We start from the raw sequence: 54831 nt of genomic DNA, 5'->3' as shown, positions 1-54831 counted from the left end.
TAGTCGTACTTCTTCGGCGTCTGCTGGCCGTACCAGGCCACGGTCGCCTGCAGCGACAGGTCCTGGGTGGCCTGCCAGTCGAGCATCGAGTTGAGGGTGTAGCGCGGGGTCACCGAGAGGTAGTCGCCGGTTTCCTTGTTCTTCGATTGCAGCATGTAGGTGAAGTTGTTGTTCCAGGTCAGCTGGCTGGCCAACGGAATGGTCAGGGTGCCTTCCAGGCCTTCCACCAGGGCCTTGGGCACGTTTTCCCACTGGTAGATCGCCGAGTTGCGGTAAGCGCCGCTGCCGCCGCTGGCATGGCTCACCGGGGCCAGGCCGGATTCCACCTTGTTCTTGTAGTCGTTGCGGAAGTAGGTCAGGCCGGCCACCCAGCCGTCGGCCTTGTATTCCAGGCCCAGTTCCTTGTTGACGCTGGTTTCCGCCTTGAGCTTGTCGTTGCCCTGCAGGTAGCAGCTGGTGCTCTGGCCATAGCAGCCCTGGCCGCGGCTGTAGAGCAGGTAGTCGGAGTTGAGCTGGTACAGGTTCGGCGCCTTGTAGGCCCGGGCGATGCCGGCCTTGAGGGTCAGGGTGTCGCTCAGGGCGTGGGACAGGTTGAGCGATGGGCTCCAGTTGTCGCCGACGATGCTGTGGTGGTCCAAACGCAGGCTGGGGGTGAGCATGGTGCCCGGCTGCAGTTCGATGTTGTCTTCGGCGAACAGCGAGAAGATCTGCGCGCTGGACTGGGTGCTGCGGTTGCTTGAGCTCAGGCCGCCCACGGCGCCGCCTTCACTGGTGCTCTGGGTGTTGGCGCTGGGGTCGTCGAGCTTTTGCTGGGACCATTCGCTGCCCAGGGTCAGGGTCTGCTCGAAGCCGGCGCGCAGGGGCAGGTTGACCTCGCCATGGGCGGTCAGGTCGCGCAGCACCGCGGTGTAGAACTCGCTGTTGCTGAAGATGCCTTCGGTGCCGCCGGCCAGGCCTTCGTTGATCCGCGTGTTGCGGGTCTTTTCGTATTGCAGGTAGGCCATGGAACTGCCGAAGTCCCATTCGCCACGATGGGTCACCGAATAGGTCTCGCGGTAGCTGCGGTTGGTCTCGTGGCCCAGCAGGTTTTTCACCGTGCTGTTGCTGTTGGTGTTCTGGGTATCGCCGGTGTAGATGTTGCCCTGGCGGCTGAAGCCGGCTTCGAAGTCCAGGCTCTGGTCCGGGGTCAGGTGCCAGCTCAAGAGGCCGTTGAGGTCCTTGTTGCGTACCCCTTCGCGGCCAGCGGGCAGGGTGCCGACCTGGTTGCCGGTGCGCAGGGATTCATGGCCGGCGTTGATGTCGGCGTCGTCGGAATCGGTCTTGGCCACGTTGCCGTAGACCCGGTAGCTCAAGCTGTCGGTCAGTGGGCCGTTGAGGCCGAAGCTCATGCGTTGGGTGGCGCCTTCGTCCTTGTGGGTCGGGAACGAGCTGTAGATCGTCGCGTTGCCGTGGGTCTGGCTGCCGGCCTGCTTGGTGATGATGTTGATCACCCCGCCAGCGGCGCCGTTGCCGTAGCGGGCCGCCGCCGGGCCGCGGATCACTTCGATGCGTTCGACCTGGTCGGCCGGCACCCAGTTGGTGTCGCCGCGGCTGTCGCGCTCGCCGCGCCAGCCGTAGCGCACCGAGTTGCGGCTGCCCACCGGTTTGCCGTCCACCAGGATCAGGGTGTTTTCCGGGCCCATGCCGCGGATGTCGATCTGCCGGTTGTTGCCGCGCTGGCCGCTGGTGGAGTTACCGGTGAGGTTGACCCCGGGCATGGTGCGGATGATCTGCGACAGGTCGTTGGCCGGCGGGCGCTTCTGGATGTCCTCGGCGGTGATCACAGAGACCCCCGGTGCCTGCTTGGTTTCTTCCTTGGCGGTGGCGATGACGCTCTGGGGTTCCAGCTCCAGGACCGGCTGGGTCGAGCCTTCATTGGCAGCCTGCACGGCCTGGCTGAGCAGGCAGCAGGTGGACAGCAGGAAGGGGGCGAAAGGACGCATCGAGCGCATGGACATCGGTGATCTCCGGACAGAAGCAGAAACAGGAAGATCACGAATGATAATGACTGCTATTTGCGAGTAAAGCGCATTAACTTTCTAAACACTTCCAGGTCGGTACGAGGTTCTGTCAGGGAGCCGGGCGCGCTTGTGCCGGGCCTAGGCGGCGGGCAGCAGCAGGTGCATGCACAGCCCGGGGTGGCCGTTGCTGGCCCAGATCCGCCCCTGGTGCAGCTCCACGGCGCGCCGGGCGATGGCCAGGCCCAGGCCGAAGCCGTCGCCCTGGGCCGAGTCCAGGCGCTGGTAGGGCTGGAAGATGCGTTGCAGGTCCTGTTCGGCGACCCCTGGTCCCTGGTCTTCCAGGCACAGGTGCCAATAGCCGCCTTCGCGCCAGCCGCGCAGGCTCACCCGGCCGCCGGCGGGGGAGTAGCGGATGGCGTTGCGCAGCAGGTTCTCCAGGGCCTGGGCGATGCTGTCCAGGTGCACCTGGACCCGGCACTCGGCGTCCAGCAGGCAGGGCAGGCGCTCGGCGTCCCAGGCGCTTTCGAAGCAGGCGTCCTGGCGCAGGGCTTCCCAGATCGACAGCACCTGCACCGCTTCGGTAGGCAGTTGCGGGCGCTCGGTGTCGAGCCAGGCCAGGTCCAGGGTGTCTTCCAGCAGGCGCTGCATGTCGGCGATTTCCCGGTCCAGGCGCTGGCGCAACTGCTCCGGCGGCAACCGGCTGTCATGGGCGATGCGCAACCGCGCCAGGGGCGTGCGCAGCTCATGGGACAGCGTGCGCAGCAGCAGGCGCTGCTGGGCCAGGCTCTGGCGCAGGCGCTCGGCCATGTGCTCGAAGGCCAGGGCCAGTTCCCCCAGTTCGTCGTGGCGGTTCACCAGGGGCGTGCCCAGCCCCTGGCTTTCCAGGTCGTCGGCGCGCAAGGCATCGGCGCGGTCGCGCAGGCGGTTCAACGGCAGCACCAGGTGGCGGTAGAGCAACAGGCCGAGCAGGGCGGCCAGCAGGGTCGGCACCACGCCATGGCTGAGCACGTGGGTCCAGGGCGTCAGGCCGCTGGGCAGCAGGCGCTCGGGCAGTTGCAGCACCAGCCGGCCTTGCTCCGGGTGCTCGGGGAATTCGATGCTGACGTAGGGCAACTCGTCCTGCAGGCGCCGGCTCATGGGCCAGTCGAGCTTGCGCATGAAGGTCAGGTGGCTGGCTTCCTCGGCGGTCAGCGGCGTGCTGCCCAGGCTCTGCAGGCGATCGCCGATCACCGCGACCCAGGTGTCTTCCCGGGTTGCCAGTTGTCGCTGGAACTCATCGACCGCGGCCACGCCGCCCTGGCGCCAGGCGTGCTCGGCCTGCTGGGCGTAGCTGGCCAGGTACTGGCGGTCGGCGGGGTCGAGAAAATAGGTGCTGCGCTCGGCCGACAGGCCCCAGGTCCAGATGATCCAGGTCAGCAGCAGGCAGAAGCCGATCTGCAACAGCGCCAGTTTCCACAGCAGGGGGTGACGGCGCATCAGTGGCGTTCCGCTTCCACCAGGATGTAGCCCGCGCCGCGCACCGCCTGGATCTGCAGGTGCTGCACCCCAAGGTCGGCGAGTTTGCGCCGCAGGTTGCACACGTGTACATCCAGGCCGCGATCGAGCCTCGTGTAGATGCGGTGCAGCACGTGCTGATAGAGAAACGGCTTGCTCAGGGTTTCCCCGGGGTGCTCGCGCAGGGTCACCAGCAGCCGGTATTCCGAGCCGGTCAGGCCCGCTGCGCGGCCCTGGTGCAGTACGTCCTGGGCCTGGTCGTCGAAGCTGAGGATCGGGTCCTGGCGCGTGGCCTGCAGCTGTTGTACCCGGGCCATGCGCCGCAGCAGGGCGTCGGCGCGGGCGTCCAGTTCGGCCAGGCTGAAGGGCTTGGGCAGGTAGTCGTCGGCGCCTCGGGTAAAGCCGGTGATCCGGTCCTGCTCGGCGCCCAGGGCCGACATCAGCATCACCGGCGTGCCCTGTTCCTGGCGCAGGGTTTCCAGCAGGGCCAGGCCGTCCATGCCCGGCAGCATGATGTCCAGCAACACCAGGTCGAAGTGGCCGGCGCGCACTGCGGCCAGCCCCTGGCGGCCGTCGGTGCAGGTGGTGACGGTAAAGCCGCGCTGGCGGAAATGCAGGTCCAGGTCGTCGCGCAGTCGGGCGTCGTCTTCCACGAGAAGCAGGTTGGGGGTCATGGGGCAGAGCACTTGAATGGGGATATTTAATGAGAACGTTTTACATTTGCGAATATTGCAGCAATGCCCTTGGCTATGCAATTGCCATGATGGGCGGGCATGACCGGGATCAATCGAACAAGAAGTTGAATATTCAACAAAGTGTTGATATTTTTCCTGGCCGTTCACCTTGGTAGTCACCCATGAACCGATCTTGCGCTTCCCTGCTTGCCGAACGTCAGCTGGTGCTGCAGGTGCTGCACAGCACTTTGCAGATGCTGGGCAGCGTGGTCGGCCGGCACGTGGAGATTGTCCTGCATGACCTTGACCGTCCCGAGTGCTCGATCGTCGCCATCGCCAATGGTCATGTCACCGGGCGCCGGGTAGGCGACCCGGTGCTGGTCGGGCCGCGCCAGGACCTGGGTTTTGCCGCGGTGCGACGTGCCCTGCAAGACCGCTCCGCGGCGACCCCGCTGGTGCTGGAGAACTACCCGACCCTGGCCCCCGACGGCCGCGAGCTGCGCAGTTCCACGGTGATCTTTCGCGACAGCAGCGGGCAGCCCTTCGCCAGCCTGTGCAGCAACAGCGACCTGAGCGGTATCGCCGCCGCTCATGCCTGCCTCGGGCAGTTGCTGGGCCTGGGCAGCGCGCCTGCGCCGCGCCGCGACGAAGCCCCCGACATGGAACAGTTGCTGGCCCAGATCATCCAGGGCGCCTGCCCGGGAAACGGGGCGCGCATGAGCAAGCAACACAAGCTCGACGCCGTGCGCCAGATGCAGGAGCGCGGGGTGTTCATCGTCAAGGGCGGGATCGAAAAGGCCGCCGCGGCCCTGGGGGTGACCCGCTACACCATCTACAACTACCTGGAACAGATCCGCGCCCAAGGCGCCGAGGAATGACCGCGATGCAGCTCGATATCTTTCAAGTGGATGCCTTTACCTCCCACGTCTTCGGTGGCAACCCGGCGGCGGTGTGCCCCCTGGATGCCTGGTTGCCGGACGAGGTCCTGCAGCGCATCGCCCTGGAGAACAACCTGTCGGAAACCGCCTATTTCGTGCCCCGGGGCGAAGTCTTCGAACTGCGCTGGTTCACCCCCACGGTGGAGGTCGACCTGTGCGGGCACGCCACCCTGGCGGCGGCCTGGGTGCTGTTCGAGCAGTTGGGCGAGCGCCGCGACGTGCTGCGCTTTGCCACCCGCAGCGGCGAGTTGCGGGTGAGCCGCGAGGGCGGCCTGCTGTCCATGGACTTTCCCGCCAAGCAGCCCGAAGCCGTGGCGATTGCTCCGGCCCTGCTGCAAGCCCTGGGGTTGCCGGCGGCCGAGGCCCTGTACCGCACCGACGATTACCTGCTGGTGGTGGACGACGAATCTCTGGTGGAGGCGCTCAAGCCCGATTTCGCCGCACTGGCCGCCTTCGATGTGCGCGGCATCGCCGTGACGGCGCCGTCCCGGGCATTCGATTTCGTCTCGCGCTGGTTCGGCCCGCGGGTCGGGGTCAATGAAGACCCGGTCACCGGTTCCGCCCATACCTCCCTGGCGCCTTACTGGGCCGCGCGCCTGGGCAAGCGCCAGTTGCGGGCGCAACAGGGCGGGGCGCGCAAGGGCCAGTTGCAGTGCCAGGTGCTGGACAACGGGCGGGTGATCATCAGCGGCTACGGCGCCTTGTACCTCAAGGGCAGTATTTTCCTCTGAACCGGCTGCGGCGCCGCTCTGCCATGCAGGCCTGGTGCCTGCAGGCGGATTTGTCTCGGCGGTGCCGGCGGGAGTAGAGTCGCGTTTTTTTCGCCTGCTCAGGATGCTCCAGACCATGCAACGGACGCGCACCTTGCCCCGCCTTTCCACCTCACCGCTGTTGGCCTTGCTCCTGGGCTTGAGTGCCGGCGCTGTCCAGGCAGCGAGCCTCAGCCAGAGCCTGCTGGAGTGCCAGCCGAGCTTTTTCAAGGCCCTGTATCAGCAGCGCGCCGAGCTCGGGCAGGTGGTGAAACTGGCGGAGAATCAGCGCCAGGGCATCGCCTGGATTCCGGTGGCGGAGCGCCGCGACAGCGCCACCGCGCTGATGGCGTTTTCCCGGCCGCTGCTGGATCAGGGCCTGCCCCTGAGCGCCTACTACGACCGCCAGTTCGACCTGGGCGAGCAGGGCACCTTTCACTTCTGGGGCTTTGAAATCGATGCCAGCCGCGAGGCCGTCATGGCCGCGCTGCCCCAGGCCGGTTGGCAGGAGACTGGCGAATACTTCGTCTCCCGGCCGCAGATCAAACTCAACGCCGCGGCCCCCTGGCAGGACAACCCGGCCGCCGCTTCGGGCATCGCCCCGGCGCCGGGCTCCGCGGAAAAGATCCTCATGCTCAGCCAGGAAGACGGCAAGACCCGTTTGCTCTGCTCGCTGCAGGGCACTGTCGATCAGCCATTGCTGGAGCAGGAGCGGCCGGACCTGGCCCAGGGAGCGGGCCGATGAACAAGCTGTTGAGCTTGAGCGCGGCGCTTTTGCTCGCCGGTTGCGCGCATTCGGGTACCCCCGGGGAGGCCCCGGCGCCGCAGCGTCCGGACGGCATGTTCAAGGTGCTGGAAAGCCCGGAACTGGCCACCTACTTTGCCGCCAACTCGCTGGCCCTCTACCAGAACAACCCGAACCTGCGGCAGTTCTATCTGGTCAACAACTACGCCAAGCCTGCTGCGCTGGGCGGTGGCAAGCCGCCGATCTACAGCTCCCGCGCGACCCGGGTGATCAACTGCGAGAAGGATGAGTCGGCGCAGTTCGGCCGGGTGTACTTCTCCGAGCCCTTCGCCCAGGGCGTGGAGGTCATGCGCAAGGACGATCTTGCGCAATGGGCCGCCTTTCCCCGTCAATCGTTGATCGGGGAGCTGCGCAACATGGCCTGCGCGGTCGATCCGACCCGGCTCAAGCTGGCTCCGGCACCGAGTCGGTGAGCGGTGTCAGCCGGGCCTGTTGTTCAGCCCGGCCAGGCCATGATCAGCATGGGCGGTGGCCTGCCTGATTGAAGCGCGCGCCGCACGCCGCCCAGGCGGCGTTCTGTCCAACTGTTGAGCACCAAGGAAGTTTCGATGCTGGAAAGCAACCGCACCATCACCCTCTCTGGCGAGCAGGCGCTGCAGGCCCTGGCGGAGCTGGAGTTCGTCTTGATCTCGTTGCACAAGATGGGCGCCTACTACATGGATAAACCCGTGGCCGACTACCAGCGCGCCACCACCGATTTCATCGATAACCAGCAGGTCACCCAGCGCCTGGCCCAGGTGCGCAGGATTCTCAGCGAACCCTTCGACCGTACCCTGGGGGAGGACGACATGGACGACATCGAGCGCCATGTGGAGGGGCTCGAACTGTGGCGGCCCGAGTAGCAGCGCGAAGGCTGCCCGCCGATTTATCCAGGAACCTGCCATGTCCAGAATAAGCATCGCCGCCGCGACTCCCAGCACTGACCTGGCGCTGGTCAAGTTTCTCCATCAGCGCCTGGGCCTGTCCCTGCGTATTGCCCAGGGCTATCTGCGCCGTGGCGCCGAGGGTTTCTTCTACAGCGCCAAGCTGTTTCACAACGACCATGTGGAACGTGAGCAGGAACTGCGCGACATCCTCGCCTTCTGCAACAACGCCCAGGTGCCGCTGCTAATTGTCGAAAGCGACCCCGATGAGGAGTGGAACGGCGTTGCGCCCGAAGCGCTGGAGGACTGCGCGATGCCCCAGGAGCACTTGTTCAATCTGCTCCAGGCCTATGAAGAGGACTATCAATAAGGCCCGGGAGCGGGCCTGTAGCGCCCAACCGAATGCGAGGTTTTCCTAAAGTTCTGGGCGCCGGGGTCGAGACGTTGGTGCTGTCCGTCCCTCAATAAGGATATTTCGTGTTCAGAACCCTCCTCAGGGCCACCGCCCTTGTCGCCACCCTGGCGCTGACCGGCTGTGTGTCCTACAACGTCACCGGCCCCTTGGGCGCACCGCTGCATCCCGCGCCTGCCAGCAGCCCGCGCACCGCGCAAATCGCCGATGTGCAGGTTTCCGCCGCCGGTATCGACGAAGCCACCCGCACCGCCATCAGCCGCTCCCTGACCGCCCAGCTGACGCCCTACGTCAAGAGCGCCGGCTACTTCCAGCAACTCAGCGAATTTCCTACCCGCCTGGGGGAAAACGACGTGGTGCTGAAGTTCAACATGACCTCCCTCAAGGGCCATCGCGGGCCGCACCCGGGCTATGTGCCGGGGGCCCTGCTGACCCTGACGCTGTGGATCTGGGTCAATGGCCCGATCTACGTCGACAGCTTCGACCTGGCCGGTGATCTGTCGATCGTCGATCGCGACGGCAAGGAACTGGCCAGCGCCAGGGAGCAGCTCAAGTTCGAGCGCAATGTCGGTCTCTACGGGCGCGAATACTGGGCTCCGACCCAGGGCGCCAAGCAGCTCAACGAGCTGGTTGCCAAATTGCTCGACAACGCCACCGCCCGGTTGGCGCACTAGGATCAAGGAGCGTCACATGTTCGGTTCCATCAAGCACCTACTGGTGCTGGCCGCGGTACTGCTGAGCGGCTGCGTGTCCTATTCGCAACACGAACTGACACCGGTCACGGCCTGGCCACCCACCGCCCAGGCGGAGCAACACAAACCCACGGCCTTCGTGCGCACCACCGCGATGAACCAGGTCAATGGCGGCCCGGCCAATGCTGCCGCCGGCGCCCCAGCCGCCGCCTGGGAAGCGGCGGTGGCCGATACCTACCGCCAGTCCGGGCGCTTTGCCCGGGTCAGCACCGACAAGGTCGAGTCGGACCTGTACGCCGAAGCCACCCTGTACAACAACGAACAGTTCAGCATGGCCTCGGCCATCATCACCGGCGCCACCTTCTTCATCATCCCGTCCACGGCGAAGAACACCTTCACCCTGGAGACGGTGTTCAAGGACAAGGACGGCAAGGAACTGGGGCGGATTCGCAAGAGCGAGTCGGTGCGTACCTGGATGCAACTGCTGCTGATCGTGGCGATTCCTTTCCAGGCGGATACCCGCGACGTGGTCCAGCAACTGGCCCGCAGCACCCTGGATGAAGCGGTGCAACGCCAGTTGCTGTAACCCCCGCGCAGCACCTGATGGCAGGCATGAAAACGCCGCTGGCCCGGGTAGGGCCAGCGGCGTTTCTCATGGGCCGGGCCAGCAGCGGAACCAATATTCTCATGCCACTGCACTGGCCAGAGCCCGGCGTAGTTGATCTTGTAGTAATTGATTATTTTTGTGTTTATTAAGTAAAAGTTGATTGCCGCCTAACTATAAGTTCGCTATCGAATAGGTTTTTTCAAGTAGTGGCTGGATTTAAATTTGATTTGTGCTAGCGAGTGAGGGCAGGTCGGAGTGTTGAAGTAAAGTTGATCTCATGTGGAAAAGGCTTTAGAGGTAAGTCTTAATATTTATATATCGAGATGCTGGCTGAATGCCGCTTGCTGACTATAGTGGTGTTGTGACTAGGCAAGATGTCCACGTTGCCTCTAACTAATGTGTCTACGGCGCGAAGGTCAGTATAAGGGTCAGGAGTGATCCAGGGAGTTAGTTATGATGCGTCTCAAATGGTTAAGCCTGATTGCCTTGGGAGTAGGAGTTGCTGGTTGTTCCGGACCCGGGTCGGTCATGGAGCCTTATGAGTCGGCATTGCAACTGGATAGCACCAATGCAAAAAACTTCCATTCCAGCCTGTATTTTCCATCCGGAACCGCCTTGCATTACCCAGGGTATGTCGTGGCCATTGAAAAAAGCCCACAGGCCATCGTCGGCGGCCCCAAGGCTTATCCCCAGGTCAGCTTCGTACGGAGCGGCCAATACATCAGCGCGGAAGAACCAAGCCGCTGGGGAACACCAAGTCAGATCAGGAGATTTCAGGAAAGTGACTCTAAGGCGATGTTCATTTCGCACATCATAAAAAACTCGATAGCAAAGGACACCGCCGGGGCAAGTGATCCTTATCTTTCAAAGAATCATTGCTTTGTATATAACGCTTACGCGGCAAAGCAATTATCACTCGTCAAAAAGAACTATGATCTGGCGAAAATAAGTGACTGGCATGCCTGCTCAATATCCACCAACCTAGACAAGGTGGATGCCCATGCCTATCAGTTTTACGATTATGGAAAGTATGCGCTGCTATCGCTGGAAAATAATTTGACCCAGGACCTTCGGCAAGGTAGTTACACCCATGTTCTGGTGATTGTCATGGGCTGGAACACTGCCCAACAAGAAGCAATACGAAATTTCAATGACTTGGCTGGTAACTTGATGGCCGCTTCTTTGGAAGCGGCCAAGGGACAGCAAGAAAGTCCGATCGACAGGACGCTGGCAATCAAACCGCTGGTCGATGATCAGGTGACTGGTCACTTCCGCCCCTTGGTCATTGGCGTGACCTGGCCGTCTTATTGGTCCAACTCCTTCGGCAACGTATTCAGCTATTCAAATAAGGCCAATGATGCGGACGAAGTAGGCTTGTCCTGGCTGAACAAGATGCTCAACGAAACCATTCCGCGCAGCCTGGCGGCCTCTGGCAGCAAGGCCAGGGTTGTTGCGCTAGGCCACAGTTTCGGGGCGCGCGCCATGACTCGCGCGGTGTTCAGTTCACCGGCCCTGGTGCCTCTTGGCAGTCAGTTCCCCGATCAGCCGATGGTCACCAGCCCGGTTGATCTGGCCGTTGGCTTGCAAGGGGCGATGAGCATCAACCGTTTTGCCCCGGACCTCGGACGTGAAGGCGCTCCCTATCGGGACTACGGGCATCTTCAAAAGACCAAGGTGGTGCTGACTGCAGCCACCAACGATTCGGCGACCGGCGCCCCCTTTATCGTCTGGACCGATCCTGCCGGATCGATCGGCTCATACCACAAGGCCTGCGATACGACCGACCCCCAGTACCAGCGCATATTCGAGTGCATGACGGCTTCTGACACATCCGCAGTTCCAGGAGGTCGGTTCGAAGTCTGCAAGCACGGTCAGCAAGGCTGCGCCGAGCCGTTCAAGAGCACCGGCCCGGACAGAAAAGTGGCCTATATCGACGCTTCTAACGGTATTACCGAATTCAACTCGCCGGGATCCGGAGGAGGGGCCCACAGCGATATCTACCGCCTACCGATGGGCCGTTTGCTGTGGAAACTGATTGAGGAATATGCGCCTACCCAATGATCTGAGGGCCTTACTACTACCCTGTTGAAGCGCACCCAGCTTTGCAGGCATGGCGCACACCATGCCTGCTTAAAACGGGAATGGACCTTTGATCAGACTTTCACGGCCAGGAGTAGTGAAGCGGCTCGTGAAGCGCAGAAGGTTGCATCATCGCGCCAAGTCACCATGAGCTGGCCTAGAGTTAAATCGGTGATGGCCGGCAATGAGTACCAATGACCATTCAAGTGAAGTTGGATGTCCTGTCGTGGAATGGTCAGGCAGGGGGGATCGCAAATGATGTATCGACACTCTTGATCGTTTTGGGTCCCATCGGCAAAGCTTGTTCGCCCTGTCAACGCCGCGGTGTCTTTTTTATAGCGAGCCAGAAAGCACAGGAGCATCCAATGTTTGTAAGGCGAGATCAGCCCTGAGGCAGCCTCAATGCACTCCTTATGGTGCGAGGCAATCTTCGTTTGTGCATAGGGGAATGGGCTGTAGTAGTAGAACACGTACACCAGACCATGGACGGCTGCGTAATTTTTCAGCGCTTCGTTCATCGTCAGGTCTTGGGAATGACCTCCTCCCTGGTTGCGGCAGGGTATGGTGAATTCGCTTGAGAAGTATCGCGTCCATTGGTCAGCCGCTTCTGTTCGGTAGTAGAAGTCCTCGTCGGGCTCATGATCGCAAGTTGGCAAGCCGGACAGATATTCCTCCAATGTCGGAGGGGCGGCGGGTGCGGGAATGTCCTGCGGCTGCGGCTGCGCTGGTGCATTCCGGCTGAAAAGTCTCTTGATGCATTTGAACATGGGCATTATCCGTCCTTGGCTGGCAGACTTCCCCGAGCGGGAAATCTGCCTTTTTTTGCCCCTTAGGGCCCCCGCGGTGCTTCTGCTGGCGTCAGCCTCAGCGCTGCGCCGTCCAATAGGCATGCAGCGCCCGCGCCGCCGGTTCGATGGCCGCTACCTGCTGGCGATGCTGCTCCAGATCCAGGTCGGCCGGCAGTTCGAAGTTGTCCTGTTCGGCACAGTCGATGATCGTCTGCAACAGGCCGGTCTGTGGTGCCGGCATCTGCGGCCAGTTGCCCACGGCCACCCCACGCAGGTAGCCAAAGCACCATTCTTCGGCCAGCAACAGGTCCTGGCCCTGGTGTTCGGTGGTTTCGAAACGTGCATGGAAACCCTGGGCATCACTGGCCAGTTGTTCGGCCAGGGTGTTGATGTGGCGCACGCACAGGTCGATGAACTGCCGGCACTCTTGCGGGGTTTCCCAATTGGGGTTCTCGCCGCCCCAGATCGCCGGGAACCATTCGGCGATATCCACCTGGGTCGGGCCCGACACCAGCGCGGTGAAATAACCGTCCAGCTCGCAGGGGTTGAGTACCGAGTGGTCGTCGCCGTACTTGAGCAGGGTGTCTTCGAGGGTTTCGAAGTCGGCGGCGTTCAATGGGGTGTTTTGCATGAGAGAAGTCCTGGAAAAAGCAGCGGCAAGTTTCCGGGTTCAGGCCCCGGGCTGCAAGCCTTGAACGGTATGGGCGGCGCTTGAGTGCGCGGCCCTCAGGTGCCGCGCAACAGGTCCTGGGAGTCCAGCAGGCGGTAGGCGATTTCCGGGCGCTGCTCCATGGCCCGGCGGATGGCGGCCGGGATCGATTGCCGGGTCTTGCGGCACAGGCCGGGCAACTCGCCCAGGGAAATGGCGATGCCGCGCATGCTGCGGACCACATTGTCACTGGGGCTGATCTGGACGCGGATGCCCAGTTGTTCGTACATCCGCCGCTGCATGTGTTCCAGGTCCGCCAGGTCCTTGAGGTTTTCCAGGCGTTCGAGCAGGCGCTTTTCCTCCTGGCGCGTGAGATTGAGGATGCGCAGGTCGGCTCCGGGGGTGTCCAGCAACTGCTCGCGCTCGCAAATGCAGGCGCCGGGCGGACAGGGTTGGCGGATCGCGGGGCTGGGGTTCATGGTGATCCATCATAGCGATCCCGTAGCCGCTGTCAGAGAAAATTCTGTGCCCGGCCAGCCCCAACGAGATGGCGTGGTGGCGGGGCTTTGTGTAGGAGCTGGCTTGCCAGCGAAGGCGTCTTCGGGTGCGTCGCAGGGCTTGAGGGCCTCTTCGCCGGCAAGCCGGCTCCTACGAGATGGCGTGGTGGCGGGGCTTTGTGTAGGAGCTGGCTTGCCAGCGAAGGGGGCTTCGGGTGCGTCGCAGGGCTTGAGGCCTACCGAGCCAAGGGGTTGCCCGGGTCGCCTTCGGCGAGCATCTGGCTCAGTAACTGCCGTTCCTGTTCGCTGGGAAGCACGCCGCGGGTTTCGCCTTCGAGTACGATCACGCCATCTTCGTTGCTCAGGGTGATGACCGCCGTAGCCCGGCCCCGGGCATCCACCTCGGTGATCAGCCAGCGGCAGGTCACGGTATCCCCCGCATAGACCGGGCGGCGGAACTGGAAGCTCATCGCCGAGGCCAGCCAGCCGATCTGCCCGCCGATCTCGGTCACCAGGCTGGCGGTCAGCAGGCCATGGGCCACCGGTTCGCGAAACCCTCGGGCCTCGGCGAAGGGCGGGTGGTAGTGCACCGGGTTGTAGTCCCGGGAAATCTCGGCAAAGCGCTGGATGTCTTGGGGAGTGAAGCATCGCGACAGGCTGAAGCTGTCACCGCTTTGCAGCCCGCGAGCCGCCCGTTGTCTGAAGCTGTGCATGGGTCTTCCTCAAGCCAGGAGTTGTTCCGCCAGCAACACTAGCGCAATCAGGACCATCAACCCGCCTGACAGGCGACTGACCCATAGCGCCGCCACCGGCCGCGCCTGTAGAACAGTGCGCGAGCCGAAGCCCACCAACAGGTAGATCACCGCGCAACTGAAGGCATGCAGCAGCCCCAGGGCGAGGATCTGCAGCGACACCGGCCAGGCGGCCGCGGGGCTGGTGAACTGTGGCAGCAGGGCCAGGAACAGCAGGAATACCTTGGGATTGAGGCCGCTGACACACAGGCCTTTGAACGACCAGCGCGCCCAGGAAGCATTGGCCTGGCCTGCGCCGGCCTGGGGCGTGGACGGGTGGCGCAGCAGGCCGACGCCCAGCCACAGCAGGTAGCCGGCACCGGCCACGGTCAGGCCCGCAAGGGCCAGGGGGTAACGCGCCACCAGCCCGCCGACCCCGGCGGCCACCACCAGGGTCGCCAGCAGGTGCCCGCTCAGCAGCCCGGATACCGCGGGAATCACCACCCGGCCGTTGAGCCCGGCAGAGATGGCATAGGCCCAGTCGGCGCCGGGGGTGATCACGAACAGCAGCGACACTGCCCAGAACGCGGCCAACATGCTCGGTTCCATGTTGGCTTACCTCGGCTGGCTGCAGGTAGCGTGGGCGGGGCAGGCAGTCGCGCTAGGCAGCGCAGGGTGCGGCTTGGCAAGGGGGTAGGGCATGGGGCTTTCTCACGGTCATCAGGGGCTCGACCGCCGCACAGCTGCGGTGAACAGGGGCTTCAAGGTGTGAAGAAAGAATAGTGAAGATCGAGGGGGATTTTTTCTCTAATATTCCAACTGCAAACCTTCGAATGGGGAGAATTATTCAAATGGATCGGATTGATCAGAAGATTCTTGCCGAGCTGCAAGCCGACGGCCGCCTGTCGGTCACCGACCTGGCCGAGCGGGTCGGTCTTAGCCTGTCCCCTTGCCATCGCCGGGTACGGGCGCTGGAGCAGTCCGGGGTGATCCTGGGCTATCGCGCACAATTGGCGCCCAGCGCCCTGGGGCTGAATTTCTCGGCCATGGTGTTCGTCACCCTGCGCGAGGGCGATCACCAGGCCGTGGCGGCCTTCGAAACTGCCTTGCAGGGCATTGTCCAGATCGTCGAGGCGCAGCGGCTGTTTGGCGAACCCGATTACCTGCTGCAGGTGATCACCCGCGACCTGCCGGCGTTCCAGCGGTTGTATGACGAACGCCTGTCGACCTTGCCCAACGTCCAGCGCCTGACCTCGACCCTGGTGATGAAGCAGGTGATCCAGGACCGCACCCTGCCATTGTGATCGGGATCAAGGCTCGAAGGCCCCGCAGGTTCTAAGGTGCAGGCTCCTTCATCCAGGTTCCGGGAGCCGCCATGGCCAAGCCCTTTCCCCTGCGCCCCAAACACCCCGAGCGGATCTGCTGGGGCTGCGATCGCTACTGCGCGGCCAATGCCCTGGCTTGCGGCAATGGTTCCGATCGCACCATGCACCCGGCGGAAATGCTCGGGGAGGACTGGTACCTGGACGGCGACTGGGGCATCGAGATGCCCGTCGACAGCGAGCCGGCCCCACAGCGGCAGTCGCGAGGGCCGGCCGCTGTTTAAATATTACCCGGATATTATTGATTGTCTTATTAATACCCGGGTAATATGCAGCCTCGTTTCCTTGAGGCCATAACCATGTCCGACTCACTTACCCAACCCGTCACTGCGTTTCAGGCCCAGCAGGTGCTGGCGGCCGGCCCGTTGCTGGAGGTCGCGCTGGCGGTCAAGCGTGCCAGCGAAGAGGCGGCGCCGCAGCCGTTGCTGGTGTTCGACGATGCCAGCGGCCGGGTCATCGACCTCGACCTGCGGGGCTCCCCGGACGAAGTGCGCCAGCGCCTGGCCGCCACGCCGGCGCCGGGCAACGGGCGCTATCGCCCGCGCCAGCCTGCTGCTGCGCCGGTCGAGGGCGAAGAGGCTGCGCCCCGGGGGCGGGGGCGACCCAAGCTGGGGGTCATCGCTCGGGAAGTGACCCTGTTGCCGCGCCAGTGGGACTGGCTGGCCGAGCAGCCCGGTGGCGCCTCGGCGGTGCTGCGCCGGCTGGTGGACGAAGCCCGGCGCCATGGCGCCGAACCGCAGCGCCAGCGGGCCGCGCAAGAGGCGGCCTACCAGTTCATGCTGGCCATGGGCGGCGATCTTCCCGGTTATGAAGAAGCCACCCGGGCGCTGTTCGCCGCGGACCTGGCGCGCCTGCAACAGTGCATCGAGGACTGGCCGCAGGACATCCGTGCCTATGCCTTGCGCCTGGCCGGGGCGTAATCGCCGGGGCTGGCTTGTGTCCCGGGGCCCAGGCGTTTTATGTTCCTTGCCGGTCAACAACGACGCCTTGCCGATTCTGGAGTGCCTATGAACCTCGCCACCCTGGCGCTATTTCTCCCGGCCTGTTTCGCCCTGAACATGGCCCCCGGGCCGAACAACCTGCTGTCGGTGCGCAATGCCAGCACCTACGGTTTTCGCACCTCGTGCCTGGCGGGCATCGGCCGCCTGGCAGCGTTCGCCCTGATGATCGCGCTGGCCGCCGCCGGCCTGGCGGTGGTGCTGCAAGCCTCGGAGCTGCTGTTCTACGGGATCAAGATTCTCGGCGCGGGCTACCTGCTGTACCTGGCCTATCAGCTGTGGACCGCGGACCCCCAGGTGCAGAGTGCGGAGCGCAGCCGGGTGTCCGGGCTGCTGGCCCTCAGCCGGCAGGAATTTCTGGTGGCCATCGGCAATCCCAAGGCGATCCTGATCTTCACCGCGTTTCTGCCGCAGTTCGTCGAGCCCGGGGCGCCAGTGGGTTCGCAGTTCCTGGTGCTGGGGCTGTTGTTCCTGCTGCTGGAGTGGATCGCCATCAGCGCCTATGCGCTGATGGGCCTGCACATGCGCCGCTGGTTCAGCGAGCCTGCGGGCAAGCGCCTGTTCAATCGTTGCTGCGCGGCGTTGCTGTCGGCGGCGGCCTCGGTGCTGTTGCTGGCCCGGCGCGCCTGAAGCCTGGAGCAAGCCTCTCCCCGCAACGGGGAGAGGCCATGGCCATCAGTGGATGGAGAAGTACGGGTCCCAGGAGCAGTAGGCGATCACCTTGTTGTTGCTGTCCAGGATCATGAAGGCCCAGGTGTAGGTAATGCGCGAGCCGACCCGGGTGGCGTTGGCCTGCCAGTAGTAGTTCTGCACGCTTTGCGCGATGGGCTGCCCGGCCGGGTTGTCCTTGTCGATGATGGGCAGCGGCGTGCTGTCCAGGACCACCGGCGTGACGTCGGTCAGATAGGGCGGATTGCCGGCACTCGGTATCGGGTTGGTCTGGGTGTACTGGTACAGCAGCACCGCGTTGTACATGCCCTTGGACAGGCTGGTGGCGCGCCAGCGGACAATGTCCCCCTGACGCAGGTTGACCGCCAGTTCGGAGCCGCCGTCCGGCCCGTCGGTGTTGTCGCGGCGGGCCACCATGTAGACCACCTGGTCGGACAGGCGCTGGCCGTTGCTGTAGTAGTTGTAGAGCTGGGTGGGGGTGGCGCTGTGCTGGCTCAAGGTCAGCGTGTTGCCGCCGTCGAAGGTCTTGCCGTTGCTTTCCAGAATGGTGTCCACGTCAATGGTGACAAGGATATCCACGATGTTTTCGTTCATGTCCGGCTCCCTGTTGTCGCGCTATGGGCCTGGCGATCCAGGCCCGGGTGTCATCGGCTGTGCAGCGTGCGGCCACCGAGCATCCGGGCGCGGCGCAACAGCTGTCGGGCACCGGGCGAAATGCACTTCCATGAGGTCGCCAGTGGAATCTAGAAGCTCAAGACTGTTAGTCAAATGGGCCGGTCAAAAAAGCGCCGCGAGGGCGTCCTGGCCGCTTCGGGCTACAAGCCTGTAGCACCCGTGCCAAGGCCCAGGTCTGATCGGCCCCGGGCACGATGTGCAATCGGGCGACCCCGGATCGCCAAGCGACAGGCCCCGGGATCGGCCGCGACGGTTTATCATGCTGCGCTGCCGCCCGTTGCCCGTGCGACAAGGGGCTGCTCCATTCGCCCACCCTGGAGGCGCCCGCCATGCCTGATCTGCCCAAGCCTGCTGCCATCCCTGAATTCCCCGTGTGCCACGCCCGTGGCGGCACCTCCACCGGGCTGATCCTGGCCCGCGAAGCGCTGCCCCGGGACGAAGCGCTGGTGGAAGAGTTGCTGCGCCACCTGATGGGCGTGCCGCTGCAGGGCGAGTGGCCGGGCAACAGCCAGATCACCGGCCTGGGGCGCGGCGGGCCCACCAGCAACAAGGTGTTCATCGTCGAGCGCCGCCCCGGCGAGACGCGCATGGTCAGCACCCTGGCGCAACTGGCGGCGGGCAAGAGCGCCATCGACTGGAGCGTCAACTGCGGCAACATGTCCGCGGCCCTGCCGTTGTACGCCCTGCAGCGCGGCTGGCTGGAGCCCGGGGAGGGCGGTGGGCAGATCGAGATCTACAACAGCAACACCCAGACCACGATGTATGCGCGCCTGGGCTTCGCCAATGGCCGGCTGCTGAGCGACACGCGGATTCCCGGGGTCAACGGGGTGTTTCCCGGGGTCGACCTGTTTCTCGACAAGCCGGTGGGGGCCAAGACCGGCGCGCTGTTCCCCACCGGCAAACGGGTGGACCTGCTGGACGGCATCGCCGCCACCTGCATCGACGTGGCGGTGCCCATGGTCATCCTGCGCGCGGCGGACCTGGGCAAGACCGGCGAGGAAACCCCGGCCCAGCTGGACGCCGACCCGCAATTCAAGGCGCGCCTGCTGGAACTGATGGTGCTGGGCGGGTTGCGCATGGGCCTGCGCAAGCGCGATGGCAGCCTGATGAGCGCCGACGACCTGCGGCGCAGCGAAACCATCCCGAAGATCTGCATCGTCAGCCCGGCGCGGGAGGGTGGGGATATTGCCACCCGCTACTTCACCCCGCAGAACGCCCACCCGTCCCTGGCGGTGTCCGGCGGTTGCTGCCTGGCGGCGGCCTGCCTGGCCGAGGGCACCGTGGCCCATGCCTTGTTGGCGCGGGCGCCGGTGCTAGGCGAGGAGCCGGGCGAGTACCCGCTGGCAATTGAAAACCCCGCCGGAGTGCTGGAGACCCTGATCAATGCCCGGCTGGCCGGTGGGGAGCTGCTGATCGATGGCGCCGCCTACCGGCGCAGCGCGCAGATCCTGTTGCAGGGCAGCACGCCGCTGTACAACGCCTCCCCAGCGTTGATCGCCGCCCTCGGCTCCGTCTAACCACCACCACCGAGGCTCCTTCGCGGCCACACAGAGTCCAACCCTGCGCGTGCCCCGCTTCTTGTAGCCGCTGCCGAAGGCTGCGCACGAGCCGCAGGCTCGCAGGCGATCCCCCTGGCGCCTAGGCCCCTTCGGTGCCTATCGCAGCCTGCGGCAGCGGCTACAGACGGGCGGCTGTGGTTCAGCGCTGGGGGAAATCCCGGCGCAGGGCATCCAGCCCTGCCAGCAGCCGAGGCACGGCATTGCAGGCCAGGGGCAGCGTCACTTGGCAGCCGTCCAGCCGTTGCTCCGGGTTCAGCCAGGGCGGTGCGGCTTCAAGGCAAAAGTGGATCTGGATCTGCGGCTCGGGGCCGCCCAGGTAGTGAAACGCCAGGCAGGGCTCGGTGAACCAGCAGGGCCGGGGAGGGCCTTCGGGCTGATCCAGGGCCTGTAGCCACTGGGCCAATTGATCGAGCTCATGAGTCCTCAGGCAGGCATCCTTGAAACGCCAGTCGCCCTGGGGATGCTCGATGCGGCCCTGCACCATCAGCCAGTTGGCGTCCAGGTGATCGTGGCTGCCAGGGAACTGGTAGCCAAGGATGTCCAGCTCCACCCGCAGCTCAGGTGGGGCCCTGAATATCAGGGGCATATCAGCGAGCCTCGCCGCCATCGGGAAGAAACTGCGGCACCTTCTGCTGCAGCAACTGGATCAGCTCCGGGTCCATGAACTCGTAATCATCGGGAATGTTCAGGCAGACAATCTGCTGGTTGTTCAACTGCGCCTTGAAGCGCTTGCGCAGTTTTTCCCGGTGCCGGGTTTCCATCACCAGAATCAGCCCGGCCCATTGCACCAGCTCCGGGCCCAGGGGCACTTCGGCATCGTGGTTGAGCCCCGCCGAAGCGGTCTCGATCCCCGGCCAGTCGGCGAACAGCTGCTCGGCGGTGGGGCTGCGCAGCTTGTTCTGGCTGCAGACAAACAGGACATTGAGCATTGGGCCGAACTCCTTGGCACAGACGCCCGGCCCGTAGAGGGCAGGGCAAAGACGCTGATTTTTCGGGGCTTTTACTGCACTGTCCAGCAACTTGTGGCGGGCCGGGCGAATGGCGTGGGTCAGCGCCAGTTGCCCGTCAAGCGCCGGGGCTGCGAAACTGTCGGCCCCTTTACCCCTATCACTCATTCCATGCCCGCAGCCCCGTTCACCTCCCCCCATCTGGGCCTGGCCCTCAGGCGCTGGCGCCTGTTGCACCGGGTCAAGCAGCAGCACGCCGCAGAGCTGTTCGGCGTGGCGCAGTCGAGCATTTCCCGTTGGGAAAACGGCCGGCAAGCCATGGAACCGGCAGAGCGTGCGCGCTTGGAGCAACTGCTGGCGGCCAACCTCAGCGCCGCCGCCGATCAGGCCCTGGCGCGGCTGGTGAATGACAGCCCGCGCGCCGTGCACCTGGTGTGCGACCTGACCCACCGCCTGCTGGCCTGTTCCGCCACCCGCGCCGGGCAGTTCGGCGTGCCCTTGAGTGAGCTGCTGGGGCAATCCCTGTGGGGCTTCTGCACCGAGGAAATCGTGCGCAAGGAAGCCGCCCTGGATGACCTGGGCTGGCGCGAAGTGCTGGCGCCGCCGTCCCTGGAATTCTTCAGCGGCCACAACGATTCGGCCATCGTGCCCATCGCCCCCAGCCAGTGCCGCTGGACCCGCCTCAACCTGTCCGACGGCAACGCTGTGCGGCTGGTGGAAACCCTCTGAAGCGCTTGTCGAGGCACGCCACGCATATTTTATCCGTGGCCCCGGCAGCACCCCTTGGCTAGTCTGGTTGGCCATCGCTCGCCGCCTTTCAGTGCCGGCTGTGTTTTGCCCCCCCGCGCAGGTCTTTCCATGAACAGTGAACTTCTCAGTGGCCGCATTGAATTCCTCCGTGAAGCGGAAAAACTCAAGGACGTGCTGCGCAGCGCCCACACCTCCAGCGGCCGCCAGGAAAGCACCGCCGAGCACAGCTGGCGCCTGTGCCTGATGGCGCTGCTGTTCGAAGACCAACTGGGGGACCTGGACCTGCTGCGGGTGCTGAAGCTGTGCATCGTTCACGACCTGGGGGAGGCCATTCACGGCGATATCCCGGCGGTGGCCCAGGCCGCCCACCCGGACAAGAGCCCGCAGGAGCGCGCGGACCTGCAACTGCTGGCCCGAGCCCTGGACGCCCCGACCCGCGAGCACCTGCTGGAGCTGTGGGACGAATACGAAGGCGCCGCCAGCAACGAGGCGCGCGCGGTCAAGGCCCTGGACAAGCTGGAAACCCTGCTGCAACACACCCAGGGCCAGAACCCGGCGGGTTTCGACTACCGCTTCAATCTCGGCTACGGCCGCCGCTACACCGACGCCAGCCCACTGTTCCAGGCCCTGCGCCAGCAGATCGATGCCGACACCCAGCGCCGCCTGGACGCCCAGGCTCAGGCCGCGGTTCAGCATCGGCTGCGCTAAACAAGCCCGGGCGCCGCTCGCCAGATCCAGGGAGGTTCCCAGGGGGCAGGGCGCCCCGCGCAGAAACCTTGCAGGCGTCATGGTTTTTTTCTGCCAGGGTCATCAAGCGGGTCTATTTTTACCTTCGCTTGCCGTTCACTACGCTTTTCATACGCACGTCCAGCCTCGGGCCCATATCGAGCAGCCGGGTAGGGATGACCGAAGGAGAGTCCCATGTCCAACGAATCCAAGTGTCCGTTCAAACACACCGCCGGCGAAGGCACCAGCAACCGTGACTGGTGGCCCGGCCAACTGAACCTGAAGATCCTCCACCAGCACTCGCGCCTGTCCGACCCCATGGCCGAGGACTTCGACTACGCCGCCGAATTCAACAGCCTGGACCTGGCCGCGGTGAAGCGCGACCTGCAGGCGTTGATGACCGACTCCCAACCCTGGTGGCCGGCGGATTTCGGCCACTACGGCCCGCTGTTCATCCGTATGGCCTGGCACAGCGCCGGCACCTACCGCATCGCCGATGGCCGTGGCGGCGCCGGGGGCGGGCAGCAGCGCTTCGCCCCGCTCAACAGCTGGCCGGACAACGTCAGCCTGGACAAGGCGCGGCGGCTGATCTGGCCGATCAAGCAGAAGTACGGGCGCAAGATCTCCTGGGCCGACCTGATCATCCTCACCGGCAACGTCGCCCTGGAGTCCATGGGTTTTAAAACCTTCGGCTTTGCCGGTGGCCGCCAGGACGTCTGGGAGCCGGAAGACAACGTCTACTGGGGCAGCGAAACCACCTGGCTCGGCGACCAGCGCTACAGCGGCGACCGCGAGCTGGAGAATCCCCTGGGGGCGGTGCAGATGGGCCTGATCTACGTCAACCCGGAAGGCCCCAACGGCAACCCCGACCCGCTGGCGGCGGCCCGGGACATCCGCGAAACCTTCGCCCGCATGGCCATGAACGATGAAGAAACCGTGGCCCTGATCGCCGGTGGCCATACCTTCGGCAAGACCCACGGCGCCGGCCCGGCGAGCCACGTCGGCCCGGAACCGGAAGCCGCCGGCCTGGAAGAGCAGGGCCTGGGCTGGAAAAGCAGCTTCGGCACAGGCGTCGGTGGCGACGCCATCACCAGCGGCCTGGAAGTGATCTGGACCACCACCCCGACCCGCTGGAGCAATGACTTCTTCGACCACCTGTTCGGCTTCGAATGGGAACTGACCACCAGCCCCGCCGGCGCCCACCAGTGGCGGCCCAAAGCCGGCGCCGGGGCCGACAGCGTGCCCGACCCCCACGACCCGAACAAACGCCGCCCCCCGTCGATGCTCACCACCGACCTGTCGTTGCGCTTCGACCCGGCCTACGAGGCGATCTCCCGGCGCTTCCATGAGCACCCCGAGCAACTGGCCGAAGCCTTCTCCCGGGCCTGGTTCAAACTCACCCACCGTGACATGGGCCCGCGCGCCCGCTACCTGGGCCCGGAAGTGCCGGCCGAGGAACTGATCTGGCAAGACCCGATTCCGGCGGTGAACCACCCGCTGATCGACGCCCAGGACATCCAGCAGCTCAAGGGCCAGATCCTCAATTCCGGCCTGTCCGTGGCGCAACTGGTGTCCACCGCCTGGGCCTCGGCCTCGACCTTCCGCGGCTCGGACAAGCGCGGCGGCGCCAACGGCGCACGGATTCGCCTGGCCCCGCAGAAGGACTGGGAGGTCAACCAACCGCAGCAACTGGCCCAGGTGCTGCAAGGCCTGGAAGGGGTGCAGAGCGCCTTCAACAGCGCGCAAAGCACTGGCAAGCGCGTATCCCTGGCGGACCTGATCGTCCTCGGCGGTTGCGCGGCGGTGGAACTGGCAGCGAAAAATGCCGGCTACAGCATCAGCGTGCCCTTCGCCCCGGGGCGCATGGACGCCAGCCAGGAACAGACTGACGTCGAATCCTTCGCCGTGCTGGAACCGGTGGCCGACGGCTTCCGCAACTACCTCAAACCCGTCAGCGGCGTCACCGCCGAAGCCCTGCTGGTGGACAGAGCGCAACTGCTGACCCTGACCGCCCCGCAACTGACCGTGCTGCTGGGCGGCCTGCGAGTGCTGGGGGCCAACGTCGGGCAATCGCCCCACGGTGTATTCACCTCGCGCCCGGGCACCTTGAGCAACGACTTCTTCGTCAACCTGCTGGACATGGGCACCCAATGGAAACCCCAGTCCGAGGCCCGCGACCTGTACGAGGGCAGCGACCGCGCCACGGGACAGTACAAATGGAGCGGCACCCGGGTCGACCTGCTGCTGGGTTCCAACTCGCAACTGCGGGCCCTGGCCGAGGTGTATGCGGCGGCGGATGCGGGTGAGCAGTTCGTGAAGGACTTTGTGGCGGCCTGGGACAAGGTGATGAACCTGGATCGGTTCGATCTGCGCTAAAACGGGAGCAAACCGGGTAATACGACAACGCCTCCCTAGGGAGGCGTTTTTACTGGCCCGGCTACTGCGTTGCCCCCACCCGTTGCACCTCCGGGAACAGTTGGCCCAGGGTGCTGCGGGCCTGGGCCGCATTCAGGTAGGCGTAGAGCAGGTCGGTCAGGGCTTGGAAATCCAGGCGCTGGCCATCGAGCATCGGGTTGAACAGCCACAACCGCACGCGCATGCCCGCGGCCACCGGCCAGGCATGGGGCGCGGCCAGGGACTTGAAGCAGGCTGGTGCCAGGGCCGGCGCACGGCTACCGGCGATCACCGAGAACACCAGCCCCAGGCTCAGGTAGCGCTGCTCCAGTTCGAAACCATCGAAGCACACCCAGGGAGTGGGGGCGGGCGCATTGGCGAACTGCAGGGTGTCGGGGGTCAGCGCCAGCACCTGCTGGCCATGCCGCCGGCGCAGGGCTTCGGCCGCCGCCAGGCCCACAAGCCCGGCGCCCAGCATCAGCGCCCCGGGCAGCCAAAACCACAGCTGGGCAGAGCGCAACTGCCAGGCCGAAGGCAGGCTGGCCAGCCAGCCGCCCAACAGCACCAGCAGCAGCGAGAGCAGGGCCAGCATGACCGCTTGCCCAAGGGAGCGCTCACGAATCTCGCAGCGGCGCCGGGGGCCGTCGGCATCGGCCTGCAGTTGCAGCAACAAGGCTTCTTTTTCGGCGTTATCCACGGCCTTGCAACTCATCCAGCTGTTGCTGTGCATTGGCCGCCTGGCAGTAGGCGTCCAACAGCGCGGCGATGTCATCGATGGCCAGTTTGCGCCCCCCGCTCATCAACCCGGCGGAATGGATGCGAATGTGAGGTTCGGGGCTTTTGAGCGCCATGGCCTGGTTGCCGAACAACTGGCGCACGGGCCTGTGGGTCGGCAGCGGGCTGCCCGGGCGCAGGGTCAGCTGCTGCAGGGTCAGCAGCCCCTCATCCTTGACATGGGCATCCACCACGTCCGTCAGGTTGACCGGTGCACTCAGGGAATCCACGAACAGCTGGCGCCGGGTCAACCGCATGAAGGCATGCTGGCCGGCGTGGCGATGCTGCCAGGTCACCAGGGCGAACAACGCGGACAGAAACAGCCCGCAGAGCAACATGCCGGTCTTGCCCTGCTGGATACCCCAGGCCAGCATGCCCAGCGAAATCAGCGTGAACAGCGGGCCCAGCAATTGATAGCGGCGCGTGTTGGTGAATTCGCTCTGCTCGGGCACACGCTGGATCACCTGTTGGAGCTGGGCGATCACCTGTTCGCGCTGAGCGTCGCGGGATGCATCGGGTTGCAGCGATGAAGTCATAAACAAGTCCTTGATTCACAGAAAACAAAGCGGCCGAGCGCCTGGGTGCCGGCGCTCCCCCAGGGCTTACCGGGCCTTGAGATAGTCGGTAAGGAACGCCTGGGCATCGCCCTGGCTCGACAGGTTCTCGTCATAGCGCACCCGCACCGGCGCGGCCTCACCCGGCAGGTACAGCTCGCCCCAACCCTCCTGGAGCACCAGCACCACGAATTTCTGCCCGTCGACGGTCGTGGCGTAGCGGGTATCCCTGGCGGTCTTTTCCACGGCCATTTTCTGGATGCGCAGGTTCCAGTCGTGATCCACGTCCTCCACCTGCACCAGGGCCTGATGCTCACTGCGCTCACCGATGCGCAAGGTCCAGACCTTCACCCCCTGCTGGCCGACATAGGCCGCCAGCTTATCCGCCACCGGGGGCCGTTCATCGGCTTGGGCCAGGCCGGTTCCCAAGGCCAGCGCCATGGCCCACACGGCCGCCCATCTGCAATAAAGCTGCATTGTTCACACTCCTGACATCTGAAAAAGCCGTTCATTGAAGTCGGCACCTGCTGCCCTGCCAAGCGCTTTGGCCGTCATTCACAAGAAAAATTCCGACGCTCACAACCACCGCTGCGCAAAGTGTGAGTGAGTTACCATTGGCCGCCGTAGCAACCACCCCCATGGACCCGCTTTGCCGATGGAATGCTGGAACCCCTACCTCGATACACAATTCTGCTTCGACCGGCCGGTTGGCCTGGCCCGCGCCGGGGTGTTCGACCCCAGTGCCCGGCGGGTGATGGGCAGCGCCGTCGGCCACTACCGCGCCCGCACCGTGCGCCCGCACTTGCAGTACTTCGACTGCAACCTGCAATTCCCCGATCCGCTGCGCATCCACAAGGTATTGCCCGACAGCCTGTGCATCGTCCAGGTGCTGGCCGGGCAATGGCAGCACCGGATCGACGGCCAGCTCCACCACTACACCCCCGGCGCGCCCCAGGCCCTGGGCCTGAGCGAAACCATGGAAGCGCTGGACCAGATGCCCGCCGGCAGCCACGCGCGCATGGCCGGCCTGCGTATCGCCGGTAGCTATCTGCGGGAACTGGCCGAGGAAGACCCGACGCTGCAGCCCTTGCTCGGCCTGCTGGACGACGGCATCCGCTTTCGCCAGTTTCAACGCTGCCGGGCGCTGGGCAGCTTGCTGGAGCGGCTCTACCAAGCGCCGTACCAGGGCGCCCTGCAACGCCTGCACCAGGAAAGCCTGAGCCTGGCGGTGCTGGTGGAACTGGCGGTGCACCTCCAGGGCCAGCGCCCTGCGGCGCCCACGGTGCGGGGGCAACTGGACCTGGCCCACGAAGCCCGTCGCCAGCTCGACGCCCACCTGCTGGACCCGCCCGGCAGCCAGGCGTTGGCCCAGCAACTGGGGGTAGGGGAGACCACCCTGCGCCGCGCCTTTGCCCAGGTATTCGGCCAGTCGATGCTGCAGTATGTGCGGCGCCAACGCATGGAGCTGGCACGCACCCTGTTGCGCCAGCGCAAATGGCACGTGGCGCAGATCGCCTACCGCCTGGGCTACGCCAACCCGGCCAATTTCAACCACGCCTACAAGGCCCACTTTGGCCATCCGCCCGGCGCGGAAGGCTAGCGCAGGCGCACCCCAGCCCCTTACGCCTTACTCGATCGTCAGCGATACCTACATCGATCAAGCCATGCAAGAGGGCGGCAAGGTGCTGGCCTACAGACCCGCGGCGCGACAGGTGGATGGTTACGGACAGCCCATCACCCCGGCGCGGCGAATCGAAGTGGTTGAAAATCCGGGGCAGGACAGCGACGAAAACGGCCTGGCCAAGATCGCCGGAATACCCGCCTGGATTCAGGGTCAAGAGACACGCCCAGGCTTGAACTATGTGCTGCAGATCAACAACTCCCGGCTGAACAGGGCAGCTCCAAGGCACAAGGGCATTTTGGTCGGTGGAGCCTGCTACCTGCTATTGAAGCAAGGCATTGATGACGAAGACCTGATGGCCGGGGCCCTGATCATCCAGAGTTCATAAGAAAGGGGCCGGGCCCTCAGCGTCATGAACCAGAACCGGTTTGATCTGCGTTGAGAGGGATGCACACGGGGAAAAACGACAACGCCTCCCTAGGGAGGCGTTGTTACAGAGCGGTCACGGCCGCCCGACGCTTTACTTCGCCTTGAGGTACTCATTGAGAAACGCCTGGGCATCGCCATAGCTGGACAGGTTGCTGTCATAACCCACCTTCAGCGGCTTGGCCTCACCCGGCAGATGCAACTCGCCATAGCCTTCCTGAAGCAGCAGCACCACGAACTTCTGCCCGTCCACCTGAGTGAAGTAACGGGTGTCGCGATCGGTTTGCTCCACGTTCATTTTCTGAATACGCATGTTCCAGTCGTGGTCGGCGTCTTCCACCTGCACCAGCGCCTGATTGGCGCTGCGCTCACCGATGCGCAAGGTCCAGACCTTCACCCCGTGCGGCCCGGTATAGGCCAGGATCTTGTCCGCCACCTGTGGCCGTTCCTCGGCCTGGGCCAGCCCGGTTCCCAGTACCCACGCCATGACCCATGCGGCCGCCCAACGGTAATAAAGCTGCATCCTTCTAGCTCCTGAACATGAAAAGGGGCGGTTATTGAAGCCGACCCATGCGGCGCTGCCAAGCACCCAAGGCAACAGGCGGGGTAAAAAACCTTCGCGCACAACCCACGCCGGGCCACCCGCGAGTGGGTTACCATCCGCCGCCTCGGCGCCCCGCACGCGCTTGAGCGATGCACTGGCCCGGCAAGGCCGCCGGTCAACTTCCCGCCTCATCAGGACCCAGCCCCATGAGCCAACTCACCGCACTGATTGCCCAAGCCCAAGCCGGGCTGTCGATCCAGCAAAACATTCCCCAGGAACGCTGGGAGGCCATCGCCACCCAGTGCGGCGCCGAGGAAATCGCCGAGATCCAGACCCGCATCGCCTCACTCAAGGCCGCCCGCGAAGCGGTGGAAGACTGGGACGGCGACACCCGCGATGACCTGTATTTCGCCATCGCCAACTTCACCCGCCTGCTGGAACTGGCCAGCGCCCACGCACAAGGTGAATGAGCATGCCGATTGACTGCACAACGGATTATTTCGAGAGCAGCGACGGCGACGTGCGCCTATGGATAGAGCAGGGCAGTGCCATTCATCTCAAGGCCATCAGCCCGCACAACGACCCGGTGGAACTGACGGCAGAACAGGCCCTGGAACTGGCCCAGGCACTGCAACGTTTGGCCGGCCGCCTGGCCGACTGAATGAGCGCCACGCTGCGGCTGACGAACACCTCGCGCCCGAGCCCACTCAGACAAAGTCCGCCGGCTCGAAGCGCTCGCGGGTGTCCATGCGGATAGCACGCAGGCCCAGCGTCTGCAGATGGGACTCATACAGCCCCAGGGCGCAATAGCTGACCAGCAAGCTGCGGCGGCGCGCACCACTGGGGTTCAGACTGGCCCCATGCACCAGATCGGCATCGAACAGCAGCACGTCCCCCGCATTGCCCGCCAACTGCACCACCCGGGATTCATCACTGAAATCGAAGGGCGCCAACCGCTCCCCGGGGCGATGACTGCCGGGCACGATGCGCGTCGCGCCATTGGCCGGCCCATAGTCATCGAGATAGACCAGCGCCGTGACCCGGTCACCGAGGCGCTGCTCCGACAGATCCCGGTGCAATACCTGATGACCACCCCCCGCCAACGGCTCGCGGCCCTCCACCTGCGCCAGAAAAAAGCCTTCCCCGATCAACTCCCCGGCCACCGCCAACACCGCCGGCAAGCGACACACCGCCTGCACCCGTGCATCCAGATCCACCAGCGCATGACGCCAGTCAGGCCCCCGAGGCACCGGCCATCGCTCGGGCCCAATCACCCCCGCCTCGAACGTGGCCCGCAGCTCATCCAGCCAGTCGGCGGGCACCGCCTGACGCAGCAACTGGTAACCGTTTTGATGGAGTTGTTCGCGGTCGATCATGAGGGGGCAGATGTCCTTATCCGGGGTGGGGGAGAGCATAACGGCTCGCTAATCCGAACGACATAACCGGCTACGGTTTAGCGGTTGCCGGACCCTGAGCAGAGCGCCTAGTCTGCTGCGGTCGCTGCAAAATCAGCGACCGGGCCTGAGAACCCGATCAGATGCAGGCACACTGTTGATCAGGGAGTTTCAATCATGTCTGCCGGTAATCTGTGTGAAGTTTGCTGCTGTTCCTTTCGCCTTCCTCCGCTCAAAAACCTCTGCTGCCAGACCTTGGCGGGAGGTGCACGGTGAGCCATTCAAACTCGATCAAAACCCAAGGCTTTGTCACCTTTGGCCAATGTGCCGATCCTGAACTGACGTTGTTTCGCGTTAATGCGGATGTGCCTTTGCAGCAGGCGTTGGAGCAGGCTTCGACGCTGTTGTACTACGCTAAAAAACTTGCGCTGGATGCGGCTATGGAAGAGCAGGGGGAGCGGTATGCGTGGGCTGCGTACTTTTTGGCGGAGATGGGGAAGGCGGTGATTGATGATTTGGGGGTGGGTTAGGAGCGATTTTGAGCTAAGGCGTCATTGCACGACGTAGATAAATGAGCCGTTTATTGCTGGCAATAGACGGCTTTTCTGGCTTTTGAGGTTGTCACAGTTGGGCACGACCCCTTAAGTCTGTTTCGTATGGGGCTCAAAACAAGTGCTTGTCGTCAAGCGAGATTTTCCCCCTCTCCGGCCATTTTTAGGTGCCACTGGATTAGGTACGTTCCAAGCTGAATCAGATACGCAGTCAGCAAATTGAAGGGGAAGATGGACAAAGCTGGATAGCCTTTTGATATCAATTTTCTGGACAGTCTTGCATTAGGAGGGTAGGTTTTCCCTGGTGTTGTGCCAAGACCGTCACTGATAACTAAATGAGAGAAACATGGATAGCTCTAGCAAAAGAATTCTTTTTGGGAAAAAGTATCGAGCCATTTACAACGCGGATGCGCCATCAAATCTTGGTTTTTTAGATGTGGTGTTTGAACAGATTAATGGCGAGCTTTACCTGGTAAATGAGAAAGAATTTTTTTGTGAAACTTGTCAGGTTTTTGTAACTAGTAACTATCATGATATAGATACAAAGTTTGATGCAGGAGAGTTGTTTCAGATTGAGGCGATACCTACAACTCAAGAGTGGAAGGAAGGCGACTGTCGTTATGTAACTACGGCCACAAAAGTGGAGTCTAGGCTTCCAAGAAAAGCTGCGCTGCAAATACTAAGTACTACACTTCCTTCTCCAAATGATAAAGTTGTTTATACAGACGCGCCGCCTTTCACACCCCTGATTCTTATAAAAAATGGTGACTCGCTTTATGGGCCATTTCAAACAGCTTCGGAAAGTGATAGTAATGGGAGTACAGTTGTAAAGTTATTATCTGTGGAAGGTCCATTTCCAGGTAAGAATGTAACTGGGAGTATACGTAAGTATCGTTATGAAGATATTGAGCCAGGAGTGGCTCATTACGATATTAGAGGCGATAGATATTCGTTCTTGCTGCGAGCTGAGATGTTTGAACAGCAGTCGTGCGACTACGTGGACTTTGCGTCCGATGAAGAAATTGTAAAGCTTGGGAGCGAACTGGTAAAAAAAGTTGCCTTCAAGTCGTTTACAAAAAATGAACAAATTATGTTTAGGGCTGCGCTTAGTAAAACCAAAAATATCCCAAGTAATGCTATTGAGCAGTTGAATCGTTTTTTTGCATTAGCTACTACAACATCAGAGAAATTAGAGTCTCTTGAAAGTGCGCTTCATGACTATCTGCAGACCTCGGCTGGCCAAGAGTTATTGAATAAGCATGTTGAGTCTAGGGAAGAGATCTATTTAAGAAAATTTAGAGCGGAAAAAGAGGATAAGCTGACAGAGGAGTTTGCCGCGCTTTCTTTGAAAGTGGATAAATTGACAAAGCTGCAAAAGAGTCTCGAAGCTGAAAATCAGAATGCTACTGAAAAGCTTGAACAGCAAAATGCGACATTTAAAGCACAGCAACGAATATTTGTTGATGAGGCTCGAAATAAAGAGCGCAGTGAGCTTGAGGCAGAAATAACTAAAGCAAAAAATGAACTTAAGTTGCTGAAGGAAGAGGCTGATCCCTATAAGGATCTAGCTGCACTAAAAAGTGAAATTACATCGGCGAATGCTCGGTTGAAGGTCTATCAAGAACAAAGTGATATGGCAAAACAAAGCAAAGATCTCATGGAAGATGAGCTGAAGCAGCGCGATGAAGAGCTTCGCAAGAAACTTTTTACTCTTAGACCATATGTGGAAGCAATTTCAGGTATGACACATCCTGTAGAAGAGTTGCTTAAGACTCTTCCTCATGCGAGTGCTCGTGAAATAAATTCTGATTTTCTATTGGCCGAAAGAAGTCGTTATATCGATGAGCTTCGGCGGCAACTCGCATCGAAGGGACGCTATTATGCGAAGGATTTCATTGCTAATCTTCTGATCTCAATTCAACAAAGCTTTATAGTGATTCTATCGGGGTTGCCAGGGGTTGGTAAGACTTCGCTTGTAAAAATACTCGCGGAAGCGAAGCAACTATCTACTCGGATGCTCAATATTTCTGTCGGTAGAGGGTGGACTAGTCAACGTGATCTTATTGGTTATTTTAATCCGCTATCCAGTCGCATGATACCTGCGCCTACGGGTTTCTATCAGTACATAAAGTCTTGTCAGCACGAGAAGTGTGAGATGGCTGCACCGCTGTGGGTGCTTTTGGATGAAGCAAATTTATCTGCGATTGAGCACTATTGGGCACCGTTTATGGGTATGGCCGATATTGAGTCTGATAAGGTTTTACGTGTTAATGATTCAGAAGCACCTATGCAAGTTCCAAATTCTCTTCGTTTTATTGGTACTATAAATAATGACCTAACCACTGAGCCACTTAGCCCTCGATTGATTGATCGAGCGCCTATTATCACCCTTCAGCCAATTAATGAACGTTATGAAGAAGAACTTCAGGATATTGATGTTGAGGGGATTGATCTCCCAATTAGTCATAGCACATTACATCAGATGTTCGATATTGATCAGTCGCTTCCACTAGAGGATGAACGAGAGGCGATTGCACATCAGATGGCGTTCTTACAAGAAGTGAAAAATATTCTCATGGACGACAATATTGCTTGGGGTAAACGGTGCGTTATCTCAAAGCGGAAAGAGAATGCTATAGAGCGCTACTGTTTAGTAGCTCATCCTCTCATGCGCTCAAGTTCAAATATGCGCGCTTTGGACTATGCTCTTAGTCAACATGTACTACCTTTAATTCAAGGTAGTGGAGATGGTTACGCGTTAAGGATCGAAAAATTAATTGATCTTCTTGATCAAGACGACTTCAAAATAAGCCACGGGCTGCTACGCCGAATGCATGAAGCCGGACGTATTGATATGAATTCCTTTAGCTACTTCTCGCATTGAGTTGTGGTTGCCATGATCGAAATATCATTGTTAGTTCAAAGTCATGAAGGGGTCCAGGCGTATTGCCTTCAAGAAACCTTTACGGAGATCCCTGCTATTCGAGAAACTGACTCGATTTCTTTTCGAGTCAGTTGTCCGAATGCTCTTGGAGAACCTAAGATTTTTATACAAGATCATAGTGTTTTGCTAAATCGACCATATCAAAATGGCGAACTTACAGAGCATACTGTGGAATTTGGTCGGTATTTATCCAATCATTTTGGAGTGACGTCTATAGCCGTATCCTTTTCTAACGGCCATGATTTGATGCGTGTTACGCCAATTGATGTTTATGCAACAAAAATAAACAAAGAGCAGGCGGAAAAAATACTGGAATATCTTTCATTGAAAATGAAAGATGTAACGCATCTGTGTTTTTCGAAGACACATATTGGATCGGATTCTAAAGCTGGTGAAACTACGGATACACTCACCAAAATCGATTTTTCTCGCAGAATAATTGAGTTGTTGAATGCGAACCGTCATCGCTTTGCAACTCAGCCCTGCAAAAGGTCCGTAGAGACACTAAGGGTTAGTAATTACGAAGATACTACGCATATAACAGATAAAGATATATCCTGGCTGTTTCAGCATCTTGATCAGATTTATCCTGTATCGCCTGATGCGTCTAAGGTTATTATAAATAATCGTCACTACTCAATCGATCAAATACAGAGGAGTGTATTGAGGGTTGATACTGATTTGTTTGAAAATCAAGTCATTCATAGCTTTTTGCTTAACTTGAAAGGTTTTCTGGGGGCTGTTCCTGATTTTAAGAGGAAGTATCAAACGCATACGCCTTATAAGGATTATTATACTTTTGATAGTATTCTTAAAAAAGTTGAGGCGCCACTGATGGAACGGCGTTTTAGGGAGGCTAGGATGCTGTTGCAGCAATGTAATGAGCTTATTGCCTTCTTTAAAAAGCACCTGCCATGTACTATTCGTGGCACGGTTGTTCCTATACTGACTCCTCAGGCTAAACGTTATACTCATTATGAGAGGTCATTTCGACTTATTGATAGTTGGTACAAGCTTGGGCAGCCGGCATGGAGTGGAAGTAATTACCTTTTTGGATTGAAGTCACTTGACAAGCTATATGAATTTTTTTGTTTGTATAAAATTGTCGATAAGTTTGTCGATATGGGCTATCAGCTGACAGCTGTCGGAGCTAACGAAGCAGATAGAAAACTTGGCATGCGAGGGCGGCCGGCTCCGCATGCGCAAGATAAAATTACGAATTATTATAAATTTGAGTCTAGTGAGAAGACTCTAGAACTTTTTTATGAGCCTACAATTTGGGCTTATAGTGAGCTTTCGAAGTCAGGTGAGCTTGTTGATACATATCATGCAAAAGGCGTTTCTAATCCGTTCTTTACTCCGGATTTTGTGATAAGACAGGATGGTGGTGATAACTATCCAGCGTACTATATTTTTGACGCGAAGTATTCGACAGAAAGTCAGACAAAAGAACGGCATTTGCCAGCGATTATTGATAAGTATTACTTGAAGCTAAAAGGGGTAAGTAAAGACCTGCAAATCGATTCGCATGCGGTAAAACTGGTATATGCACTTATACCCAAAACATTTAATCATGAGCAAGGCTACCATGGCGGACCGTTCAACGTTTACGATCGCTTAGCTACAGCCCCTTTCTTTGGGTTTCTAAAACTTACTCCTGACGAGGAGCGACCACTAGATAAACTGATTTCAACCTTATTCAAGCCTGCTTCTTTGTCTATCTCCTACGTGGAAGATGCTATTTCGATAGCTGAAGCACCTTCGGCGGAAGGCCCTGTACTCTTAGCAACAAATTAACTTGGTTTCTTTGTTTGTTTTTACGGTAGTAGTGTTTTTAGGTTTGATATTTGTGATGTGGTAAGTTTTCGCTTGGCGCCGTGCCAATATGGGCGGCGTTGTTGTTTGTCAAGCTATTAGTTTTAATGCTTTCATCGTTCTAATAAGGGTTGGGCCTTATTGTTAGTTAAGTGTTCGGTCCTGTTTTTATGCGCTGGTAGTAGTCTATTCCAAAGACTTTTATTCCTCCCAATACGATAAGCCCCTCAAAACGTCGGCGGCGTTATCACCCACAACACCACCGCATCCTCCTCCCCAGGATTCCCATACTTATGCGGTTCCTGGCTGGAGAAGCTAAAGCTATCCCCCTCACTCAGCTGGAAATACCGCTCACCCACCCACAGCTCAAAACTCCCCGACAGCACATACCCGGCTTCTTCTCCCTCATGGCTGTAACTCTCCTTGCTGTAGGTCCCCGGCGGAAACCGCGAGTGCAAAAACTCCAACTGCCGGGTCGGTTGCGGGGTCAGCAGTTGATCGATAATCCCGTTCTCATAATTCACCTGCAGCCGCTGTTTTTTGCGTACCACATAGCCTTGGTCTTCGGGTGCGGTTTGGGTTTCGCTGGCGAAGAACCATTGGATGGTCACGCCCAGGCTGCGGGCGATGTTGAACAGGGCGGGGATGGAGGGGTAGGCGAGGTTGCGTTCTAGCTGGCTGATGTAGCCGGCGGTGAGTTCGCTCTGCTGGGCCAGTTCGCTCAGGGTCAGGCCGCGGCGTTTGCGCAGGCCGCGGATGCGGGTGCCAAGAAACTGTGGGCCGCCAGGGGCTTGGTTATCGGTGCCGGGCTCGGGCGGGGTGCTCGCGTGCGGCGTCTTGCTGCTTGGGTTCATGGCGGGCTCCAGGCCAGGAAGGCGGACGCGTCCGGGCGCCCGTCCTGCAAAAGCCCTGGAGTATAAAGCAGCCTCAAAGCGCCCAGGCGACTTTCAAGCCTTCGTGGATGGCTTCTTCGACGGTGCGCGGTGCCAGGCAGTCGCCGATGCGTTGGAAGGGCACCAGGCCTTTGAGTTGCTGGCCGAGGTCGTCCACGGATTGGTGGCCTTGGCACAGCACCAGGCTGTCGACGTTTTCCAGCAGCATGGGTTCGCCGCTGGCGGTGTGTTGCAGGTACACGGTGCTGTCGTCGCAGCCGTAGAGGCGGGCGTAGGGAATGATCGGGACCGCCAGTTTGTGCAGTTCGCCGGCCATTTGGTCGCGCACGTACAGCGGCAGGTTTTCGCCGCAGTGGGTGCCGTTGACCGCCAGTTGCACTTGGTGCCCGGCGCGGACTAGGCGCTCGGCGATGCCGGGGCCGATCCAGTCGCAGCGCCAGTCGGCCACCACGACGCTGCGGCCCAGTTGCACTTCGTCGCGCAGTACTTGCCAGGCGTCCACCACTTGCAGTTCGCCGCCGCGTTCGAAGTTCGGCCAGTAGGGCTGGGCGCCGGTGGCGATGATCACGTGGTCGGGTTTTTCCCGCTCGATCAGGGCGCGGTCGACCCGGGTGTTGCGCACCACTTCGACACCGGCCAGTTGCATTTCCCGTTGCAGGTTGGTGCTGGCGCCGCCGAATTCGCTGCGCCGGGGCAGCAGTTGCGCCAGTTGGATCTGGCCGCCCAGTTGCGCGCTGGCTTCGTAGAGGGTCACGCGGTGGCCGCGTTGCGCGGCGACGGCGGCGGCTTTCATCCCGGCCGGGCCGCCGCCCACCACCAGAATGCGTTTGCCGCGGGCGCTCGGCTTGGGCTGGCCGTAGAGCAGCTCGCGGCCGGTTTCCGGGTGCTGGATGCAGGAGATCGGCAGGCCCTTGTGGAAGTGGCCGATGCACGCCTGATTGCAGGCGATGCAGGCGCGCACGTCTTCGGCGTGGCCGCTGTCGCTCTTGTTGGGCATTTGCGGGTCGCAGATCAGCGCGCGGGTCATGCCGCACACGTCGGCCTGGCCCTTGGCGATGATCGCTTCGGCTTCCTGGGGCTGGTTGATGCGCCCGGTGACGAACAGCGGGATCGACAGTTTGGCCTTGAAGGTGCCGGCTTCCCGGGCCAGATAGGCCGCTTCCACCGCCATGGGCGGGACTATGTGCACGGCGCCGCCGAGGGAGGCCGAGGTGCCAGCGACGATGTGCACGTAGTCCAGTTGCCCTTGCAGCATTTGCACGGCGGCCAGGGATTCGTCTTCGGTGAGGCCTTCGGGGTCGCGCTCATCGGCGGAAATCCGCAGGCCGATGATGAACTCGGCATCGGTGCTGGCGCGCATGGCGCCGAGGATTTCCCGGATAAAGCGCAGGCGCTGTTCCAGCTCGCCGTTGTAGCCATCGGTGCGGCGGTTGACCCGCGGGTTGATGAACTGCGCCGGCAGGTAGCCGTGGCTGGCCACCAGTTCCACGCCGTCCAGCCCGGCCTGATGCAGGCGCCGGGCGGCGTCGGCGTAGCCCTGGATGATCTCGTCGATCATGTCCTGGTCCAGGGCCCGGGGCATGACCCGGAAGCGTTCGTTGGGCACCGCCGAAGGGGCGTAGGCCACGGCCAGCAGGCCATCGGCGGACTCCATGATTTCCCGCCCCGGGTGGAAGATCTGCGACAGCACCACGGTGCCGTGGGCGTGGCAGGTTTCGGCCAGGCGCCGGTAGCCGTCGATGCAGGCGTCGTCGGTGGCCATCAGCACGTGGCTGGTGTAGCGCGCACTGTCGTGGACCCCGGCCACCTGCAGCACGATCAGGCCGACGCCGCCTTCGGCCCGGGCGCGGTGGTAGGCGATCAGCTGTTCGTTGACCAGGTTGTCGGTGGGCATCGAGGTGTCGTGGCCGCTGGACATGATGCGGTTCTTCAGGCGTTTGCCACGGATCTGCAAGGGTTCGAACAGGTGCGGGAAGGCGCTGGTCATTGCGGTGACTCCAGGCGGGCCAAGGGCAGGGGGCGGGGCCTTGGCGTTGTTATTGTTGGCCTATCAAAATTTACCGCCAGTAAAAAATCAACTTGTTTTTTTACTAAGGCTTGCAGTAGCTTCGATTTGCGCCCGCTCCCGGGGCCAACCTCACAACAATAAAAAAGGGCTGTGCCGGCGCCTGCCGGTGTGGCACCGCGAAGAGGATTCACAGATGAAAGCGCTCACCCGCAAGCACGGTTGTTCTTTCCTGGCCCTGAGCCTCGCCCTGGGTCTGACCCTGGGCCAGGGCACTGCCCAGGCAGCCCCCGACATGGTGGTCGTGGCGTACGGCGGAGCCGGACAAAAAGCCCAGGATGTGGCGTTGTTCCAACCCTTCAGCAAGGCCGATGGCAGCAAGCTGATCCAGAGCGAATACAACGGCGAAATGGCCCGGATCAAGGTCATGGTCGACACCGGCAACGTCGACTGGGACGTGGTGCAGATCGAAGGCCCGGACCTGATGCGCGGCTGCGACGAAGGCATGTACGAGCCCCTGGACTGGAAGGCCCTGGGCCGTGCCGAGCAGCTGATTCCCGATGCCGCCCAGCCCTGCGGTTCGGCGGTGCTGGTGTGGAGCGTGGCCATTGCCTACGACCGCAACAAGCTGGCCAAGGCCCCGACATCCTGGGCGGATTTCTGGGACGTCAAGCAGTTCCCCGGCAAGCGCGGCCTGCGCAAGCGCGCGGTGTACAACCTGGAATTCGCCCTGATGGCCGACGGGGTCAAGGTCGAGGACGTGTACAAGGTCCTGGCCACGCCCGAGGGGGTGGACCGGGCCTTTGCCAAGCTCAGCGAACTCAAGCCCTACATCCAGTGGTGGGAGGCCGGGGCCCAGCCGGGGCAGTGGCTGGCCGCCGGTGATGTGGTAATGACTTCCACCTACAGCGGCCGCATCGCCGTGGCCGCCCAGGCCGGCGCGCCGCTGGCGGTGGTCTGGCCCGGCAGCCTGTACGGCATGGACTACTGGGCGATCATCAAGGGCTCGAAACACGTGGATCAGGCCAAGCGCTTCATCGCCTTCGCCAACACTCCCGAGGTCCAGGTCAACTACGTCAAGCAGATCCCCTATGGCCCCACCAACACCCTGGCCGCAGCCAAGCTCGACCCGGCGCTGGCGCAGTGGGTGCCGACCTCGGAACAGAACCTCAAGGGTGCACTGGCGATGGACGTCGGGTTCTGGGTTGATCATGGCGAAGAGCTGGAAGAGCGCTTCAACGCCTGGGCCAGCAAGTAAGCGCAACGGGCTGGACGCCTGCGGGCGTCCGGTCCTATTGTTTGCGGGCTCTTTTTACCGGCCCCGTTTGCCCGCCCACCTGCCTGGAGGACTCCAACAATGAACAATATCGCTCCCAGCCCCCACGCCCTGACCGAGCGCAGCGCCACCGAACAGCGCCTGCGCGAAGAGCTGGCGGCCTGTTACCGGTTGATCGCGCACTTTCGCATGACCGACCTGATCTTTACCCATATCTCGGTGCGCCTGCCTGGGCCCGAGCATCACTTCCTGATCAACCCCTACGGCCTGATGTTCGATGAAATCACCGCCTCCAACCTGGTGAAGATCGACCTCAATGGCGAAGCCGTGGAGCCGTCGCCGTACCCGGTGAACCCGGCGGGTTTTGTGATTCACAGCGCGATTCATGGCGCCCGGGAAGACGCCCAGTGCGTGCTGCACACCCACACCAAGGCCGGTTGCGCGGTGGCGGCGCTCAAATGTGGCTTGCTGCCGGTGAACCAGATTTCCATGGAGTTCTATGGCCGCGTGGCCTACCACGACTACGAAGGCGTGGCCCTGGACCTGAGCGAGCAGCAACGGCTGGTGGCCGACCTCGGCGACAAGAGCGTGCTGATGCTGCGCAACCATGGCCTGCTCACCGTGGGCGAAACCGTGAGCCAGGCGTTTTTGCGCATGTATTACCTGGAGAAGGCCTGCGAGATCCAGCTGGCGGCCCAGGCGGCGGGGGAGATCGTGCTACCGCCGGACGCGGTCTGCGCCCACACCGAACGCCAGTTCAACGACCCGGGCCGGCCGCTGCAGGAAGGCGAGCTCAACGACCCGGACGCCATGCAACTGGCCTGGGCAGCGTTGTTGCGCCTGCTGGAGCGCATCGCCCCCGACTACCGCGCCTGACCACACGTGGGTTTGTATCTACCTGTAGCCGCTGCTGAGCCCTGGCGAAGCTGCGAAAAGCCCGCAGGGCCTTGCTTGACGATCTCCAGCCGAACCTGTGTCGTCTTCAAGATCTTTGCGTCCCTGCGGGCCGTGCGCAGCCTTCGGCAGCGGCTACAGGGACCGCGCCGTTTGTTGTTTTTGTCACGGTGCTCCCGGCTTTGTCATGTGTAGCCGCTGCTGAGCCCTGGCGAAGCTGCGAAAAGGCCCGCAGGGCCTTGCTTGACTATCTCCAGCCGAACCTGTGTCGCCTTGAAGATCGTTGCGTCCCTACGACGGAATGCCGCCCAACTCGTTCGCAGCCTTCGGCAGCGGCCACAGGAAGCGGTGCGGCTCGGGCGGCCACACAAACGCTGGATAGCCACGGAAGGCCTGTTGTACAGTCGTTCAGTTTCAACTTCCCGCCACTGTCCAAGGAACCCGCCCCATGAGCCAGGAAGCGCGCTTTTCCCGCCTGGAACCCGACCTGCGCAAGGCCGAGCTGATCGAGGCGACGCTGACCTGCCTCAAGCTCCACGGTTTCCAGGGCGCGTCGATCCGCAAGATCTCCGCCGAGGCCGGGGTCTCGGTGGGGCTGATCAGCCATCACTATTCCGGCAAGGACGAGCTGGTGGCCGAGGCCTATCGCGCCATCACCGGGCGGGTCATGAGCCTGCTGCGCGAGGCCATGGAGCAGGCCGAGCCCGATCCCCGGCAGCGGCTGTCGGCGTTCTTTCGCGCCTCGTTCTGCGCCGAACTGCTGGACCCGCGGCTGCTGGATGCCTGGCTGGCCTTCTGGGGCGCGGTGAAGACCGCCGACGCGATCAACCTGGCCCACGAACATTCCTATGGTGAATACCGTAACGAGCTGGCCGGCCTGCTGGGCCAGTTGGCCGGCCTTCAGGGCTGGAAAGGCTTCGACGCCGATCTGGCGGCCATCAGCCTCAGCGCCTTGCTCGACGGCCTGTGGCTGGAATCCGGGCTCAACCCGGGGACCTTCAGCCCGCAGCAGGGCGTGCAGATCTGCGAGGCCTGGGTCGAGGGGCTGCTGGCCAGCGGCGGGCGAGGTTTCGCTGTGCCGACATAGGGCTGTTGATCGGTTGTTCAGTAATGGCTAGGCTGCTGCGCTGTAGGTGGTTTCTCTAATAAAAATAATCAGGAACACAGGCGATGACTCCTCGGGTATTGATCGTCGACGACGATCCGCTGATTCGCGAGCTGCTTCAGGCTTATCTCTCTCAGGAAGGCTACGACGTGCATTGCGCCGCCACCGCGGAGCAGGCGGAGAGCTTTCTCGGCCAGCACACGGTGGACCTGCTGATGCTGGATATCCGCCTGCCGGGCAAGGACGGCCTGACCCTGACCCGGGAGCTGCGGGTGCGTTCGGAAGTGGGGATCATCCTGATCACCGGGCGCAACGACGACATCGACCGGATCGTCGGCCTGGAATGCGGCGCCGACGACTACGTGATCAAACCCCTCAACCCCCGCGAGCTGGTGTCCCGGGCCAAGAACCTGATCCGTCGGGTGCGCCAGGCCAGCCCGCCCCAGGCCCCGGCCAACAGCCCGAGCCCGGTCAAGCAGTTCGCCGACTGGGCCCTGGACACCGACCGCCGCCGGCTGATCGACCCGCGGGGCGCTGAAACCCTGCTGACCCACGGCGAATACCAATTGCTCAGCGTGTTCCTGCGCAACAGCGGCCATACCCTGAGCCGCGACCAGTTGATGGACCAGATCCGCAACCGCGAATGGGTGCCCAGCGACCGTTCCATCGACGTGCTGGTGGGCCGCCTGCGGCGCAAGCTGCACGACGACCCGGCCGAGCCGGAGCTGATCATCACCATCCACGGCGCCGGTTACCTGTTCACCGCCAGCGTGGCGGCCTGAATTGCTGCGTCGCGCGCTGGTGCTGTGCCTGTGCCTGATCCCGCTGGCCGGCGCGACCTGGGCCGAGCCCGCGCCGCAGCCCCAGCCCGTGCTGCGTTATTGCGACTACCCGGTGTACCCGCCGATTTCCTGGAGCGACGGCAGCCAGGTGCGAGGCCTGGCACCGACGGTGGTGCGCCAGGTGCTGGGGGACCTGGGCTATCAGGTGCAGGTGGTGGTGCTGGGCAACTGGAAGCGCTGCCTGCTGGACGCCGCGGCCGGCCGGGTGGATGTGGTGCTGGCCTACAGCACCGGCCAGCGCCAGCAGGACCTGTTGTTTTCCCGGGTGCCGGTGCTGCGTGAGGAGGTGGCGCTGTTCGTCAACCGCCGCAACCTGCCGAGTTTTACCCACTTGCAGGACTTGACCGCCTACCGCGGCGGCCTGCTGTTCGGCGAGAGCTACGGCCAGGATTTCGACCGCGAAGTGGTGCAGCACGGCAATATCGAATGGGTCTCCAGCAGCCAGCAGAATTTCGGCAAGCTGATCCGCCAGCGCATCGATTTCATCCCCCATGAACGCCGCACCGGGCAGTTGTTCATCGAGCAATTGCCGGGGGCCGAGGACATCATCGCCTTGCCCCAGGCGGTGAGCGTCGACTACCTGCGCCTGGCGGTGTCGCGCCATTCGCCCTTGGCGGCGCGCATGGCCGAGATCGACACCCAGTTGCAGCGCCAGGTGGACAGCGGGGCGATCCAGCGCTGGCTGGCGCAGAGCCAGGACGGCTACCGCGCCATGCTCAAGGCCCAGGTCGAGGGCCGGCCATGATTGCGCTGCGGCCCAGCGGCCTGTTGCGCCGCCTGTTGCTGTTTATCCTGCTGTTCAGCCTGTGCTTCACCGTGCTCGCCAGCAGCGTGCAGCTGTACTTCGAATACCGCCGGGAAATGCGCGACATCGACAGCCGCATGGAGCTGATCCGCGCCGGTTACCTGGGCAGCCTGGAACGCAACCTGTGGGACCTCAACCAGGAGCAGCTGACCGTGCAGTTGCAGGGGCTGGTGGACTTTTCCGATGTGGCCCGGGTGCACCTGATCAGCAACGATTTCGACTTGCAACAGGGCAGCGCCGAGCTGATCGGGCCGTTGCGGGTGGAGCGTTTTCCCTTGAGCTACCAGCCGCCGTCCGGGCCGCTGCGCGAGCTCGGCGAGTTGCAGGTCAGCACCGATCTGGGGGCGGTGTACCGGCGCCTGTACGCCACCGGGCTGGCCAGCCTGTTGTGGATGAGCGTGTTTCTCTGCGGCTTGGCGGTGGCCTTGTCCGGGCTGTTCTACCGCCTGGTGACCCGGCACCTGCAAGTGATGGCCGATTTCGCCCGGCGCGTGGCGGCCGGCGAGCTGCACGAGCCCCTGCACCTGGACAAGCGCCAGCGCCCGGACGGCGACGAGATCGACACCGTGGCCCGGGCCCTGGACGACATGCGCCGGGCGGTGCTCGACGATGTGCAGCGCCGCGAAGCCGACCGCCTGGCCCTGCAGGACAAGCGCGACGAACTGCAGAAAATGGTCCAGCGCCGCACCGCCAGCCTGATGCACGCCAAGGACGAGGCCGAAGCCGCGAACCTCGCCAAGTCGCGCTTTCTGGCGACCATGAGCCATGAACTGCGCACCCCCTTGAATGGCATCCTCGGCATGGCCGAACTGCTGCGTTCGGCGCCCCTGGGCAGCCAGGATCGCCAGCGCTTGCAGGCCTTGCATCAAGCCGGGGAGGGCCTACTGAGCATCCTCAACGAAGTGCTGTCCTTTGCCCGGTTGGAGGAGGGCGAAAGCCGCCCGGAAGTGCGGGACTTCTCCCTGCGTCAGTTGCTGGAAGAAGTCACCACCTTGTTGCAGCCCCGGGCCGAGGCCAACCGCACCCGCCTGGAATTGCACATCGACGAACAACTGGCGCCGCGTCAGCAGGGCGCCGAGCAGTACTTGCGCCAGGTGCTGAGCAACCTGCTGGCCAACGCCATTCGTTTTACCGAAGACGGCTGGGTGCGGGTCGAAGTGCAGGTGCTCGACAGCACCGCCGAGGGCCAGCGCCTGCGTTGCTGCGTGCGCGACAACGGCATCGGTATTGCCGCGTCGATGCGCGAGAAGATCTTCGAGCGTTTCGTCCAGGCCAGTGACGAGGTGACCCGGCGCTATGGCGGCACCGGCCTGGGATTGGCCATCTGCAAGCACCTGCTGCAGCAACTGGACGGACGCATCGGCCTCGACAGCGAGCTGGGGCAGGGCAGTTGTTTCTGGTTCGAGCTGGTGCTGGGGGTGGGTCAAGAGCCTTTGCCGTCGCCACAGCTTCAGGTGCCGGCGCAGGGTTTGAAGATCCTGGTGGTCGAAGACGTGGCCCTCAACCGCGAAGTGGCCAGCGGCCTGCTGGAGCGTGACGGCCATCAGGTGTGGCTGGCGCAAGACGGTGAAACGGCCCTGGCCCTGTGCCGGCAGCAAGCCTTCGACCTGTTGCTGCTGGATGTGCACCTGCCCGGCATCAGCGGGGTCGAGTTGTGCCGGGACATCCGCCGCCGCCCCGGGCCCAATCGGCAGGTGCGGATCTTCGCCCTGACCGCCAGCGTCCAGCCGTCTGTGGTGCGCAGTTATCTGCAGGCCGGGATGCAAGGCATTCTCGGCAAGCCGTTGCAGTTGGCCAGCCTGCGTCAGGCGCTGGCCGGGCAACTGCAGCCACCGCCGTTGCAGGCCCCGCAAGGCTTGCTCGACCAGGGCTTGCTGGACACTCATCGCAGTCTGTTGGGCGAGCAGAAGTTGCAGGACCTGCTCCAGATCCTGGCCGATGCCCTGGATCAGCAACAACCACTGTTGGCCGACGCCCTGGCCGCCGAAGACTGCACCGAGGTCCTGCACCTGGCCCATCGGCTGGCGGGCAGCGCCGACTCCCTGGGGTTTTGCGCGCTGGCCCGGGTGCTGCGGGAGTTGGAGGAGGCGGCGCAGCAGGCGGATCGCCCGGCTCTTGCGTCCCTGGCGGCGAGGCTGCAGCGGCCCTGGCAAGAGTCTCGGGCCTTGCTGCAGCGCTTGCTGGCGGCCTGACGTACAAAATCCTTACGACTTTTTACATCTTCGATCTTTTGCTTCAACCCGAACTTACATGGCTTTCCAATAATCGCTTGAGCCGCGCCCGCCGCGGCCTTCGAAGCTTATTGGAGATAATAATAATGAACTGCCTGCAAGCTGCTTGTACCCCACGTCCCGTCCCATCGCCCCGCGCCCTGCGCCTCACCGACTGCTGAGGTGCACCATGACGACCAGTACTGAACGCAAAGGCATCCAACTGACGCGCTCGCTGAAGAGCCGGCACATTTTCATGCTGTCCCTGGGCGGCGTGATCGGCACCGGGCTGTTCATGGGCTCCGGGGTCACCATCAACCAGGGCGGGCCCTGGGGGGCGATCCTCTCCTACCTGGTGGCCGGCTTCCTGATGTACCTGGTAATGGTCTGCCTGGGCGAGCTGTCGGTGCAGATGCCGGTGTCCGGCTCGTTCCAGGCCCACGCCACCAAGTACATCGGCCCGGCCACCGGCTTCATGATCGGCTGGGTCTACTGGATGAGCTGGGCCACCACCGTGGGCCTGGAGTTCACCGCCGCCGGCATGCTGATGCAGCGCTGGTTTCCCGGGGTGCCGATCTGGTACTGGTCGGCGCTGTTCGTGGCCTTGCTGTTCGGCATCAACGCCCTGGCCACCCGCGCCTTTGGCGAGGCCGAATACTGGTTCGCCGGGGTCAAGGTGCTGGCGATCCTGAGCTTTATCGTGGTGGGCGCGCTGGTGATCTTCGGCGTCATCGACCTGCCCAGCGGCGCCCCGGCGCCGATGTTCGACAACCTCAAGGGCGACTCCCTGTTCCCCAACGGCCTGCCGGCGGTGTTCGCGGTGATGATGACCGTGGTCTACGCCTTCCAGGGCTGCGAGATCATGGGCGTGGCTGCCGGTGAAACCGACCAGCCGGAAAAAAGCATCCCCCGCGCCGTGCGCAACGTGGTGTTTCGCGTGCTGATCTTCTACGTGCTGGCAGTGATGGTGCTGGCGGCGATCATTCCCTGGCAGCAGGCCGGGCTGGTGGAGAGCCCCTTCGTCCAGGTGTTCGACATGGTGGGCATTCCCTACGCCGCCGACCTGATGAACTTCGTGATCCTCACGGCGATTCTTTCAGTGGGCAACTCCGGTTTGTATGCCTCCACGCGCATCCTCTGGGCCATGTCCAAATCCGGCATGGCGCCCAAGGCCCTGTCGCCCCTGAGCAAACAAGGCGTCCCCCTGCGCGCCCTGTTCATCACCCTGTGCTTTGCCCTGATCTCGCTGATGACCAGCTTCATCGCCGCCGACACCCTGTTCATGGTGCTGATGGCGGTGAGCGGCATGGCCGGCACCGTGACCTGGATCGTCATCGCCCTGGCCCAGTACCGCTTCCGCCGCCAGTTCCTGCGCGAAGGCGGGCAACTGGAGCAGCTCAAGTACCGCGCGCCCTGGTTCCCCCTGGTGCCGCTGCTGTGCATCGTCCTGTGCAGTTCGCTGTTCGTGTTCCTGGCCCTGGATGAAACCCAGCGTCCGTCGCTGTACTGGGGCTCGGGCTTTATCGCCCTGTGCTACGGCGCCTACTACCTGATGCAGCGCAAACGCCAACTGCAACCTGCAGCCGCCGTGTAGGAGCCGGCAGGTACACCGCTCAGGCTCCCGTAGGAGCCGGCTTGCCGGCGAAGAGGCCCTTGAGCCCTGCATCGCCTGGGCCTGCGCTTTCGCTGGCAAGCCAGTTCCTACATTTCCCTGTAGCCGCTGCCGCAGGCTGCGAGCGGCTTGGGCGACATGCCGACGCAGGAGACGCGGCGGTCTTGAAGGCGCCCAGGGTCTGCCTGAGGACCGCCAAGCAAGGCCCTGCGGTCCTTTTCGCAGCCTCGCAGGCTCGGCAGCGGCTACAGAGCCCGCGCGGGAGGTTGTAGGCGGTTGTTCGAAGTTGTAACAGAGGCGCCCGAAGCAACGATTTATTCTGATTAATGTTTATTTAAAACAATGAGTTATGTGTGTTTTCCAGAATGGAGGCAGGCCTCGATCAACCAATTGCCGCCTTGTTGAACACTCGTTTAGTATGGCCCTCACGTCACCTCCCTCACGCCAACCACAATAATTCGAGGACGCACATGACCCCTTCATCGTCGCTGCTCAGCCGGGTCGAAGCCGGCGTAGCCTGGATCACCCTCAATCGCCCGGAGCAACGCAATGCTCTGGACATCCCCACCCTCAAGCAACTGCATGCCTTGCTGGAGCACTGCAACAGTGACCCGGCGGTACGGGTGCTGGTGCTGACCGGCAGCGGCCGCAGTTTCTGCGCCGGGGCCGATCTGGCGGAATGGGCCGAAGCCGAGGCCCGGGGCGCCCTGGAAAGCTACGGCTGGACCGAAACCGCCCACGCCTTGATGACCTGCCTGCACAGCCTGGACAAACCCACCATCGCCGCCATCAACGGCACGGCGGTGGGCGGTGGCATGGACCTGGCGCTGTGCTGCGACCTGCGGGTGGCCGGGCAGTCGGCGCGCTTCAAGGCCGGCTACACCAGCATGGCCTACTCGCCGGACGCGGGGGCCAGCTGGCACCTGCCGCGCTTGATCGGCAGCGAACAGGCCAAGCGCCTGCTGTTCCTCGATGAGTTGTGGAGCGCCGAACGCGCCCTGGCCGCCGGTTTGGTCGGCGAGGTGTGCGCCGACGAGCAACTGATCGGCAGCGTCAGCGAGCTGGCGGCGCGCCTGGCCACGGGCCCGACCTTCGCCTTTGCCCAGACCAAGAAGCTGATCCGCCAGGGCGCCGACCGCAGCCTGGCGCAGCAACTGGCCGCCGAACTGGCCGCCGGCCTGCTGTGCGGGCGCAGCGCCGACGGCGCCGAAGCCCTGCGTGCCGTCAGCGAAAAACGCCCGCCACGTTTCCAAGGGTTGTAGGGGCGGCCGGGCGGCGTTCCGCTTGCCGGCGAAAGGGCCCCTGGGCCATGCGCCCATTTTGTAGGAGCCGGCTTGCCGGCGAAGGCGCCCGCAAGAACAGCGCCTGATTCAAGGGCCTGTTCGCCAGCAAGCTGGCTCCTACGGGAAGGTTTTTTCGCCAGATCGTCCTGCCAGATCACTGGTTTTTTTGCACCGTCAATCACTCACAGGTAGCGCCATGAATTTCCAACTCAGCCAAGAACAAGAAATGTTGGTGGACGCGGTTCGCAGTTTTGTCAGCAAGGAGTTGCTGCCCCACGAAGAGGCGGTGGACCGCGCCGATGAGGTCAGCGCCGACCTCGCCGGGGAGATCCGCAGCAAGGCCATCGCCGCTGGCTTCTATGCCTTCAACATGCCGGAAGAAGTGGGTGGTGGCGGCTTGGACTACCTGTCCCAGGCGCTGATCGAGCGCGAGCTGGCCAAGTGTTCCTGGGCCCTGCATGTGTTCGTTGCCCGGCCGTCGAAAATCCTCATGGCCTGCACCGGCTCGCAGATCGGCGACTACCTGCTGCCTTGCGTGCAGGGGCGCAAGGTCGACTGCTTCGCCCTGACCGAACCCGGGGCCGGCTCCGACGCCAATGCGATCAAGACCCGCGCCGTGCGCGACGGCGGTGACTTCGTGCTCAACGGCAGCAAGCACTTCATCAGCCACGCCGGGCATGCGGATTTCGCCATTGTCTTCGCCGTCACCGGCACCTATGAGCACAACGGCCGCCAGCGCAACGCGGTGACTTCGTTCCTGGTGGACCGCGACACCCCGGGCCTGACCATCCGCCGTGGCCCCAAGTGCGTGAGCAACCGCGGCTACCACACCTTCGAGATGTTCTTCGATGACTGCCGGGTACCGGCCAGCAAGGTGCTGGGGGAGGTGGGCAAGGGTTGGGAAGTGGCCAACGCCTGGCTCACCGCCGGGCGAGTGATGGTCGCCGCCAACTGCGTGGGGCAGGCCCAGCGCGCCCTGGATGCCTCCTTGCAATGGGCCGCGGACCGCAAGCAGTTCGGCCAGGCCATCGGCAGTTACCAGGGGGTGTCGTTCAAGCTGGCGGACATGGCCACGCAGATCCGCGCCGCCGAGCTGTTGACCCTGCACACCGCCTGGAAGATGGACCAGGGCAGCATGACCGATGGCGAGGCCGGCATGGCCAAGCTGTTCGCCAGTGAAGTGCTGGGCCGGGTGGCCGACGAGGCGGTGCAGATCTACGGCGGCATGGGCCTGATGGACGAAGGCCCGGTGGAGCGCATCTGGCGCAACGCGCGGATCGAGCGGATCTGGGAGGGCACCTCGGAGATCCAGCGCCACATCATTTCCCGTGAACTGCTGCGGCCGCTGATGCGCTGAGCGCCCTGGAGAATTGCCGTCATGTCCCAGACTTTGCGTGACAATCTCAAGCGCCTGCTGGCCCCGCGGCACCTGGCCTTCGTCGGCGGGCGCAGCATGGCCCGGGCCCTCAAGCGCTGCGCCGAAGGCGGTTTTACCGGGCCCATGTGGCTGGTCAACCCGCAGCATGCCGAGCTCGATGGCGTGCCGTGCGTGGCCAGCATCGAACAGCTGCCCTGCGGCCCGGATGCGGTGTTCGTCGCCACCAACCGCGAGCTGACCCTGACCTGCGTCGCGGCGCTGGCGGCCAAGGGCGCGGGTGGGGCGATCTGTTACGCCTCGGGCTTTGCCGAAACCGGCGCCCAGGGCCAGGCCCTGCAACAGCAATTGCTCCAGGCCGCCGGCGACATGGCGCTGTTGGGCCCCAACTGCTACGGCCTGCTGGACTACCTGCACAGCGCCGCGCTGTGGCCGGTGGCCCATGGCGGTCAACCCGTGGAACGCGGTGTGGCGGTGCTGACCCAGAGCGGCAACTTTGCCTACAACCTGTCCATGAGCGACCGCTCGCTGCCGGTGGCCTACATGGCGTCGGTGGGCAATCAGGCGCAGCTGGGCATTGCCGAATTGATGGACGTGCTGCTGGACGAGCCGCGGGTCACTGCCATCGGCCTGCACCTGGAAGGCCTGAAGAACGTGCCGGGTTTTGCCCGGGCGGCGCATAAAGCCCTGGAGAAGGGCATACCCATCATCGCCCTGAAGACCGGGGTGTCGCAGATCGGCGCCGAACTGGCCTTGAGTCACACCAGTTCGCTGTCGGGATCGGACGCGCTGTACGACGCGCTGTTCCAGCGCTTGGGGGTGATCCGGGTCAGCGGCCCGGTGAGTTTTGTCGAAACCTTGAAAGCCGCCTCCTGCGGGCAGTTGCCGGCTGGCCCGCAGTTGATGGCCCTGGCCTGTTCCGGGGGCGATGCCGGGCTGATCGCCGACTACGCCGAGCGCAACGGCCTGCAGCTGCCCAAGCTGGATGCCGGGCAATGCGCCGAGCTGGCCCAGGTGCTGCCGGGCTACGCCAACCTGGTGAACCCGCTGGATTTCACCACCGCCATCTGGGGCGACGCCCAGGCCCTGCAAGCCATGCTCGACACGGCCCTGCGTACCGAGGCCGACAGCGCCATGCTGGTGCTGGATTACCCGGCCGAATTTACCGGCGAGCGCAAGGAATGCGACCTGCTGCTGGAGCTGTTCTGCGCCGCGTTGCAACGCCACGGCAAGCGCGGTTTTGTCACTTCGGCCTTTCCCGAACTGCTGCCCGCCAGTGCCCGCGAGCGTTTGCACGGCCACGGCATTCCCGCCTTGCAAGGGGTGGAGGACGGCCTGGCGGCCTGGGGCCGGATCGTCGCCTATCAACAGCGGCGCCCGGTGTTGCTGGCCCTGGGGGAGTCGGCCCTGGTGCCGCTGTGCCCGCAGGCTCTGGACGGTAGCGCTGTGCTGCTGGACGAGTGGCAGTCCAAGCAGGCCTTGCGCGCCTTTGGCCTTTGTACCCCGGACGGCGTGTTGACCACCCCCGGGCAGGCCCTGAGCGCGGCGGCGGGCATTGGCTACCCGCTGGTGCTCAAGGCGGTGAGCGCCGAGCTGCCGCACAAGACCGAGGCCGGGGCGGTGGCCCTCAATCTCAAGGACCCTGAAGCCCTGAGCGCCGCATTGCGCCTGATGCGCACGCGGATTGCCGAGCATGCGCCGGGGCTGGCCTTTGAACAGATCCTGCTGGAGCCCATGGCCGCGGCGCCCCTGGCGGAGCTGATTGTCGGCATCAAGCGTGAGAACGACTTCGCTCTGGCCCTGGTGATCGGTGCCGGCGGGGTGCTGGTGGAACTGCTCAAGGACAGTCGCAGCCTGCTGCTGCCCACCACCGAAGGGGCGATCCGCCAGGCCTTGCTCAGCCTGCGCAGCGCTACCTTGCTGCAAGGCTTTCGCGGGCGCCCCGAGGCCGATCTTGAGGCCCTGGTGGCGGCCATCGGCGCGGTGGCGGACTACGCCTGCGAACATGCCGGGCAACTGCTGGAACTGGATGTGAACCCATTGTTGGTCGGCGCCCAGGGCACCGTCGCGGTCGATGCGTTGATTCGCCTTGGCCAGGCTTGAGGAGATAGACATGCACGATCAGACCTTGACCGGTGGCCAGGCCCTGGTGCGGCTGCTGGCCGGCTACGGCGTCGACACGGTGTTCGGCATTCCCGGGGTGCACACCCTGGAGCTGTACCGCGGGCTGCCCGGCAACGGCATCCGCCATGTGCTGACCCGCCACGAGCAGGGCGCGGGCTTCATGGCCGACGGTTACGCCCGGGTCAGCGGCAAGCCCGGGGTGTGTTTCGTCATCAGCGGCCCGGGGGTGACCAACGTCGCGACCCCCATCGGCCAGGCCTACGCCGACTCTATCCCGCTGCTGGTGATTTCCAGCGTCAACCACAGCGCCAGCCTGGGCAAGGGCTGCGGCTCGCTGCACGAAACCCAGGACCAGCGGGCGATTACCGCGCCTATCACCGCCTTTTCGGCGCTGGCCCTGAGCCCGGAAGATCTGCCGGAGCTGATCGCACGGGCCTTTGCCGTGTTCGACAGCGAGCGCCCGCGCCCGGTGCACATCAGCGTGCCCCTGGATGTGCTGGCGGCCAAGGTCGCCCGGGACTGGACCGGTGAAGTGCGGCGACGCCCCGCTCGCGGCCCGGCTGCGGCGGCGGATATCCAGCAGGCGGCAGACACACTGCGCAGTGCCAAGCGGCCGATGATCATTGCCGGCGGCGGCGCGTTGCACGCCGCCGAGCAACTGCGGGCCCTGAGCACCCGGTTGGGCGCGGTGTTTTTCAGCAGCGTTGCCGGCAAGGGCCTGTTGCCGGACGAGGCGCCACTGAACGCCGGGGCGACCTTGTGTGTCGAGCCCGGCTGGCAGTTGATCAGTCAGGCCGACGTGGTGCTGGCGGTGGGCACCGAGATGGCCGACACCGACTATTGGCGCGAGCGCCTGCCGCTCAACGGCGAGCTGCTGCGCCTAGACATCGACCCGCGCAAGTTCAATGACTTCTACCCGTGTTCGGTGGCCTTGCACGGCGATGCCCGCGCCACCCTGGACGCACTGCTGCTGGCCTTGGAGCAACAAGTCACGCCTGCCACGGCGGCGATTCATGCGGTGGCCGATCTGCGCCAGGCGGTGCAGAACGGGCAGGGGCCCTTGCAGCAGATTCATCGCTCGATCCTGCAGCGCATTGCCGCGGAGTTGCCGGAGCACGGCTTTATCGCCAGCGACATGACCCAGCTGGCCTACAGCGGCAACTACCTGTACCCGACCCGGGCGACCCGCAGCTGGCTGCATCCCACCGGCTACGGCACCCTCGGCTACGGCTTGCCGGCGGGCATCGGCGCCAAGCTCGGTGCCCCCGAGCGTCCCGGGCTGGTGCTGGTGGGCGATGGCGGTTTTCTCTACACGGTGCAGGAACTGGCCACGGCGGTGGAGGAACTGCGCAGCCCGCTGGTGGTGCTGCTGTGGAACAACGATGCCCTGGGGCAGATCCGCGATGACATGCTGGATCTGAACATCGAACCGATCGGCGTGCTGCCGCGCAATCCGGATTTTGCCGCCCTGGCCCGGGCCTTTGGTTGCAGCGTCAGCCAGCCCGCCAGCCTCGATGAGTTGCAACAGGAACTGCGCGAGGGCTTTGCCCGCAACGGCGTGACCCTGATCGAACTCAAGCACGCCTGCGCGCGCTGACCATCCCTTTTTCCTGGAGCTTGTGCATGCGCTTTTCTCGACTGACCCAACGTATTGCCGGAGACGGCGCCGCCGCCTGGGACATTCATTACCGGGCCCTGGCCAAGCGCGAACGTGGCGAGGAAGTCTGGTTGCTGTCGGTGGGCGACCCGGATTTCGACACCCCGCAACCCATCGTCCAGGCGGCCATCGACAGCCTGCAGGCCGGCCACACCCATTACGCCGATGTGCGCGGCAAGCGCGCCTTGCGCGAGGCCATCGCCCGCCGCCATCAGCAGCGCAGCGGGCAAGTGGTGGATGCCGAGCAGGTGGTGGTGCTGGCCGGTGCCCAGTGCGCCCTCTACAGCGTGGCCCAGTGCCTGCTGGACCCGGGTGACGAAGTGATAGTGGCCGAGCCGATGTACGTCACCTATGAAGCAGTGTTCGGTGCCTGCAACGCCCGGGTGGTGCCGCTGCCGGTGCGGGCCGAAGACGGCTTTCGGGTACAGCCCGAGGCGGTGGCCGCGCGCATCACCGGCAAGACCCGGGCCCTGGTGCTCAACAGCCCGCACAACCCCACGGGCGCGAGCATTCCCCGGGCCACCTGGGAGGCCCTGGCCGTGCTGTGCATCGAACATGACCTGTGGCTGATCTGCGACGAGGTCTACAGCGAACTGCTGTACGAGGGCGAGCATGTCAGCCCGGCCAGCCTGCCGGGCATGGCCGAGCGCACCGCGACCCTCAACAGCCTCTCCAAGTCCCATGCCATGACCGGCTGGCGCCTGGGCTGGGTGGTGGCGCCGACGGCCCTGGCCGCGCACCTGGAAAATCTCGCCCTGTGCATGCTCTACGGCTCACCGGAATTCATCCAGGACGCCGCCGTGGTGGCCCTGGAACAGCCCTTGCCGCAACTGCAAGAGATGGCCCAGGCCTATCGCCAGCGCCGGGACCTGGTGTGCGACTGCCTGGCCGATTGCCCCGGTGCCCGGCCGTTGAAACCCGATGGCGGCATGTTCGTCATGGTCGATATCCGCGCCACCGGGCTCAGCGCCCAGGCCTTCAGCGAGCGCCTGCTGGATGAGCAGGGCGTCTCGGTGCTGGCCGGCGAAGCCTTCGGCCCCAGCGCCGCCGGGCATATCCGCCTGGGGCTGGTGCTGCAAGCGGATGACCTGCGCGAAGCCTGCCGGCGCATCGCCTTGTGCGCCCGGCAGTGCCTGGCCGAACGCGATGCCCCTGTTACTGTGCAACCTGTCTGAGGAAGCTTCATGAATGTGTTGATCGTCCACGCCCACCCCGAACCGCAGTCCTTCACCGCCGCCTTGCGTGACCAGGCCCGCAGCACCCTGGAGGCCCAGGGGCACCAGGTGCAGGTCAGCGACCTGTACGCGATGAACTGGAACCCGGTGGCCAGCGCCGCGGATTTTGCCTCCCGGGACAACCCGGATTACCTGGTGTATGCCCTGGAACAGCGCCTGGGGGTGAAGAACCAGAGCATTGCCGCGGATATCCAGGCCGAGCTGGACAAGCTGCTGTGGGCCGACCTGTTGATCCTCAACTTCCCGGTGTTCTGGTTCTCGGTGCCGGCCATGCTCAAGGGCTGGATCGACCGGGTGCTGGTGTCGGGGGTGTGTTATGGCGGCAAGCGGTTCTATGACCAGGGCGGGCTGGCGGGCAAGAAAGCCCTGGTGACCCTGACCCTGGGCGGGCGCGAGCACATGTTCGGCGAAGGCGCGATTCACGGCCCGCTGCAGGACATGCTGCGCCCGCTGCTGCGCGGCACTTTGGCCTATGTCGGCTATGAAGTGCTGGAACCCTTCGTGGCCTGGCACGTGCCCTACATCAGCCAGGAGGCTCGTGAAGCTTTCCTGCACAGCTACCGCCAGCGCCTGCAGCACCTGGCGGACGACCAGCCCCTGGTCTTCCCGCGCCTGGACCAGTTCGACGAAGCCCTGTACCCCTTGCCGGTCTGAAATCCCCACCGCCGATACGCCTTCCTCCGTAGGAGCCGGCTTGCCGGCGAACAGGCCCTTGAGCCTTGCGCTGCTCTTGCGGCCGCCTTCGCTGGCAAGCCAGCTCCTACACGAGCGTCCGCGGCGATACGCCTTCCTCCGTAGGAGCCGGCTTGCCGGC

55 protein-coding genes (1 of these 55 only partly in view) are annotated in these 54831 nt (G+C 63.0%); 37 read left to right on the top strand and 18 right to left on the bottom strand.

Annotated features, from left to right (window positions below; translation table 11 throughout):
• The 3 genes from ACUXVH_RS21830 to ACUXVH_RS21820 form a co-directional block, all read right to left on the bottom strand.
• On the bottom strand, positions 1-1991 hold the 5' portion of the coding sequence (locus ACUXVH_RS21830; RefSeq protein ID WP_445495982.1) for a TonB-dependent siderophore receptor. The gene continues 244 nt to the left of window position 1, outside the view; 1991 of the gene's 2235 nt are visible here — the first part of the coding sequence; its start codon is at positions 1989-1991; the stop codon falls past the left edge of the window.
• A gap of 147 nt (positions 1992-2138) precedes the next feature.
• A complete protein-coding gene (locus tag ACUXVH_RS21825) occupies positions 2139-3476 on the bottom strand; it encodes a HAMP domain-containing sensor histidine kinase (RefSeq protein WP_011060960.1) in 1338 nt (445 codons plus the stop codon).
• Positions 3476-4168 (bottom strand): response regulator transcription factor, encoded by a 693-nt coding sequence (locus ACUXVH_RS21820; protein ID WP_210456787.1) that lies wholly within the window; start codon positions 4166-4168, stop codon positions 3476-3478. The genes ACUXVH_RS21825 and ACUXVH_RS21820 overlap by 1 nt, the downstream gene beginning before the upstream one ends.
• 182 nt (positions 4169-4350) lie before the next feature.
• On the opposite strand from ACUXVH_RS21820, the gene ACUXVH_RS21815 reads away from it, so the two are divergent.
• The 9 genes from ACUXVH_RS21815 to ACUXVH_RS21775 all read left to right on the top strand — a co-directional run bounded on the left by ACUXVH_RS21815 (position 4351) and on the right by ACUXVH_RS21775 (position 11295).
• The gene (locus ACUXVH_RS21815) at positions 4351-5046 is read left to right on the top strand and encodes a helix-turn-helix transcriptional regulator (protein WP_011060962.1); all 696 of its coding nucleotides are present in this window, start codon (positions 4351-4353) and stop codon (positions 5044-5046) included.
• 5 nt (positions 5047-5051) lie between these two features.
• Positions 5052-5837, top strand: a complete 786-nt coding sequence (locus ACUXVH_RS21810; protein WP_065364713.1) for a PhzF family phenazine biosynthesis protein — start codon at positions 5052-5054, stop codon at positions 5835-5837.
• Between the two features lie 115 nt (positions 5838-5952).
• The gene (locus ACUXVH_RS21805; RefSeq protein ID WP_445495905.1) at positions 5953-6600 is read left to right on the top strand and encodes a hypothetical protein; all 648 of its coding nucleotides are present in this window, start codon (positions 5953-5955) and stop codon (positions 6598-6600) included.
• Positions 6597-7073, top strand: a complete 477-nt coding sequence (locus tag ACUXVH_RS21800) for a surface-adhesin E family protein (RefSeq protein WP_103291083.1) — start codon at positions 6597-6599, stop codon at positions 7071-7073. Before ACUXVH_RS21805 ends, ACUXVH_RS21800 begins: the two co-directional genes overlap by 4 nt.
• A 135-nt stretch (positions 7074-7208) precedes the next feature.
• The gene (locus ACUXVH_RS21795) at positions 7209-7502 is read left to right on the top strand and encodes a hypothetical protein (protein WP_011060967.1); all 294 of its coding nucleotides are present in this window, start codon (positions 7209-7211) and stop codon (positions 7500-7502) included.
• 40 nt (positions 7503-7542) lie between these two features.
• Positions 7543-7893: a hypothetical protein gene (locus ACUXVH_RS21790; protein ID WP_077933982.1), complete on the top strand. Its 351-nt coding sequence runs from the start codon at positions 7543-7545 to the stop codon at positions 7891-7893.
• Between the two features lie 107 nt (positions 7894-8000).
• A complete protein-coding gene (locus ACUXVH_RS21785) occupies positions 8001-8609 on the top strand; it encodes a hypothetical protein (RefSeq protein WP_041752195.1) in 609 nt (202 codons plus the stop codon).
• Between the two features lie 16 nt (positions 8610-8625).
• Entirely contained in the window at positions 8626-9213 is a 588-nt protein-coding gene (locus ACUXVH_RS21780) for a hypothetical protein (RefSeq protein WP_445495902.1), read from the top strand.
• A 474-nt stretch (positions 9214-9687) separates the two neighbouring features.
• Positions 9688-11295, top strand: coding sequence for an alpha/beta hydrolase (locus ACUXVH_RS21775; RefSeq protein ID WP_011060971.1), 1608 nt, complete (start codon positions 9688-9690; stop codon positions 11293-11295).
• 92 nt (positions 11296-11387) lie between these two features.
• Here ACUXVH_RS21775 and ACUXVH_RS21770 read toward each other — a convergent pair whose 3' ends face one another.
• From ACUXVH_RS21770 to ACUXVH_RS21750, 5 genes are all read right to left on the bottom strand, one after another.
• Positions 11388-12080: a hypothetical protein gene (locus ACUXVH_RS21770; protein WP_225368753.1), complete on the bottom strand. Its 693-nt coding sequence runs from the start codon at positions 12078-12080 to the stop codon at positions 11388-11390.
• Between the two features lie 97 nt (positions 12081-12177).
• On the bottom strand, positions 12178-12732 hold the full coding sequence (locus ACUXVH_RS21765) for a UPF0149 family protein (protein WP_065363862.1): 555 nt from the start codon (positions 12730-12732) through the stop codon (positions 12178-12180).
• A 95-nt stretch (positions 12733-12827) separates the two neighbouring features.
• Positions 12828-13229, bottom strand: coding sequence for a hypothetical protein (locus ACUXVH_RS21760; protein WP_015635375.1), 402 nt, complete (start codon positions 13227-13229; stop codon positions 12828-12830).
• Positions 13230-13483: 254 nt separating this feature from the next.
• On the bottom strand, positions 13484-13960 hold the full coding sequence (locus tag ACUXVH_RS21755) for a MaoC family dehydratase (RefSeq protein ID WP_220224258.1): 477 nt from the start codon (positions 13958-13960) through the stop codon (positions 13484-13486).
• A gap of 9 nt (positions 13961-13969) precedes the next feature.
• Positions 13970-14587 (bottom strand): LysE family translocator, encoded by a 618-nt coding sequence (locus ACUXVH_RS21750; protein ID WP_220224259.1) that lies wholly within the window; start codon positions 14585-14587, stop codon positions 13970-13972.
• A gap of 242 nt (positions 14588-14829) precedes the next feature.
• Here ACUXVH_RS21750 and ACUXVH_RS21745 point away from each other — a divergent pair, with 242 nt between their 5' ends.
• The 4 genes from ACUXVH_RS21745 to ACUXVH_RS21730 all read left to right on the top strand — a co-directional run bounded on the left by ACUXVH_RS21745 (position 14830) and on the right by ACUXVH_RS21730 (position 16988).
• Positions 14830-15282, top strand: coding sequence for an Lrp/AsnC family transcriptional regulator (locus ACUXVH_RS21745; RefSeq protein WP_011060976.1), 453 nt, complete (start codon positions 14830-14832; stop codon positions 15280-15282).
• A 71-nt stretch (positions 15283-15353) separates the two neighbouring features.
• Positions 15354-15584, top strand: coding sequence for a DUF3079 domain-containing protein (locus ACUXVH_RS21740; protein WP_015635378.1), 231 nt, complete (start codon positions 15354-15356; stop codon positions 15582-15584).
• A gap of 45 nt (positions 15585-15629) precedes the next feature.
• Positions 15630-16280, top strand: a complete 651-nt coding sequence (locus ACUXVH_RS21735; protein WP_373940193.1) for a DUF2239 family protein — start codon at positions 15630-15632, stop codon at positions 16278-16280.
• Between the two features lie 87 nt (positions 16281-16367).
• Positions 16368-16988, top strand: coding sequence for a LysE family translocator (locus tag ACUXVH_RS21730; RefSeq protein WP_011060979.1), 621 nt, complete (start codon positions 16368-16370; stop codon positions 16986-16988).
• Positions 16989-17033: 45 nt separating this feature from the next.
• Here the strand turns inward: ACUXVH_RS21730 and ACUXVH_RS21725 are convergent, their stop codons facing one another.
• A complete protein-coding gene (locus ACUXVH_RS21725) occupies positions 17034-17621 on the bottom strand; it encodes an AidA/PixA family protein (RefSeq protein WP_019093798.1) in 588 nt (195 codons plus the stop codon).
• A gap of 410 nt (positions 17622-18031) precedes the next feature.
• On the opposite strand from ACUXVH_RS21725, the gene ACUXVH_RS21720 reads away from it, so the two are divergent.
• Positions 18032-19219, top strand: a complete 1188-nt coding sequence (locus tag ACUXVH_RS21720) for a PrpF domain-containing protein (protein WP_220224262.1) — start codon at positions 18032-18034, stop codon at positions 19217-19219.
• A 181-nt stretch (positions 19220-19400) separates the two neighbouring features.
• Here ACUXVH_RS21720 and ACUXVH_RS21715 read toward each other — a convergent pair whose 3' ends face one another.
• Both ACUXVH_RS21715 and ACUXVH_RS21710 read right to left on the bottom strand, forming a co-directional pair.
• A complete protein-coding gene (locus ACUXVH_RS21715) occupies positions 19401-19847 on the bottom strand; it encodes a WapI family immunity protein (protein WP_445495896.1) in 447 nt (148 codons plus the stop codon).
• Between the two features lies 1 nt (position 19848).
• Positions 19849-20190, bottom strand: a complete 342-nt coding sequence (locus tag ACUXVH_RS21710) for a low molecular weight protein tyrosine phosphatase family protein (protein ID WP_011060983.1) — start codon at positions 20188-20190, stop codon at positions 19849-19851.
• A 189-nt stretch (positions 20191-20379) separates the two neighbouring features.
• Between ACUXVH_RS21710 and ACUXVH_RS21705 the strand changes: the two genes are divergently transcribed.
• The 3 genes from ACUXVH_RS21705 to katG all read left to right on the top strand — a co-directional run bounded on the left by ACUXVH_RS21705 (position 20380) and on the right by katG (position 24060).
• On the top strand, positions 20380-20937 hold the full coding sequence (locus ACUXVH_RS21705; protein WP_401020233.1) for a helix-turn-helix domain-containing protein: 558 nt from the start codon (positions 20380-20382) through the stop codon (positions 20935-20937).
• A gap of 129 nt (positions 20938-21066) precedes the next feature.
• Positions 21067-21666, top strand: a complete 600-nt coding sequence (locus ACUXVH_RS21700; protein WP_445495893.1) for an HD domain-containing protein — start codon at positions 21067-21069, stop codon at positions 21664-21666.
• 213 nt (positions 21667-21879) lie between these two features.
• Complete coding sequence (gene katG, locus ACUXVH_RS21695) at positions 21880-24060, top strand: catalase/peroxidase HPI (protein ID WP_445495891.1); 2181 nt, start codon at positions 21880-21882, stop codon at positions 24058-24060.
• Positions 24061-24121: 61 nt separating this feature from the next.
• Here katG and ACUXVH_RS21690 read toward each other — a convergent pair whose 3' ends face one another.
• The 3 genes from ACUXVH_RS21690 to ACUXVH_RS21680 all read right to left on the bottom strand — a co-directional run bounded on the left by ACUXVH_RS21690 (position 24122) and on the right by ACUXVH_RS21680 (position 25883).
• A complete protein-coding gene (locus ACUXVH_RS21690) occupies positions 24122-24790 on the bottom strand; it encodes a hypothetical protein (protein ID WP_445495889.1) in 669 nt (222 codons plus the stop codon).
• Positions 24768-25388, bottom strand: a complete 621-nt coding sequence (locus ACUXVH_RS21685; RefSeq protein WP_445495887.1) for a hypothetical protein — start codon at positions 25386-25388, stop codon at positions 24768-24770. The genes ACUXVH_RS21690 and ACUXVH_RS21685 overlap by 23 nt, the downstream gene beginning before the upstream one ends.
• Before the next feature lie 66 nt (positions 25389-25454).
• Entirely contained in the window at positions 25455-25883 is a 429-nt protein-coding gene (locus ACUXVH_RS21680) for a hypothetical protein (protein WP_019093807.1), read from the bottom strand.
• A gap of 178 nt (positions 25884-26061) precedes the next feature.
• Here ACUXVH_RS21680 and ACUXVH_RS21675 point away from each other — a divergent pair, with 178 nt between their 5' ends.
• Entirely contained in the window at positions 26062-27006 is a 945-nt protein-coding gene (locus ACUXVH_RS21675; protein WP_047336585.1) for a helix-turn-helix transcriptional regulator, read from the top strand.
• 64 nt (positions 27007-27070) lie between these two features.
• Positions 27071-27415, top strand: a complete 345-nt coding sequence (locus ACUXVH_RS21670) for a hypothetical protein (protein WP_065363874.1) — start codon at positions 27071-27073, stop codon at positions 27413-27415.
• A 132-nt stretch (positions 27416-27547) separates the two neighbouring features.
• Here ACUXVH_RS21670 and ACUXVH_RS21665 read toward each other — a convergent pair whose 3' ends face one another.
• A complete protein-coding gene (locus tag ACUXVH_RS21665) occupies positions 27548-27976 on the bottom strand; it encodes a hypothetical protein (protein WP_011060992.1) in 429 nt (142 codons plus the stop codon).
• 227 nt (positions 27977-28203) lie between these two features.
• Between ACUXVH_RS21665 and ACUXVH_RS21660 the strand changes: the two genes are divergently transcribed.
• On the top strand, positions 28204-28467 hold the full coding sequence (locus ACUXVH_RS21660) for a hypothetical protein (RefSeq protein WP_445495883.1): 264 nt from the start codon (positions 28204-28206) through the stop codon (positions 28465-28467).
• 2 nt (positions 28468-28469) lie between these two features.
• The gene (locus ACUXVH_RS21655) at positions 28470-28658 is read left to right on the top strand and encodes a DUF6360 family protein (RefSeq protein WP_401403246.1); all 189 of its coding nucleotides are present in this window, start codon (positions 28470-28472) and stop codon (positions 28656-28658) included.
• 46 nt (positions 28659-28704) lie between these two features.
• On the opposite strand, the gene ACUXVH_RS21650 is transcribed toward ACUXVH_RS21655, so the two are convergent.
• On the bottom strand, positions 28705-29373 hold the full coding sequence (locus ACUXVH_RS21650; RefSeq protein WP_445495881.1) for a phytanoyl-CoA dioxygenase family protein: 669 nt from the start codon (positions 29371-29373) through the stop codon (positions 28705-28707).
• A gap of 290 nt (positions 29374-29663) precedes the next feature.
• Here ACUXVH_RS21650 and ACUXVH_RS21645 point away from each other — a divergent pair, with 290 nt between their 5' ends.
• From ACUXVH_RS21645 to ACUXVH_RS21635, 3 genes are all read left to right on the top strand, one after another.
• Positions 29664-29921, top strand: a complete 258-nt coding sequence (locus ACUXVH_RS21645; RefSeq protein ID WP_445495879.1) for a DUF3077 domain-containing protein — start codon at positions 29664-29666, stop codon at positions 29919-29921.
• 367 nt (positions 29922-30288) lie between these two features.
• Entirely contained in the window at positions 30289-32826 is a 2538-nt protein-coding gene (locus tag ACUXVH_RS21640; RefSeq protein WP_445495877.1) for a hypothetical protein, read from the top strand.
• Between the two features lie 12 nt (positions 32827-32838).
• A complete protein-coding gene (locus tag ACUXVH_RS21635; protein ID WP_445495875.1) occupies positions 32839-34683 on the top strand; it encodes a DUF2357 domain-containing protein in 1845 nt (614 codons plus the stop codon).
• Positions 34684-34928: 245 nt separating this feature from the next.
• On the opposite strand, the gene ACUXVH_RS21630 is transcribed toward ACUXVH_RS21635, so the two are convergent.
• Positions 34929-35555: a cupin domain-containing protein gene (locus tag ACUXVH_RS21630; RefSeq protein ID WP_445495873.1), complete on the bottom strand. Its 627-nt coding sequence runs from the start codon at positions 35553-35555 to the stop codon at positions 34929-34931.
• Positions 35556-35628: 73 nt separating this feature from the next.
• Positions 35629-37581 carry an oxidoreductase gene (locus ACUXVH_RS21625; RefSeq protein ID WP_445495871.1) on the bottom strand — a complete coding sequence of 651 codons (1953 nt, stop codon included), beginning with the start codon at positions 37579-37581 and terminating at the stop codon, positions 35629-35631.
• 214 nt (positions 37582-37795) lie between these two features.
• Between ACUXVH_RS21625 and ACUXVH_RS21620 the strand changes: the two genes are divergently transcribed.
• The 13 genes from ACUXVH_RS21620 (at position 37796) to ACUXVH_RS21560 (ending at position 54671) form a co-directional block, all read left to right on the top strand.
• Positions 37796-38857, top strand: a complete 1062-nt coding sequence (locus tag ACUXVH_RS21620) for an ABC transporter substrate-binding protein (protein ID WP_065363889.1) — start codon at positions 37796-37798, stop codon at positions 38855-38857.
• A 99-nt stretch (positions 38858-38956) separates the two neighbouring features.
• A complete protein-coding gene (locus ACUXVH_RS21615) occupies positions 38957-39751 on the top strand; it encodes a class II aldolase/adducin family protein (RefSeq protein WP_065363890.1) in 795 nt (264 codons plus the stop codon).
• Between the two features lie 466 nt (positions 39752-40217).
• Positions 40218-40856, top strand: a complete 639-nt coding sequence (locus ACUXVH_RS21610; RefSeq protein WP_019093491.1) for a TetR family transcriptional regulator C-terminal domain-containing protein — start codon at positions 40218-40220, stop codon at positions 40854-40856.
• Positions 40857-40939: 83 nt separating this feature from the next.
• A complete protein-coding gene (locus tag ACUXVH_RS21605; protein WP_011061002.1) occupies positions 40940-41656 on the top strand; it encodes a response regulator in 717 nt (238 codons plus the stop codon).
• 1 nt (position 41657) lies between these two features.
• Positions 41658-42461 (top strand): substrate-binding periplasmic protein, encoded by an 804-nt coding sequence (locus tag ACUXVH_RS21600; RefSeq protein ID WP_445495867.1) that lies wholly within the window; start codon positions 41658-41660, stop codon positions 42459-42461.
• Positions 42458-44713 (top strand): hybrid sensor histidine kinase/response regulator, encoded by a 2256-nt coding sequence (locus ACUXVH_RS21595; RefSeq protein ID WP_065363893.1) that lies wholly within the window; start codon positions 42458-42460, stop codon positions 44711-44713. Before ACUXVH_RS21600 ends, ACUXVH_RS21595 begins: the two co-directional genes overlap by 4 nt.
• Positions 44714-44921: 208 nt before the next feature.
• Positions 44922-46325 (top strand): amino acid permease, encoded by a 1404-nt coding sequence (locus ACUXVH_RS21590; RefSeq protein WP_015635402.1) that lies wholly within the window; start codon positions 44922-44924, stop codon positions 46323-46325.
• A gap of 488 nt (positions 46326-46813) precedes the next feature.
• The gene (locus ACUXVH_RS21585; protein WP_011061006.1) at positions 46814-47605 is read left to right on the top strand and encodes an enoyl-CoA hydratase/isomerase family protein; all 792 of its coding nucleotides are present in this window, start codon (positions 46814-46816) and stop codon (positions 47603-47605) included.
• A 217-nt stretch (positions 47606-47822) separates the two neighbouring features.
• A complete protein-coding gene (locus tag ACUXVH_RS21580) occupies positions 47823-48983 on the top strand; it encodes an acyl-CoA dehydrogenase family protein (protein ID WP_011061007.1) in 1161 nt (386 codons plus the stop codon).
• Positions 48984-49004: 21 nt separating this feature from the next.
• Complete coding sequence (locus ACUXVH_RS21575; RefSeq protein ID WP_065363894.1) at positions 49005-51104, top strand: acetate--CoA ligase family protein; 2100 nt, start codon at positions 49005-49007, stop codon at positions 51102-51104.
• A 10-nt stretch (positions 51105-51114) separates the two neighbouring features.
• Positions 51115-52722, top strand: coding sequence for a 5-guanidino-2-oxopentanoate decarboxylase (locus tag ACUXVH_RS21570; protein ID WP_065363895.1), 1608 nt, complete (start codon positions 51115-51117; stop codon positions 52720-52722).
• A gap of 26 nt (positions 52723-52748) precedes the next feature.
• Complete coding sequence (locus tag ACUXVH_RS21565; protein ID WP_065363896.1) at positions 52749-53957, top strand: pyridoxal phosphate-dependent aminotransferase; 1209 nt, start codon at positions 52749-52751, stop codon at positions 53955-53957.
• Positions 53958-53966: 9 nt separating this feature from the next.
• Positions 53967-54671 (top strand): NAD(P)H-dependent oxidoreductase, encoded by a 705-nt coding sequence (locus ACUXVH_RS21560; RefSeq protein ID WP_065363897.1) that lies wholly within the window; start codon positions 53967-53969, stop codon positions 54669-54671.
• Positions 54672-54831: the final 160 nt, after the last annotated feature.

Source organism: Pseudomonas sp. 8(2025), assembly GCF_052665325.1.
The sequence above is the reverse complement of the archived record's forward strand: the minus strand, read 5'-3'. Positions and strand labels throughout refer to the sequence as shown.

Excerpts from the sequence above, each read along its gene's own strand:
- ACUXVH_RS21825 (WP_011060960.1), bottom strand. The coding sequence starts at position 3,476 with ATGCGCCGTCACCCCCTGCTGTGGAAACTGGCGCTGTTGCAGATCGGC.
- ACUXVH_RS21820 (WP_210456787.1), bottom strand. The coding sequence starts at position 4,168 with ATGACCCCCAACCTGCTTCTCGTGGAAGACGACGCCCGACTGCGCGAC.
- ACUXVH_RS21815 (WP_011060962.1), top strand. The coding sequence starts at position 4,351 with ATGAACCGATCTTGCGCTTCCCTGCTTGCCGAACGTCAGCTGGTGCTG.
- ACUXVH_RS21810 (WP_065364713.1), top strand. The coding sequence starts at position 5,052 with ATGCAGCTCGATATCTTTCAAGTGGATGCCTTTACCTCCCACGTCTTC.
- ACUXVH_RS21805 (WP_445495905.1), top strand. The coding sequence starts at position 5,953 with ATGCAACGGACGCGCACCTTGCCCCGCCTTTCCACCTCACCGCTGTTG.
- ACUXVH_RS21800 (WP_103291083.1), top strand. The coding sequence starts at position 6,597 with ATGAACAAGCTGTTGAGCTTGAGCGCGGCGCTTTTGCTCGCCGGTTGC.
- ACUXVH_RS21795 (WP_011060967.1), top strand. The coding sequence starts at position 7,209 with ATGCTGGAAAGCAACCGCACCATCACCCTCTCTGGCGAGCAGGCGCTG.
- ACUXVH_RS21790 (WP_077933982.1), top strand. The coding sequence starts at position 7,543 with ATGTCCAGAATAAGCATCGCCGCCGCGACTCCCAGCACTGACCTGGCG.
- ACUXVH_RS21780 (WP_445495902.1), top strand. The coding sequence starts at position 8,626 with ATGTTCGGTTCCATCAAGCACCTACTGGTGCTGGCCGCGGTACTGCTG.
- ACUXVH_RS21775 (WP_011060971.1), top strand. The coding sequence starts at position 9,688 with ATGATGCGTCTCAAATGGTTAAGCCTGATTGCCTTGGGAGTAGGAGTT.
- ACUXVH_RS21770 (WP_225368753.1), bottom strand. The coding sequence starts at position 12,080 with ATGTTCAAATGCATCAAGAGACTTTTCAGCCGGAATGCACCAGCGCAG.
- ACUXVH_RS21765 (WP_065363862.1), bottom strand. The coding sequence starts at position 12,732 with ATGCAAAACACCCCATTGAACGCCGCCGACTTCGAAACCCTCGAAGAC.
- ACUXVH_RS21760 (WP_015635375.1), bottom strand. The coding sequence starts at position 13,229 with ATGAACCCCAGCCCCGCGATCCGCCAACCCTGTCCGCCCGGCGCCTGC.
- ACUXVH_RS21755 (WP_220224258.1), bottom strand. The coding sequence starts at position 13,960 with ATGCACAGCTTCAGACAACGGGCGGCTCGCGGGCTGCAAAGCGGTGAC.
- ACUXVH_RS21750 (WP_220224259.1), bottom strand. The coding sequence starts at position 14,587 with ATGGAACCGAGCATGTTGGCCGCGTTCTGGGCAGTGTCGCTGCTGTTC.
- ACUXVH_RS21745 (WP_011060976.1), top strand. The coding sequence starts at position 14,830 with ATGGATCGGATTGATCAGAAGATTCTTGCCGAGCTGCAAGCCGACGGC.
- ACUXVH_RS21740 (WP_015635378.1), top strand. The coding sequence starts at position 15,354 with ATGGCCAAGCCCTTTCCCCTGCGCCCCAAACACCCCGAGCGGATCTGC.
- ACUXVH_RS21735 (WP_373940193.1), top strand. The coding sequence starts at position 15,630 with ATGCAGCCTCGTTTCCTTGAGGCCATAACCATGTCCGACTCACTTACC.
- ACUXVH_RS21730 (WP_011060979.1), top strand. The coding sequence starts at position 16,368 with ATGAACCTCGCCACCCTGGCGCTATTTCTCCCGGCCTGTTTCGCCCTG.
- ACUXVH_RS21725 (WP_019093798.1), bottom strand. The coding sequence starts at position 17,621 with ATGAACGAAAACATCGTGGATATCCTTGTCACCATTGACGTGGACACC.
- ACUXVH_RS21720 (WP_220224262.1), top strand. The coding sequence starts at position 18,032 with ATGCCTGATCTGCCCAAGCCTGCTGCCATCCCTGAATTCCCCGTGTGC.
- ACUXVH_RS21715 (WP_445495896.1), bottom strand. The coding sequence starts at position 19,847 with ATGCCCCTGATATTCAGGGCCCCACCTGAGCTGCGGGTGGAGCTGGAC.
- ACUXVH_RS21710 (WP_011060983.1), bottom strand. The coding sequence starts at position 20,190 with ATGCTCAATGTCCTGTTTGTCTGCAGCCAGAACAAGCTGCGCAGCCCC.
- ACUXVH_RS21705 (WP_401020233.1), top strand. The coding sequence starts at position 20,380 with ATGCCCGCAGCCCCGTTCACCTCCCCCCATCTGGGCCTGGCCCTCAGG.
- ACUXVH_RS21700 (WP_445495893.1), top strand. The coding sequence starts at position 21,067 with ATGAACAGTGAACTTCTCAGTGGCCGCATTGAATTCCTCCGTGAAGCG.
- katG (WP_445495891.1), top strand. The coding sequence starts at position 21,880 with ATGTCCAACGAATCCAAGTGTCCGTTCAAACACACCGCCGGCGAAGGC.
- ACUXVH_RS21690 (WP_445495889.1), bottom strand. The coding sequence starts at position 24,790 with ATGAGTTGCAAGGCCGTGGATAACGCCGAAAAAGAAGCCTTGTTGCTG.
- ACUXVH_RS21685 (WP_445495887.1), bottom strand. The coding sequence starts at position 25,388 with ATGACTTCATCGCTGCAACCCGATGCATCCCGCGACGCTCAGCGCGAA.
- ACUXVH_RS21680 (WP_019093807.1), bottom strand. The coding sequence starts at position 25,883 with ATGCAGCTTTATTGCAGATGGGCGGCCGTGTGGGCCATGGCGCTGGCC.
- ACUXVH_RS21675 (WP_047336585.1), top strand. The coding sequence starts at position 26,062 with ATGGAATGCTGGAACCCCTACCTCGATACACAATTCTGCTTCGACCGG.
- ACUXVH_RS21670 (WP_065363874.1), top strand. The coding sequence starts at position 27,071 with ATGCAAGAGGGCGGCAAGGTGCTGGCCTACAGACCCGCGGCGCGACAG.
- ACUXVH_RS21665 (WP_011060992.1), bottom strand. The coding sequence starts at position 27,976 with ATGCAGCTTTATTACCGTTGGGCGGCCGCATGGGTCATGGCGTGGGTA.
- ACUXVH_RS21660 (WP_445495883.1), top strand. The coding sequence starts at position 28,204 with ATGAGCCAACTCACCGCACTGATTGCCCAAGCCCAAGCCGGGCTGTCG.
- ACUXVH_RS21655 (WP_401403246.1), top strand. The coding sequence starts at position 28,470 with ATGCCGATTGACTGCACAACGGATTATTTCGAGAGCAGCGACGGCGAC.
- ACUXVH_RS21650 (WP_445495881.1), bottom strand. The coding sequence starts at position 29,373 with ATGATCGACCGCGAACAACTCCATCAAAACGGTTACCAGTTGCTGCGT.
- ACUXVH_RS21640 (WP_445495877.1), top strand. The coding sequence starts at position 30,289 with ATGGATAGCTCTAGCAAAAGAATTCTTTTTGGGAAAAAGTATCGAGCC.
- ACUXVH_RS21635 (WP_445495875.1), top strand. The coding sequence starts at position 32,839 with ATGATCGAAATATCATTGTTAGTTCAAAGTCATGAAGGGGTCCAGGCG.
- ACUXVH_RS21630 (WP_445495873.1), bottom strand. The coding sequence starts at position 35,555 with ATGAACCCAAGCAGCAAGACGCCGCACGCGAGCACCCCGCCCGAGCCC.
- ACUXVH_RS21625 (WP_445495871.1), bottom strand. The coding sequence starts at position 37,581 with ATGACCAGCGCCTTCCCGCACCTGTTCGAACCCTTGCAGATCCGTGGC.
- ACUXVH_RS21620 (WP_065363889.1), top strand. The coding sequence starts at position 37,796 with ATGAAAGCGCTCACCCGCAAGCACGGTTGTTCTTTCCTGGCCCTGAGC.
- ACUXVH_RS21615 (WP_065363890.1), top strand. The coding sequence starts at position 38,957 with ATGAACAATATCGCTCCCAGCCCCCACGCCCTGACCGAGCGCAGCGCC.
- ACUXVH_RS21610 (WP_019093491.1), top strand. The coding sequence starts at position 40,218 with ATGAGCCAGGAAGCGCGCTTTTCCCGCCTGGAACCCGACCTGCGCAAG.
- ACUXVH_RS21605 (WP_011061002.1), top strand. The coding sequence starts at position 40,940 with ATGACTCCTCGGGTATTGATCGTCGACGACGATCCGCTGATTCGCGAG.
- ACUXVH_RS21595 (WP_065363893.1), top strand. The coding sequence starts at position 42,458 with ATGATTGCGCTGCGGCCCAGCGGCCTGTTGCGCCGCCTGTTGCTGTTT.
- ACUXVH_RS21590 (WP_015635402.1), top strand. The coding sequence starts at position 44,922 with ATGACGACCAGTACTGAACGCAAAGGCATCCAACTGACGCGCTCGCTG.
- ACUXVH_RS21585 (WP_011061006.1), top strand. The coding sequence starts at position 46,814 with ATGACCCCTTCATCGTCGCTGCTCAGCCGGGTCGAAGCCGGCGTAGCC.
- ACUXVH_RS21580 (WP_011061007.1), top strand. The coding sequence starts at position 47,823 with ATGAATTTCCAACTCAGCCAAGAACAAGAAATGTTGGTGGACGCGGTT.
- ACUXVH_RS21575 (WP_065363894.1), top strand. The coding sequence starts at position 49,005 with ATGTCCCAGACTTTGCGTGACAATCTCAAGCGCCTGCTGGCCCCGCGG.
- ACUXVH_RS21570 (WP_065363895.1), top strand. The coding sequence starts at position 51,115 with ATGCACGATCAGACCTTGACCGGTGGCCAGGCCCTGGTGCGGCTGCTG.
- ACUXVH_RS21565 (WP_065363896.1), top strand. The coding sequence starts at position 52,749 with ATGCGCTTTTCTCGACTGACCCAACGTATTGCCGGAGACGGCGCCGCC.
- ACUXVH_RS21560 (WP_065363897.1), top strand. The coding sequence starts at position 53,967 with ATGAATGTGTTGATCGTCCACGCCCACCCCGAACCGCAGTCCTTCACC.